Raw genomic sequence first — 57,671 nt, forward strand, 5'->3', positions numbered from 1 at the left:
GGAGTTTGCGGGGAAGTGAAGCGCATCGCCATCATACCGGCCCGCGGCGGCAGCAAGCGCATCCCGCGCAAGAACATCCGGGCGTTCCTGGGCAAACCCATCATGGCCTACTCCATCGAGGCGGCCCTGGAGTCAGGCTTGTTTGAGCAGGTGATGGTATCCACCGATGATGAGGAGATAGCGGAAGTGGCCCGAAGGCACGGTGCCGGAGTCCCTTTTTTGAGGAGCACCGCTGCCTCGGATGATTTCGCCACCACCGCGGCAGTACTGACAGAAGTCCTGCGAGCCTATGAAGCCTCCGGGGAAACCTATGACTATGGCTGCTGCATCTACCCTACCGCCCCGCTGGTGAAGACGGCCTCTATCAGGGCTGCCTTCGCGCTGCTGACCGCTCAGCAGCGCGACTCCGTCTTCCCGGTGCTCCGCTATAGCTACCCCATCTGGCGAAGCCTCAGGATGGAGGGCGGCAGGGCGGTGATGAACTGGCCGGAGCACCTGGGCAGCAGGTCGCAGGACCTGCCCGCGGCCTTCCACGACGCGGGGCAGTTCTACTGGTTCGCTGTAAAGAGGTTCCTGGAGAAGCAGGCGCTTTTCACCGACAACACGGGCGCCATAGAACTGAGCGAGCTGGAGGTACAGGACATTGACAACCTGACGGACTGGAAATTGGCGGAGATGAAATACCGGCTCATGCAACAGGAGGGGCACCGGGAAAGATGAGAAAGCGGCGCGTTATCTTCCGGGCGGACGGGAACAGCCAGATCGGGCTGGGGCACGTGGTGCGCTCTCTGGCGCTGGCGGACTTGCTGCGCGGGGAGTTTGAGTGCGTGTTCGCGATTCAGGCCCCGGCCAAAGAGTTGCAGCAGCAGATCCGGCAGGTATGCGAGGGCGTAATAGTGCTGCCGCCCTGCGCCGCTGCCGAAGAGCGCTACCTCCATGAGCTTGATGCCTACATCTCCAAGGAGGAGATCGTGGTGCTGGACGGGTATCACTTTGGCACCGCCTACCAGCAGGGCGTCAAGAACAAAGGGGCCACGCTTGTCTGCATCGACGACATCCATGCCTACAGGTTCGTGGCGGATGTGGTGATCAACCAGGCTGGGGGTGTGAGCGAAACGGCATATAACCATGCATCCTATACCAGGCTCTGCCTTGGCCCCGCCTATGCGCTGCTCCGCCCCCCCTTCCTGGAAGCTGCTAACGTTGCCAGGGACATACCGGACGGTCGGATGCGGGTGCTGCTGAGCCTTGGCGGCGCGGACCCGCAAAACGTGACCCTGCAACTGGCGGGAGAACTGTCATCTTTGAGCGAGGCGCTGCAGGTGGAGGTCGTGGTAGGCGAGGCTTACAGGCACCAGGTGGTGTTGCAGGGCTGGCTTCAGCACCACAAGAATTTCACGCTTCACCGCAACCTGGATGCCCGGCAGATGTGCGAGCTGATGCGAGGCTGCGCAGTGGCCGTCACCGCGGCGAGCGGCGTGGCTTATGAGTACGCGGCCATTGGAGGGTTGCTTTTCATACGGCAGACGGCGGATAACCAGCAGGCGCTATACCGCTTCCTGACCTCAAGCGGCCTGGCTCGGAGATATGAGGAACTGCCTGAGGTCTTAAGCAGCACCTCCCTGCCCGCCATGTTCCGGGAGCAGGCGGCTGGCCAGCGGCGGCAATTGGATGGGCAGAGCGGAGAGAGGCTGAGGCGGGTTTTCCGTGGGCTCAGCGTGGCCGCTGGCCTGCGCCTGCGTAAAGCCACCCTGGATGACAGAATCCTGCTGTTTGAATGGGCCAACGACCCGCAGGTGCGCCAGAACTCCTTTAACCCCGACCCCATTACCTTAGAGCGGCACACGCAATGGTTCCATGAGCTGATGGCGGACGGGAAGACGCTGTTGTATATAGCGGAGGTAGACGGCAATCCGGCCGCCCAGATCCGCTTCAGCACCTCTGGGGGGAAAGCATCCATCAGCTATATGATCAGCGCGGCATTCCGGGGCCTGGGGCTGGGACACCTCGTCCTGCTCAGGGGCGTGGAGAAGCTGAAGGAAAGCCTGGCAGGAATAGAGCAAGTGGAGGGGCTCGTGCAACAGGAGAACTATGCCTCTGTGCGGTCCTTTGAGAAAGCCGGTTTCAGGCGCGGCGCCCCTGACCCCGGGCATCCGGGCGCGCTCCGGTTTGTGCTGCCGTTGGCTTGAACCCTAAACAAAATAACGAAAGATTACACATGTTTGAAGATATACAGATAGAAGGTCGCTTTATAGGCCCCGGCCAGAAACCGTTCATCATCGCGGAGATGTCTGGCAACCACAACCAGTCGCTGGAGCGGGCGCTGGCCATCGTGGACGCTGCTGCTGAAGCTGGCGCTGACGCCATCAAACTGCAGACCTACACCGCCGACACCATGACGCTGCCGGGGGCCTTCACCATTGCCGACGAGAACTCCCTTTGGAAGGGGCGGGAGCTGTATGATCTATACAAGGAAGCTTATACGCCCTGGGAGTGGCATAAGCCGATATTTGACCGGGCGAGGGAGCTCGGTCTCATTGCCTTTTCCTCTCCCTTCGACGAGACGGCCGTGGACTTTCTGGAGGAGCTGGGCGCACCTATATATAAAATAGCTTCCTTTGAGAACACGGACCACCCGCTGCTGCGCAGGGTCGCCGCCACCGGCAAGCCCGTGATCATGAGCACGGGCGCGGCCACGGTGCAGGAGGTGGCCGAGGGCGTGCAGGTGCTCCGGGAGGCAGGCTGCCGGGAGCTGCTGCTGCTCAAATGCACCTCCACCTACCCGGCCTCCCCTGAGAACACGAACCTACTCACGATCCCGCACATGCGGGAGCTCTACCAGGTGCAGGTGGGTCTCTCGGACCACACTATGGGGATAGGCGCAGCGGTGGCGGCGGTGGCCCTGGGGGCGACCGTCATTGAGAAGCACTTCACGCTCAGCAGGGCAGACGGCGGTGTGGATTCGGCCTTCTCGCTGGAGCCTGCGGAGCTGAGGGCGCTGGTGGTGGAGACGGAACGGGCCAGGCTGGCCCTGGGCAGGGTGCAGTACGGGGTGCAGCAGGCAGAGGAGAAAAGCCGCCTCTTCAAGCGCTCGGTGTATGCGGCCAGGGATATTGATGCCGGCGAGGAACTGACAAAGGAGAATATCCGTGTCATCCGGCCAGGCCTTGGCCTTGCGCCGAAACATTACGAGACACTGCTGGGCAGAAAGGCCAAAGGCTTTATAAAAAGGGGGACGCCACTCAGTTGGGAGATGGTTTAAAATCAAACTTATAACATTTTTTTTGTTAATGGTTTATAATTTACAATATAAATTAAATGCATGACATACAGTTTTTATATCAACAAGATGATTTAGAAGAAATCTGTAGAGATCGACCCCTTATTACTTCAGAAAAACATGAACCTAATGATTTTTACGGGCAAGCCAGTATCCTGAAAAGGTATTGTGGTCTGGACGAATCAAAGCCTTTGAAGCTTGTCTATGAGCATTCATTAAAGCTGCATAGTAATATTTGGGAATTAGATTTAAAAACAGGTTTTCCTACTGCTTTTACTAGTTCAAAGGAAAGGTTGAAATGTTTTAAAAAATCAAAAAAATTTGAATTTGTAATACCTATTGGACCTCCTGTTTTATATGCCAAGGATTTAGTTGAAAAGGAACTACGCAATAATAACAACTCAAGTAAGGTTGAAAGAAAAGGGACAATAGTTTTTCCAAGTCATTCTACCCATCATATTTCTGCTGAATTTGACAGTGTTGCCTTTATTAATCAATTAAAAGGCTTAGCAGATGAATTCAAGCCAATAGTCATATGCATTTATTGGAAGGACTTTCTAGATAACAAACACGTTATTTATGAAAAGTATGGGTTTGAGGTAATCAGTGCTGGTCACATATATGATAAAGACTTTTTACTAAGGTTTTATGATATATGCAGACGCTTCAAATATTCTTATGCTAATAATTTAGGCTCAGATCTATTTTATTCCTCTTTATGTGGGTGTCAATACTTCTGTGATTATAATTTAAAAGTTAATCACAACAATCCAAAAAATTATGAGCTTTATGATGCTGATATAGAAGCTAATCAGAACAAGAAAAAGGCACAATCACTCTTTGAGAAGCCCTCTGAATTAACATATGACAAAATAAAATTCATAGAATCGATTGCTGGAACTAGCTATAAAAAGTCTAAAATAGTTATTTACAGTTTTATATTGGTTTCTGAAGTATTATGGAAGCTTAGGTTGATAAAAAAGAAAGGGGAAAATCTATTATTTAAAATTTTAAGATGAAGGTATTACATATATCGACCTCTGATTCGGGTGGTGCTGGCATTGCAGCATTAAGAACTCATATTGCACTGCTTGAATCTGGTGTTAAATCTAAATTCTTGTGTTTATACAAAAGTTCAACATCCGTTCCGGAAGTTTATCAGTATCGGACATCAGGTATAAGTTCTATCAAAAAAAATATTTTAAATCGATTTGGAATAAAATTACCAAATTCTGTATTAAATAAAAGAAAAGTCAAAGGATTGAGAGGAGAATATGAAGCTTTCAGTTTCCCGAGGACCGATATCGCGCTTCATCACCACTTTTTGGTAAAAGAGGCTGATATAATCAATCTCCACTGGGTAGCTAACTTTATTGATTACCCCTCTTTTTTTTCAAATCTTAAAAAACCTGTTGTTTGGACTTTGCATGATATGAACCCTTTTCAAGGTGGGTTTCACTATTCCAAAGACAGAGAAAATAATATGAATGTTTGGGGTGATCTTGAGTCTGAATTCGAAAATCTTAAGGTGGAGAGTGTTAAAAAACTATCTACTTTACATGTCGTGACTCCATCAAAATGGCTTGGGGAGGCCACTAAAAATTCTAAAGTTTTTAGTAACAGGCCAGTTCATGAGAGTTTCTTTTATGGAATTGATTTCGAAGTATTCAAGCCACTAAGAAAAGAAGTTGCATGTGAGGCTTTAGGTATTCCGGTGGAAGGAATAAAAATTTTCTTTGCGGCTGATTCCTTATTAAACAAACGCAAGGGTTTTGATCTATTATTGGCTGCTTTACTTTCGTTGAAAAATCATCAGGATATAAACTTAGTTACCATTGGTCATACTACCGATAACCAATTGCAAAGCAATTTCAAGTGTTATAATTTAGGCACTTTAAAAGATGCAAAGCTCATAAATATAGCTTATAATGTTGCTGACTGCTTTGTGTTACCCAGTATAGAAGATAACATGCCTAATGTAATGCTTGAAGCCTTGGCCTGTGGGCTGCCTATCATTAGCTTTCCGGTAGGAGGCATGGCTGAAGTCATAAAAACAGGTGACAATGGAATACTTGCTAAAGCTTTATCATCAGAATGTTTAGCAGAAGCCATACAAGGCTTTATTGATAATAAATTTATTTTCCAAAGAAACGAAATCAGGGATACAGCTTTTCGTATGTTCAACATGAAGCAGCATGCAGATAAATATATAGGACTATATAGCCAAATCAAATCTTAACCTGACTTTTTAGTTTCTTTTTAAAGTAAGTACCTAGATGAAGTTAAGCATCGTCACTATTAACTACAATAATGTTTTAGGATTAGAGAACACTTTAAATAGTCTCTACGCCCAATCTTACAGAGATTATGAGCTCATTTTAATCGATGGTGGATCAACCGATGGTAGTACGGATGTCATTAAATGTTATTCAGATCTAATCAGTTACTGGGTTAGCGAAGCAGATAAAGGAGTGTACAACGCTCTAAATAAAGGTATTTTGCAGGCATCAGGTGAATACTTATTTTTCTTAAATTCTGGAGACTATTTAGTTGATCCTAATGTTTTGTCTGATATGCTTCAACTTCTGAATGGTACAGATATTATTTATGGCAACTTATTAATTCAGGAATCCCACAAACAATGGGAAAAAAAATATCCAGCTAATTTAACATTCGATTATTTTATAAAACATACCATTCCACATTCTGGGGGCGCCTTCATCAAGAAGAATCTGTTTGATAAAGTGGGCTTCTATGATGAGACGCTTAGGATTTCATCTGACTGGAAGTTTTATGTAAGAGCCATATGTAGCTTTAATGCAACATTTACATATGTAGATAAGCCCTTATCCGTATTTGGTTTCGATGGTATAAGTTCACAAGCCGGTAGTTGGGAAATTACTACAAGGGAAAGAAAAGAAGTTTTGGAAAAAGAGTATAACCGTTTTTATCAAGACTATATAGCCTATAATAATCTAAAAAGTAAGTTTAAGACATTATCAAATTCCCGCTTTCTCAAGTTTTATCTAAAGCTTAAAAGTAAGTTAATTTCTTAATTATAAACATAGGCAATTAGAATTATTGATTTTATAACAATATGACAAACACAATAGCGATATCAATTATAACTCCTTGCTACAATCATGGGAAGTACCTGTTAGAGGCAGTGCATAGTATAAGGGAATATAATTGGAGTGTGCCTATAGAACATATCATTGTCAATGATGGCTCTATTGACGAGGAGACAATTCATGTTCTAGAAGTTATTAAGCAGCAAGGTGGTATTGTGATTGAGCAAAAGAACGCAGGACCCAGTACGGCTAGAAATACAGGTATTAAAGCATCGACAGGTAAATATATATTGCCTGTGGATTCAGATAATACGATCATCCCTACAGTTTTCGAAATGGCTTATCACATTATGGAAAGTGATAGCACGATTTCTGTTGTGTATACTGATGCACAATACATTGGTGAGAAATCTGGAACTTGGAAGGTCGGTGAGCTTAATAAATTGAGGCTTTTAAATCGAAACCAAGTTGATAATTGTGCCCTGATTAGAAGAGACGATTTAATACAGTTAGGAGGTTATGACGAAGGTATGCCTTTTAAAGGGAATGAAGATTGGGAGCTTTGGTTAAAGATGCTCTTTAATGACAAAAAGTTCTATTACTTGGAGGAAGTTGGTTATAACTATCGCGTTCTTCATAATTCGCTATCAAATACAGAATCAGGACCAAATCATGTTGTTAACAAAAGATATTTAGTAAATAAATATCAGCCATACTATGCTACTTATGCCATACAAGCATTAGAAAAAGTTTTACAATACGAGAAAAAGCAGAAGCATATACAAGAAAATAAGCTTAAAAGTATTTTAAAAATTTTACTGAATAAACCTGTCTTGTAAATCAATTTTACAGAATAATTTAAAATTAAATTGTTAGCCCCGGATAAATTAAGTTTCTAACAACGCTAATAATTTCAAAATAAAACACTATACGTGATAGTATAGTATAATTAAATTTATTTTAGAGAATAGTATGGCTACTAAAGTTGCTGTGATTATAGTAACATATAATGGTTTACAATGGATAGATAAATGTATAGGCCTATTAAGGAATTCTTCTTTGCCTCTTACACCAATTGTAGTAGATAATTGTTCCACAGATGGCACTACTTCGTATATAGAGAATAATTATCCAGAAGTAATGCTCATTAAGAGTAACATTAACTTAGGGTTCGGAAAAGGAAATAATTTGGGTATAGAGAAAGGGTTAGCCTTGGACTATGATTACTTCTTTTTATTAAATCAAGATGCCTGGATTGAAAGTAATACTGTAGAAGAGTTAGTAGTTGCTAATAGAAACAATCCGCAGTACGGTATATTAAGTCCAATGCATCTAAATGGCGTAGGTAGTAGTTTAGACAGCCTTTTTTCACGCTATTTAAGTTCTTATAATATTCCAGAAATAATTTCTGATCTTTATCTTTCTAAATTACAACCAGTCTACACGACTAACTTTATAAATGCTGCTGCATGGCTGGTTTCTAGAAAGTGCCTGGAAACGGTTGGTCTTTTCGATCCTATTTTTCCTCACTACGGAGAAGATGAAGACTATGCACACAGAACATTATCTTTAGGATATAAAATAGGTTTAGTCACTACAGTAAAGATATTTCATGATAGAGATAATAGGGAGCCTTTAAACATAAGTCTTAATTTGCAAAGGAGCTATATTAAAAATGTTCTAAACATCAAAAATCTAAATGGTAAATTTCTTGCTAATTTAGTGTTTGTTTTAAAAAGTGAAATAGATCAACTTTTTACATACTTAATATTTAGAAGAATAAAAGAAGCTAAAGTTAAAGGGAAAGTAATATATAAAACTATATCTAACCTCCGGCCTATTCATAAATCGTATCTTCTAAATAAAGGCAAATAATTTTGTTTAAAAGTTAAAGCTTCTTTTTTATAATTTTTGATGCAAAATCATAACTTACCTTTATTTTCTGTTCTAATAGCAAGCTATAACAATGGCAATTTTTTACCAGAAGCCATAGACTCTGTTTTAGCGCAAACCTACACGAACTGGGAGATTATTTTTGTTGATGACTGCTCCACGGATAGTTCGCTTGAAGTAATTAAGAGGTACAGTCATGACAAGAGAATCAAAGTATTCCTAAACCGGGAAAACAGGGGGTGTGGCTATACAAAAAGCAAGTGTGTGGAACTAGCTTCAGGTGAAATACTTGGCTATCTAGATCCTGATGATTCATTAGTGCCTAATGCACTTGAAATAATGGTTAAGGCACATATTGTAAATCATGAATGTAGCCTTATATATTCGAAGCATAATTTATGTGATCATAAACTTAACGTTTTAGAAGTCTCTTCAAACATAGGAGTGATTCCGAGAGACAGAACAAGTTTAGGCTATAAAGAAAAAAAGATTTCTCATTTCGCTACTTTCAAGACACAATCTTATATAAAAACTAAGGGAATAAATCCAGTACTTAGAAGGGCAGTAGACCAGGACCTATATTACAAATTAGAAGAAGTAGGAAGTATTCTTTTTATTGATTTATCTTTATATAACTACAGGTTACATAAAGGCGGCATTTCAAATTATGATGGGAGAAGTAAAGCTGTCTATTGGAATTTGGTAGTCCAGAAAGAAACTATTTTAAGAAGAAAAAATCTGAATTATAAAAATGACTTTAGCATGCGGCAATTGGTTGGTAGGTATCAGGCTTTTGTGAAACTAAGAGCAAAAGAAAAAATTGAAAAGAAAGAATATAAAAAATTAGCTTATATAATTTTCTACGGCATACATTTTCTAAACTACGATTTTTATTCGTTAAAATTATTAAAATATTTTATACCAACCTACAGCAAGAATGGGGGCAGATATTAGCTTAATAATATTTGTTTGACTTTATAGCCTCATCTATTTTAATAAAATGTGTATTGTATCAATTATTACTCCTAATTACAATCGTGCTGCATTAATAAAAGAAACAGCGGCGTCTATTTTTAACCAAACCTCTCCTAATTGGGAATGGATTATTGTTGATGACGGAAGCACAGATGATAGCCCTCAAGTGATGCAGGAGTTTGCAGCAAGGGACAGCAGGGTTAAAGTTTTTCAACGCGAGAGGTTACCAAAGGGCGCCGCTGCCTGCCGGAATATAGCCATAGAAAATTGCAGCGGTAATTATCTCATTTTTCTTGACTCGGATGACGTGCTGGCATCGTTCTGTGTGGAGCAGCGCCTTAAAGCGGCCGGTGAATACCCTGAATACGACTTCCTGATTTTCCCTTTACTGTTATTTAAAAACAAACCTGATGATTTGGGTTTGCTTTGGAACATAGAGAATGAAACAGATGACATAACCCGAACTATGTTAGGTGACCCCATTTGCCAGGGAACAGGCACCATCTGGAAAAAGCAATCTTTTATAGAAGTAGGCATGTGGGATGAAACATTACTGCTGTGGCAGGATGTCGAACTGCATCTGAGGACCTTTCTCAGCGATCTTAAATACAAAAAATTGTTGAACCTGCCTCCGGATATATTCATTAGGGTATCAGAGATAAGTCTTTCAAGAACAGGCTTTAACTCTTTGCCTAAATTCCAAAGCAGAGTAAAGGTATATACAGATACCTTAAATCTCGCGGACCAGAGAGGCCTGCTTCCTAAATATAAAAAAGGTCTTATACATATGGGATTTGATCTTGTATGTAGTGCCATCCATAGCAATCATTTTGCTGAGGCGGATCAGTTACTTAAACTGAATGATAAATATGCACTATTTGATGCTGCTTGTATGAATAAAATCAGGCAGTTTTATTGGGCTAAGCGGATTAAGCTATATAAGTTTCCTTTATTAAAGAAGCTGTCTGTGCGGCCAAAGGTTGATATTTACAATAACTATCGGGTAACTTTAAGTAAAGTAAAATACCACGAGAAAATAGCGCTTTGAAAAAAGAGATCCTTATTTCTATTATCATACCTGTTAAAGACGGCGATTACTGGCTTGATGAGACTTTATATGCTATCAAACGCCAAACAATTTTTTACTGCGCAGAAATAATTGCTATCGATTCGGGTTCTACTGACTCTTCTCTTGCCATCCTTGAAAACCATAGTGTCCACCTAATTCAAGTAGACCCCACCTCTTTTAATCATGGATTAACTCGTAATATAGGTGTAGAAGCTGCGAGAGGCGAATTTATAGTAATGACAGTACAGGACGCTAAGCCATCAGATGAGTTCTGGCTAGAGCATCTACTGAATGGATTTGAAAATGATGCGAATGTAGCAGGTGTTTGTGGTCAGCAGATTGTTCCGCATGATTTAGACAAGAATCCAATTGAATGGTTTAGACCGCAATCTCCCCCTAGAATTAAAAAGTATTATTTCCCTGGACCTGATAAATTCGAGAACTTATCACCTTCAGAAAAGAGAAGCGTCTGCGGCTGGGATAATGTGACGGCAATGTATAGAAGAAGCGTTTTGCTTGAAATACCTTTTAAAAAGACAAATTTTGCAGAGGATGCATTATGGGCGAAAGATACCCTGTTGAAGGGGTATAGTATCGTATATAATAATTGGGCCAGGGTTTATCATTACCATTTAAATGAACCTGAGTATGTTTTAAAACGCAGTTATACTGTCTTTTATCATTTTTTCATGTATTTTGGTTTTAAGCCAAAAAAAGTACAGAATGATTTAATTAGCATGATTCGTAATGCAAAGGTTCTGATTTTAGAAAAAAAGCTATCTGTGGCGGATAAATTTACTTGGTTGATATATAACTGGAATCTCCGGAAAAGCATAAATCAATCTGTTGCCCTTTTTTTGGAGCATTGCAGCTTAGGCGAGGATGTCCTTTCTCAAAAACATAATGAAATTTGTAAATCTGTTCCGGCAGCTATTAAGCCAAAGACAATAAGTAAATGAAATTCCCAATCGTAAGTGTTTTGATGACGGCTTATAATCGGGAGGATTATATAGCTCAGGCTATTGAAAGTGTGCTAATATCTACCTTATCTAATTTTGAGTTATTGATTGTAGATGATCAGTCAAAGGATAAGACAGTGGAAATAGCAGAAAGCTATGCTGCTATAGATAAACGAATAAGAGTATTTGTTAACGAGCAGAACCTGGGGGATTATCCGAACCGTAACAAAGCTGCTTCACATGCTACCGGGAAATACATCAAATACCTCGACTCTGACGATATGATTTACCCCCACGGTTTAGAGGTGATGGTGCGGTCTATGGAAACCTTTCCAGAGGCTGGATACGGTTTAAGCTCGTTGCCCGATACTGGTAACTTCTATCCTGCATGCATATCCCCTAAAGAAGCTTATTTCGAGCATTTTTTTAAAGGATTCGGCCATTTCGATCGATCTCCAGGGTCTTCCATTATACGTACAGAAGCTTTCAATAAGGTAGGAGGTTTTTCAGGTAAAAGGATGATTGGAGACTATGAGATGTGGTTTAAGCTCTCACAGGAGTATGATCTGGTGAAATTCCCGAGAGACTTAGTTTGGCACAGATCCCACCAGAAACAGGAGTCTCAAAGCGATTTTGCCAGACAATATGCTTCTTTAAGGAAAAACGTGTTGGAACAGGCGCTGCAATCTGAAAAATGCCCTTTGGGAAAAGCTGAAATTATGAATGTTCGTAAGCAGCTAAATCAGCGGGCACAAAAACAGAAAATGCTCAAGGTAGCTTCTAAGTTAGGCGCTTTTCTGAAGTAATTAGTTTTGAAATTAGTAATACTAATATTTTCTTTTGAGAGTAGCCATTGTCGTTCATAGATTCCCCCAGCTTTCGGAAACTTTTATTATCAATCAAATAACAGCCTTGATTGATGCAGGGGTAGAGGTGCAAATTTTCTCTTATTATAGGCCAGATCCTTCACAGAAGCTCCAACCGCAGTTTAAAGCTTATAATTTACAAGAAAGGGTTCGCTATGGAGTGCCGCTACCTGTAAACAGAGTAAAAAAATACACGAATTTTGTCCGCCATATCAATCATAAAAGGTTATCATTCTTTAATAGCCTGAACTTCTTCAAGTTTGGGAAAGAGGTATTAAACCTCAGATACTTCTATAGAGCGCTTCTTTTTGCTGATTATAATGAATTTGATATCATTCATTGCCATTTCGGACCTATAGGGCATGATATAGTACAACTTCGAAGTATGGGGCTACTAAAGGGGAAAGTTGTCACCTCGTTTCATGGCTATGATTTTCAGAATAGGGATATTTTAGATGAGTTTAGGCAATACAAGCAATTATTCAAAAATGGGGATGGCTTTATAGCTAATTCAAACTTCACATATAAAAGTTTGGTAGCTTTGGGTTGTAGTCCTATTAAACTTATTGTTATACCCGTAAGTAGCTCTTCGAAAGTTTTTGATTTCCAAGCAAGTAATGTAAGAGAGAGTGCTAAAGTTTTTAAGATCCTTACTATTGCTCGTTTAGAAGAGGTTAAAGGAATAGAATATGCAATAGGAGGCATGCATCTGTTACAGCAAAAGTTCAATTTTGGGAATTTTACTTATAACATTATTGGTAGTGGCTCACTTGAGAACAAACTCAAGGAGTTAGTCGATAAATTAGAATTAAGTAACAAAATCCATTTTTTAGGTTCAAAGACACAAGATGAAGTTTTTAAATTTCTTTTAGACACCAATGTTTTTCTGTTAACCAGTGTCACTACAAATGCTGGAGCGGCCGAAGCACAAGGACTCGCATTATTAGAGGCTCAGGCGGCTGGTGTTCCTGTTGTTGCTTCCAGAACAGGGGGAGTTCCAGACAGTTTAATTGACGGCGAGACAGGCATACTGGTTCCTGAGAAAGATGTGGATGCCATTGCCTCAGCAATCATAAAGTTATATAACGACCCGACAACAAGTGGCGAAATGGGGGCAAGAGGAAGGACCTTTGTGAAAGAGAATTTCGACCAGGAGGCATTATGCACGAAGATGATTTCATTCTATAATAAGCTACTTAAGGCTAATTCTGCTCGTTCATGATAATAAGATGCCCTATTTTGGTTTATAATATTTTTAAGTCCTTAAATTTGCCTTTCAATAAAGGACAAATTAAATACCCTATATATCGCTGATGAAATCGAATCTAAAGTTTGCTCTGCTAGGATGTGGCCGTATCGGTAGCCGCCATGCAGAGCATATTGCCAAACAAGCCACTCTTGCTGCTGTTTGTGATGTTGATATGGATAAGGCTCAACGCCTAGCCGATAGCTACCAGGTAAAAGCATATGCTTCTGTGGAGAAAATGCTGCAAGAAGGAGCAAGTGATATCGTAAGTATTTGTACCCCCAATGGCCTCCATGCTGAACATACCATCCTTTCACTGAAGGCAGGAAAGCACGTGTTGTGCGAGAAACCGATGGCAATTAGTGTGTATGACTGTGGGGAGATGATCAAGGCTGCTGAAAATGCGAATCGGCGCCTTTTTGTGGTGAAGCAGAACAGGTTCAACCCTCCTGTTAAGGCGGTAAAAGAGATGGTGGAGGAAGGGCGATTAGGTAGAATCCTGAGCGTGCAGCTCAACTGCTTTTGGAATAGAAATGCAGATTATTACCATAATTCTTGGAAAGGCACAAAAGATTTAGACGGTGGTACGCTTTTTACGCAGTTCAGCCACTTCATTGACTTGCTTTACTGGATAGTGGGAGATGTAAAAAAAGTCAACGCCATTGTATCAAATGCAATTCACCAAGACCTGATAGAGTTCGAGGATCAGGGCGCAGCTGTTCTGGAGTTTTATAATGGCGTGATTGGTACGTTGAATTACTCTGTTAATTCTTACCAGAAGAATATGGAAGGTTCTTTAACTATATTCGGTGAGAAGGGAACTGTCAAAATTGGCGGGCAATACCTGAACGAACTGGAGTACCAGAACATAATGGATTACGAAGTAACAGGCCTCCCGCCAGGTAACCCACCAAACAACTATGGCAACTACGTCGGGTCCATGTCTAACCATGACAAGGTGTACCAGAACGTGATCGAGGTGCTTGAGGGCAATGGTGTGATTGCAACAAATGGTTTTGAGGGCCTGAAGACTGTAGAAATTATTGACAAGATTTATACTGCCGCTCAGAACCATGCATAATCCTAAACTGCTGCAGGCTGGCATAAAAGAAGTTGTATTTGGTGAAAATGTGAAGGTAGTACAGCCCGTCAATATATATGGTTGCTCTATAGGAAGTGGCTCGTTCGTCGGACCATTTGTTGAGATACAGAAGGATGTAACAATAGGCGCAAACTGCCGCATACAATCTCACTCCTTTATCTGTGAACTTGTTTCCATCGGATCAGACTGTTTTATCGGACATGGTGTTATGTTCATTAATGACCTTTTTGCTTCTGGTGGCCCTGCACAGGGGGATAAGACAAAGTGGATGTCCACGCGTATAGGTAACAGGGTTTCTATCGGCTCAAATGCGACTGTCATGCCTGTTAGCATCTGTGATGGTGTAGTGATCGGGGCCGGGGCCGTGGTGACAAAGGATATTTCCAAACCTGGGGTTTATGTAGGAAACCCAGCCAGATTTTTAAGAGACATTTAAAGAACAATGAATAGAATACCTTTTGTTGACCTGAGGGCTCAGTACCTCACGATCAAAGACAGCATAGACACCGCCATCGCAGATGTACTGAATGAGACCTCTTTCATTGGTGGGAAACACGTGAAGGAGTTCGAAAAGAATTTCGCTACTCTTTATGGGGTAAAGCACTGTATCAGTTGTGCCAATGGTACCGATGCCATTTATATTGTTTTGAAGATGTTGGGCATTGGTCCGGGGGATGAAGTGATTACCACGGCCTGCAGCTGGATATCCACCTCGGAGACGATATCACAGGCTGGCGCAAGGCCGGTATTTGTAGATATTGAGCCAGACTACTTCACCATCGACCCTGCCCAAATAGAGAAGAAGATTACGCCTAAGACGAAAGCGATTGTACCGGTGCACCTGTACGGGCAAATGGCGCAAATTAATAAAATTAATACCATCGCTCAAAAGCATGGACTCCATGTCATAGAGGATTGCGCCCAATCCCATTTTTCAGAACTGCACGGGCAGCGGGCCGGTACCTTCGGCGTCGCCTCCACATTCAGTTTTTACCCGGGCAAGAACCTTGGGGCTTATGGCGATGCGGGCTGCATACTGACAGACGACGACCAATTGGCTGAGAAATGCCGGATGTACGCAAACCATGGTGCCCTGATAAAGCACCAGCACCAGATGGAGGGGATAAACTCCCGGTTAGATGGCTTGCAGGCAGCCATTCTGAAAGCGAAGTTGCCAAACATTTTAGACTGGACGGAGAAGCGTCTCCAGGTAGCTGGATGGTATTTAGAAAACCTCCAAGGCGTAGAGCAGCTAACGTTGCCTGTAATAAGGCCTGATTCTAAGCACTCTTTCCACCTCTTTGTGGTAAGAGCTGAGCAGCGGGAGGAACTGGTGAAATATCTCAACGATTGTGGTATTGACACGGCCATTCATTACCCTGTACCGCTCCCGTTTATGCCTGCCTACCGTTACCTTAGTCATACCCCAGAAGATTTTCCGGTCTCAGACCAGTATCAGGGCAGTATACTGTCTCTGCCAATCTATCCGGAGTTGACTGAAGAACAGGTAAAATACGTCTGCGAAAAAATCAGAACGTTTTATCAATAACTTCACATTACATGACGCTTGTTTCTGTAATTATACCGGCTTACAACTCATCTGCTTACATTGGACAGACGTTAGAATCTGTACTTGGGCAAACACATAGCCCGGTTGAAATTATAGTCGTTGATGATGGCTCTAATGATGATACAGTTACTAAAGCAAACTTTTACAAAGATCAAGGTGTACTTGTTCTCTCGAATCCAAAGAAAGGGGCTTGTGCAGCTAGGAATTTCGGTTATTTGCATTCCAAAGGGGAATTTATTCAGTTTTTAGATTCTGATGACCCTTTAGCTCCAAATAAAATTGAAAATCAACTAAATCAATTACTTTCACTTTCAAATTATCAGAAGAAGCTGGTACACTGCAGGTGGGGGCGCTTTCAAAAGAATAAAGATGAAGTCTATTATTGGGGCCCTGATGCTGCTATTCGACAAGATCTAAAGCCCATAGATTGGTTAGTAGCTAATCAAATGTCCATGACAGGGTGCTGGCTATTGCATAGAAGTTTAATAGAAACAGCTGGTTTGTGGGATGAATCTTTAAAAAGAAACCAAGATGGTGAGTTCTTTTCAAGAATTATGCTTCATGCCGATGAAGTTTTATTCTGCGATACAGCTAAAGTATATTATAGATCAGGTAACACAGGGTCTATATCTAATACAAAATCAAGACCTGCTATGGAATCTTTGTTGAAGTCTTTATACCTCATTGAAGAATATATGCTACAGTTAGAGGTTTCTCCACGAGTCAACTTATCACTAGCTAACAGATACCAGGATTTTGCATATTCTAACTTTATAGCTAATCCGGATTTAGCCGCTTTAGCTGAAAGCAAGACTATAGAATTAGGTGGTTCCGAATTGAAGTTACCAGGCGGCGCCGTGCTCTGTTCTTTAGCTACTCTTTTAGGCTGGAAAAATGCCCTAAAAATTAAGAGACTCTTAAGCAGGAGCACCTGAGTATTAAAATTCGATAATGCAAAAAATCTTATTTATCACTACAAGTAACCTTACAACAAACCCCCGCTTATTAAAAGAGGTAAATTTAGCAGTAGCAAGTGGGGTAGCGCCTACTGTTGTTTGCTTCGATTTTGATAACTGGACCACCTCTATAGAAGAAGAACTACGTACCTCTTTGACAGGGGTAAAGTTCAGCGCTATCACAGCAACCCGAAAAGCTTTTCGTAATTGGGCTCTTGCAACAGGGTTACAGCTTATGTATCGAAAGCTAAATCATAAACTGCCTCATTCTTTAAAAATGAGAGCTCAAGCCTCTGATAAAAGAAGCTATTTGCTGGAGCAAAAGTTAAAAAACCTGGATACAGACTTTGACTTGATTGTCAGTCATAACTTAGGTGCACTTTATCCTGCTTATGCCTTTGCTAAAAAATCGAACATTCCCTTTGCCTTTGATATAGAAGACTACCATCCTGGCGAGACTGTGGCAGTGGACGCAGTAAATGAGGTGGAGAGACGAGAATCATTACTGAAAAACATTCTACCAAAAGCTTTTTATGTCAGCTATGCCAGTCCTTTGATTGGTGAATTCTCCCTAGCACTCGTACCTGAGGTACAAGAGCATAATCATTTTCTTGTGAACAACTCTTTTCCGCTTGGTGAATTTCAGAGGCCGTTGACAAAAAATGTAGCGGATAAGATCTCCTTTGTATGGTTTTCGCAGAACATTGCTGCCGGCAGGGGGCTGGAATTAGTGGTACCTGTACTCTACAGATACAAGGATAAAGTGCAGCTGACGTTGATTGGGAACCTTGTGCCCTCTTTTTATGAAGGTTTTCTTAAGATGTTTGACGACTTGATACAGTATAGGAACCCTTTAACACAGCAGGCATTGCATCTTGAATTGGCAAAATTTGACTCAGGCTTAGCTGTGGAAATTAGTAACAGGGATTTAAACAAGGATATTGCATCTTCTAATAAAATCTTTGCCTATGCACAGGCTGGTTTATATATCATGGCAACAGATACGAGCGCCCAGAAGCATTTTATAAACCAAAATTCATCCCTGGGCGTGTCCTTCCCTCAATCGGAAGAGGGTTTCGAAATTGCCCTACAGGAGTTGCTGGCTCAAAAGGAGGAAGTGCTAGCTACTAAGCAACAACGATTTGAAGCAGGGAAAAGTCTAGCATGGGAACATGAATCTTCTAAGTTACTGGCTGCCTGGAAGTCGGTATAATGAATAGCTCCATGAAAAATATCCTTATTATATACCCCCATTGGGTTCCCTCAAACCTGGCTGGCGTACACCGGCCCAGGTTGATTGCTAATTTTCTGCAAAACCATGGGTGGCATCCCATTCTGCTTACAGTGTCAGCTGAATATTATGAAGAGAAACCTGATCCGGATATTGCTAAAACGGCTTCTCCGGATATTGAAGTTTTCTATACAGAAGCATACAAAGCGGGAAAGCCCAGAATAATCGGGGATATAGGCTTAAGGGCTTTCCCTTTCCTATATAAAAAAGCGATAAAGCTGCTAAACGAATTTAAGATCGATTTTATCTGGATACCTATACCATCTTTTTACGGCGCACTTTTGGGCCGGCTCCTCCACAATAAAACAGGAACCCCCTATGGCATCGATTATATTGATCCATGGGTTCGTGACATCAGCAACCGACAGGACTGGCGGTCAAAGCTGAGCTTGTTCGTTGCAAAGTGGCTGGAACCAATTGCCGTCAAAAAAGCCTCTCTAATTTCCGGAGTTTCTACCGCTTATTATTTGCCTGTGCTGGAGAGGAATTTTAAAAACACAACAATCGCTCATGTGGGAATGCCTTACGGTTTTGATCCGAAGGATCACGAGATTTTAATTGATGATTTAAAATTCCCGTGGGAGGGGATGGATTGCGAGCCCTTGGTGTATGCAGGGGCATTTTTACCTAATTCTCACTTTTTTATCAAACTTTTGTTCCAGGTGATTCAGCTAAAAGTGAAGAAAGGGGATTGGGACAAGAGGAAGCAGCTGTTCTTTTTAGGTACTGGTTTTTATGCGGGTACTACAATAGCTGATTATGCGAAACAGTACGGGATTGAGGCCATCGTGCATGAGGTAAGAGCACGCTACCCCTTCCTGCACGTGCTTAATTTTTTAGCAGCGTCCTATGCTGTGATGATCATCGGTAGCACCGAAAAACATTATACCGCCTCCAAAACTTTTCAGGCATTGTTAAGTAAAAAGCCTGTTTTTGGAATCTTCCATAAGGAGAGCAGCGCTGTATTGATGATGCAGGAATGTAATGCCAGCAATTTTCTTATTGAATATTACGAGCAAGCTGGAGAACAGGAGCTAAAAGCAGACATCGCAACAAAACTTGAAGTTTTATTGAGTGGGGATTTTCAGTGGAAACCCGAATTAAGTAAACTTGACAAGCACTCCGCAAGTGCCTCCGCAAAGGCTCTTGTGCTTAAGCTTAATGAACTAGTATGAAGCGACTCGCCATCATTACAACCCACCCCATCCAATACAACGCCCCTGTCTTTAAGCTACTCGCAGCAGAAAAAGATCTGTCTCTAAAAGTATTTTATACATTGGGCAAGTCTTCTGAGGGAGTGATAGATAAAGGTTTCGGTAAAAAAATAGACTGGGATATCCCGCTGCTGGATGGCTATGAATATCAATTCGTGCACAATACCTCAAAAAATCCTGGCTCCTATTATTTCAAAGGGGTTATTAACCCTTCGTTGATACAAGATATCGAAAGTTTTAATCCTACAGATATTCTTGTTTTTGGCTGGAGTTTCGACAGCCATTTCAAAGTTTTAAAACACTTTAAGAATAAAGTAAATGTGTTCTTCAGAGGAGACTCTACTTTACTGGATGAAAAGAAGGGAGTTAAGTTACTACTTAGAAGGCTTGTACTTAAATGGACCTACCGCTACATTGATAAGGCCTTTTATGTTGGCACCAATAATAAACAGTATTTCATCAAACATGGTGTGAAAGAGCGGAACCTTATATTTGCTCCGCATGCCATTGACAATGAAAGGTTTAGTGATGATGCAGTAAATAACGAAGGAAGTGAGCAAATCCGAAAAAAGTTAGGGATACCGGAGAACCATGTTGTGTTTCTGTTTGCAGGAAAGTTCGAAAAGAAAAAGAACCCGCTTCTCCTGATCAAAGCTTTCAAGAACCTCAATCAGAGTAATGTAAGCCTTCTGCTTGTGGGAAATGGTGCATTAGAAGATGAAATGCAACAAGAGGCAGCAGGTTCTGCTAACATACATTTTCTTCCTTTTCAGAACCAGACGCGAATGCCGTCTGTTTATCGGGCAGGGAACGTGTTAGTGTTACCTTCCAGTGGGCCTGGCGAAACGTGGGGATTGTGCATTAATGAAGCGATGGCTTGTGGACTTGCCATTATTGCCAGTAATAAAGTAGGATGCGCTGTAGATTTAGTGCAAGCCAATAAAAATGGGTTTATCTTTGAGGCTGACAACATAGATGATTTGCTTGATAAGCTTGAAGGTTCCTCTTCCATACAGGCAGACGCATTAGCGGAAATGGGAAATGCTTCAAAGCGTCTTATTGAAAGCTGGAGTTTTAATAAAATCCGTGAGGTCATTATAACAGCCTTACATCGAAATACTTAGGCCTTAGATATGGCTCTTGGGAATTTATGAATATTGCTGAGCAGGCTCCTAACAAAATATTTTTTCAGTTCTCCACGATCTTTATTGTTGGAACGATCCTCTTAGCTTTTTCAAGTTTATCCTTTCTTGCGATCACGGGCGCACTTTTTTTTGTTTATATATTAAATAGCTTACTTCTTGGCTTAGGAGAGGGCATACCCATTCATATCGTGATTGTGTTTATAGCTACGCTGCAATGGGTTATTGGCCCTATACTAAGCTATTATACTGGTATCAACCACCCATTCTATGGGATGCAGGTTCCCGAAGAGGAGTATTTGAGCTTTGCAATTCCGGGTGTTGTCCTCTTTTACCTCGGGCTTTCCTTACCTGTTGCCGGTCTTGGCCATATACCCAAAATTGTGCTGAGTGGGATAAGTAATGAAGTGAAACAAAAATCAAGAGGAGCTTATTACTTAATAGGTCTCGGTTTTTTCTCATCATTTGTAGCACCCTTTGCACCTCCTTCTTTGTCTTTTTTTCTGTACTTACTAGCTCAGTTAAAGTTCATCGGATGCTTTTACCTTTACTTAAATGAGTCCAGAAATAACACTGTCCTGTATTTTGTATTTGCTACGCTGTTATTAGACGCTTTAGTGCAGGCCATGTTTCATGACCTGCTCCTGTGGAGTTTTTTCTTTTTGTTTATTTACTGTATCAAAAACAAAGTAAGTCTTACAAGGAAAGTTGTGGCACTGTTAGCTGGCTTTGTAGTGATGTTTGTCCTGCAATCTGTAAAATATCAGTACAGGGATGTGGCCTGGGCAGCAACCTCTTTGGGGGCCTTCGAAAAAGGAGAAATCTTCTTTGGGATGGTTACAGAACGATTGTGGTCTCCTGACAAACTGTTTGATCCTAAAACAAATGAGTTAACTGTTACCAGGCTTAACCAGGGGTGGATTATTACCCGTGTTATGAACTATGTTCCCTATGTAAGGCCTTATGCGGACGGGGAAACAGTTAGTCAAGCCTTTAGTTCTACGCTGCTGCCTCGTTTCTTAGCACCAGATAAGGCAATAGTGGCTGGCGGTCGCGAGAAAATGGAGCGTTTCACAGGAATTGTTTTGCAGGAAGGCACCAGCATGAATATTAGTTTATTGGGGGAAGGCTATGGAAATTATGGAAAAACGGGTGGGGTCCTGTTTATGTTCCTGATAGGAATTGCCTTCAGCCTTATCCTCAGGGTTTTGTTAGTTAAAAGTATCCATCATCATACCTACATTTTTTGGATACCTTTTTTGTATTTGCAAGTGATTAAAGCCGAAACAGATCTTGCTACCACTCTAAATTATATTTTTAAGGCCTCTATTGTGATGTTCTTAGTTTTCTATGTCTTCAGAAAAATAATGAAAATTAATATCTGATCCAGTAGGTCATGAAAAATTGGACTCCTGATCCGCTTGCCAATGAAAATAAGTTTCTTTTTTCGAAAAGCAACAGCTTCTTTCTACAGTATAGAAATGCTTTTCAGCACTATACTCAGTCATCTCAAAAGGTATGAGGCAGAAAAAGTATTTCTGCCTTATAAATCTGCCAGCAATCCTTTCGCAGTATTGAAAAATTGCACATATGCTTTTACCCGACAAGGTATGGTGAATCATATAACCGGTGAAATCTATTACATCGCCCTCGCTCTAAGTGGCAAAAAAACTATATTAACCATTCATGATATCGATTCCTTACAAAGTGCGAATCGGATTAAAAATCATTTGCTTCATCTTCTATGGCTGAAATTACCGGTTAAGCGAGTTAAATATGTAACAGTTATTTCAAATTATAGCAAACTGAAACTCTTGTCTGCAACTGGTATACCAGCGGAAAAGGTGCATGTAATCCCTAACTGTGTTCAGTTATCAGATCAGGACTTCAAGCCTAAGAAAGACATCAACAGGCAGAAACCGGTATTATTGCAAATTGGTACGAAGCCAAATAAAAATTTAGAAAACGTAGTTGAGGCTATTAAAGGCCTGTCATGTCAATTATTGATTATTGGAAAATTGTCAGTTACACAGGTTCAACTGCTAAATGCTGCACAAATAGATTATGAAAATTGCTTCTCATTAGAATATATTGAGGTGCTCCAACTGTATTACAGGGCAGATATTATTACTTTTGTGTCTTTCTATGAAGGATTCGGAATGCCTATCATTGAGGCAAATGCCTTAGGAAGACCCGTAATTACTAGTAATATTACGGCTATGCCTGAAGTGGCAGGAGATGGGGCTATTTTAGTTGATCCCTATAGTTCTTCACAAATCAGGGAAGCTATCACTACGTTAGTAGAAAACGATTCCTTCAGGGATGACCTTATAGCAAAAGGGCTTGCAAATGTGCAGCGTTTTAAGCCTCAAACTGTTGCCGCTATGTATGAGGATTTATATCACAAAGTAATAGAGGAAAATAAGTGAAGCCACTTCGAAAGGTTTTGATCAGTATAGATTGGTTTGTTCCAGGTTTTAAAGCAGGTGGGCCTATACAATCATGTGCAAACCTGGTGGCACATTTAAAAGGAGAGTTTGAGTTTTATATCATTACCCGCAATACGGATTATGTTTCTACAGAACAATATCCTGGCATTACAGCAAATACTTGGCACCAGATAGAACCAGGAGTGCAGGTATATTATTTTTCCGCAGACAACCTCAATTTCCAAAACGTTAAGAAGGTTTTGCGAGGGGTGCAAGCGGATGTCATTTATATCAATGGCATCTTTTCCCGCTTCTTTTCCATTTACACACTGCTAATAGCCAGGAGCAGTAAAATGAAAGTGATAGTGGCTGCCAGAGGCATGTTTGCCCCAAGTGCAGTAAATGTAAAGAATGACAAAAAGAAGCTATTCTTCCTTGTAGCCAAGGCAGTTGGTCTATATAACAAAGTTACTTTTCACGCTTCCAATCTGACGGAAGTGGAGCATATTCGTGCCATTTTGGGTGATAAAATTCAAGTTAGCGTCGCCTCTAACTTGCCTAAAATCTTGAATACTAACACTCCTTTTCCTACAATAAAAAAAGAACAAGGCAAATTAAAATTGGTGAGCGTAGCGCGGGTTTCTCCTGAGAAAAACACTAAATACGCGCTCGAGGTGCTGTCAAATTATGTTTATGAAGGACAGATTGAGTTCACCATCTTTGGCCCGGTATATGACGCAAAGTATTGGGAAGTATGTGAAGCTATCATTACGTCTCTTCCCTCTAACATAAGTGTAATTTACGAAGGTAGCTTGGACAGCAAGCATGTACCGGCTGCTTTGCAAGAGCATCATGTATTGTTTCTTCCTACTCGCGGTGAGAATTTTGGACACATCATCCTGGAAAGTTTATCAGCAGGGCTCCCAGTCCTGATTAGTGATAAAACGCCATGGCTTGATCTTCAGGAGAAGCATGTTGGCTATGATTTACCTTTAGCGGAACCAACACGCTTCAAAGAGGCCATCACAGTTCTCTTAGCTTTAAAACAAGAAGAATATGATGAGATGTCAGCATCTGTTCGTAGTTTCGCAGCGCATTATGTAGCAGACACCTCAATCGTTGCTGCTAATCGCGCTTTGTTTTCATGATACAAAAGCCTTCATACAAAGTAAATTTATCTGCTTACAACAACGACTGGTACTATCCTGGCGCCGGTGCAGTGAAGCGCACGCTCTGGTTTTTTGTTAATGCACTGTTCTTCATCAACCCTTTTAATCCAGTTAGTGCCATTAAAGTGCAGCTGTTGCGCCTGTTCGGAGCTAAAGTGGGGAAGGGAGTGATGATAAAACCGTCCGTCAATATTAAGTACCCGTGGCTTCTGCAAGTTGGGAACCATGTGTGGATAGGGGAGGAGGTTTGGATCGATAACCTGACGACGGTACAGATTAAAGACAATGTCTCCATTTCGCAAGGAGCCATGCTGCTGACGGGAAGCCATAATTACAAAACCAACACATTTGATTTACAGATTGGGAAAATAATAGTAGAGGAGGGTGCCTGGATAGGAGCAAAGGCTATTGTCTGCCCGAATATTACCTGCGGTTCACACAGCGTTTTGGCGGCAGGTTCCGTGGCCACTTCAGATATGGAACCCTATATGATTTACCAGGGAAATCCGGCTGTAGTGAAGCGCAAAAGAATCATTATCTGAATGATTTTCTTCTTACTTTTACAGCTCAGTCATCTCTTATTCTTTTGTGAAAATATCAGTCGTTACCATTGTCTACAATAACCGGGAAACCATAGCAGATGCTATTGATTCTGTGCTGGCGCAAACGTATGCTGATATCGAATACATTGTCATTGACGGACAGTCAACCGATGGTACAGTGGAGATTGTAAAAAGCTATGGCAGCAAAATCTCAAAATTCATATCGGAGCAAGACGGTGGCTTGTACGATGCAATCAATAAGGGAATCAAACTCGCGACAGGTGATGTGGTTGGGTTACTGCATTCCGATGATATTTTCAATTCAAAAGGTGCCCTTGCAGCAGTAGCAGAAGCTTTCAGGATGAATAGTACAGAAAGTATTTATGCCGATTTAGTGTATGTGGATCGGGAAAGTACGGAAAGGGTGGTCCGCAATTGGAAATCCGGGAATTACAAGCGGAAAAGTTTTTTGTATGGCTGGATGCCACCGCATCCTACCTTTTACGTTAAGCGGGATGTTTATGAGCGGTTGGGGCTTTACAACACGAAGTTTAAAAGTGCTGCCGATTATGAGCTGATGCTGCGCTATCTGTATAAACATGGGGTCAGCACTTGTTATGTGCCTGAGGTGCTTGTGAGAATGCGGGTGGGTGGCAAAAGTAATGTAACCCTGGGCAACAGGTGGAAGGCGAACCAAGAAGACCATAGAGCCTGGCAAATAAATGATCTGAGGCCCCTCTTTTACACCCGCTATTTAAAACCTATGCGTAAGCTGGTGCAGTTCCTTTAAAATCAAAGCCACATAATAAACGTTAGTTTCCAAAACTATATACTATATTCAGACTGGAAAAGTCTTTAGAAAATGAACAACAACGGAAAGAGTACCACGGTTGAAAACGCTAAGATTGCCATCATTGGGTTGGGCTACGTTGGTCTACCTTTGGCCATTGAGTTCGGTAAAAAATATGACGTACTGGGCTTCGACATCAACCGGGAGCGGGTACATGAACTCAGCGACGCCAAAGACCGCACCCAGGAGGCTAACATGGAGGATCTGCAGCACGTGCTCGGCCTTAAAACAGAAGGCAACAAACAAGGCATTGGCCTGCATTTTTCCTACAGCGTAGAAGACCTCAGTGCCTATAATACCTTTATCGTTACAGTACCTACTCCGATTGACCAGTTTAAGGCCCCGGACCTACGCCCGCTGATCAAGGCGTCTGAGATGCTGGGGAGCATTCTGAAATCAGGGGATCTGGTGATATATGAATCTACCGTTTACCCCGGCTGCACCGAAGAGGACTGTGTTCCTGTGCTGGAGCAGGTATCAGGACTTCAGTTCAACAAAGATTTCTTCGCGGGCTACTCCCCGGAGCGTATCAACCCGGGTGACAAAATTAATACCCTCACCAAGATCAAAAAGGTAACCAGTGGCTCTACACCGGCTATCGCTTCCAGGGTTGATGATCTGTACCGGTCCATCATCGACGCGGGCACGCACAAAGCGCCCAGCATCAAAGTGGCGGAGGCATCCAAGGCCATTGAAAATGCACAGCGCGACGTGAATATTTCATTTGTGAATGAACTGGCGCTGATATTTGATAAAATTGGCATCGACACGAATGATGTCATCGAGGCGGCAGGCACAAAATGGAACTTCCTGAAATACAAACCCGGCCTAGTGGGAGGCCACTGCATCGGCGTAGACCCTTATTACCTGGCTCACAAGGCGGAGTCGCTGGGGTATCACCCCGAGGTTATCCTGTCAGGCCGTCGGGTAAACGACAACATGGGGCAGTTTGTGGCCGATAAAGTTGTGAAGCTTATGATTAACAAGGATCATAAGATCAAGGGCTCCAAAGCCTTGATCATGGGCTTTACCTTTAAGGAGAATTGCCCGGATGTACGTAACACACGGGTGGTGGACATTTATCATGAGCTGTTGCAGTTTGGCCTGCAGGTGGACATATATGACCCTTGGGCTGACGCAGCAGAAGTACAACATGAGTATGGGATGCAGATTCAGAACAAGCTGGATGAGCATGTGGTGTATGATGCCATCGTCGTGGCCGTGGCGCACAACGAGTTCCTGAACTTCGATTATCAGAAGTACAAGCGCAACAATGCTGTTATTTTCGATACAAAGGCATGCCTGGATAGAAGCCTCGTGGACGCACGGCTATAAGGTAGGTGAACGAGTAAAAGGTCATACGAAAATAAGCTCTAAAACAAAAGGACGTACTAATATAGTACGTCCTTTTGTTTTAGAGCTTAAGTTGATGTTAATTGAGTCTCAAAACTTGCATCAAGAGGTCGCATTATTTTTTGAGCAACATCTTTAAATTCTTTACGCCAGATTCTGTTACCAAACGTGCTAAATAGATGCCATCTGCCAGCTCTCCTGCGGTTAACTCAAATTGATATTTCATATTAGCTTTCGCTGTTCCTGAACTGATTTTTTTTATTAGTGAACCTTTTAAGTCATATATCTCAAGTAGAAAAACTTGCTCTTTAACTAAGGAGAAGGTAATGGTTGTTTTTGCTGAAAAATTGTTTGGATAGTTATAAAAGCTCTCAGACGATATAGGCGATTCATTGTCAGCATCAGGAAAAAAAGACATTGCTGTTCTGCCACTTTGAGATAATTTTTTATGAATCATGATTGCCCCGTCGCCAATGGCAGTCATTAAAATCGGATCTGCAAACTCATCTCCTGATAGCATGTTGTCATATACTTTTTTTCTTTCATCATCAAGATCCCAGATCTGCATGCGCAGTCTGTCTATTGCTGTATTTTCTTTTATTTTGTATTGCTCATCGTAAGCAGTAAGTGTGAATTCATAATTGCCATTTCCATTGATTGTTCCCCACCCCTTATACATAATTTTGCCTGCCTCTGTAATAACAAGTTTCATTTCCTGGTTATAGGAGCTGCTTTTAAAATTCATTTCTCCAGCCCTAAAATTAAATTCTGTATTCCCAATAGTCTCGCCCCCTTTCTTATTTAAAGCAACAAATCCGAAACTCGCTCTGCCTGGCTCTTTCATAAATTTGTAATCTGTTTCAATGGTGTTCTGGGGCGAATTTATCCAACCACCACCTGTAACACTTCCATTAGGATCATAAACAGATACATACTGAATAAATGATTGACTATCACAGGCACCATTGTTATAGGTGACAGTAATAGCGTAGACATTTGGAGAAGAAGGCCAAGTAATTTCTACCTGTCCATTTGCTAGTAAATTAATAGACCCCCCAGATATTGCCCATGTATAGTCAGAAAAAGCAAAAGTTTCCTCTTCAGAATTTTCAACAAGAAGGCTATACGTTTTCTTTGTACTATTTACATCTACTGTGAACTCTCCTGCAACTCTGAAATTAACTGAAGGCAAAGCTACATGTACTGTCGCGGTCCCCGAGAAGGTACCACTAACACCGTTACCATCGATAACATTTGTGAGTTCATAGCTGCTGGTCTTCATTGGTGTTACTTCAAAAGTATATACTCCATCGCGATTGGTTATAATATTTTCTATAGTGGTGTATGTGGTTTCATCATTTGATTTATAACTAATTGTCCAGGGAGACTTTCCTGTAAGTGCAACACTCAAGGTTTTGCTGGAGCCTACACAGACCGTGCCGCCACCACTCAGAGAGGCAGTAGGTGCGCCTAAATTTGTTGTTGATACCTTAACCGGTATAGAGGAATACCGCTTACCGAAGGGACCATAATTGGAGCCTAGTGTTCCGTGATAGCCATCTCCCCACGCATATACCTGGTAATCGGATCCGATGGCAAGCGAATGCCACGTTCCCCCTGCAATAGAGATCGCCCTGTCAATACCCTGAAAATTTATAAGTGAAGGAGTGTTTTGTTTAGCCTCGTATGAATTAGTGCCCAACTGACCTACTGCTCCATGCCCCCAGGAGAAAACTTCGCCGTTAGGACCGATGGCAAGTGAATGCCAGGCACCGCCTGCAATAGCCTTGATTCCTGAAAGTGATTGTACGGTTGCTGGTACAGCTGAATTGCTATAACTTCCATTACCCAACTGTCCGTGAAATCCATATCCCCATGCATACACTTCTCGTGCCGCTCCAGCTATGGCAAGTGAATGGTTAGATCCTGCTGCAATGTCTATCACCTCTGATAAGCCATTCACCAAACCTGGTCTGTTGGTATATCGCCCGGTGCTGTTTCCAATTTGCCCTTCTCTTCCATAACCCCATGCGAAAACTTTCCCCTCTCTGCTTAAGGCAAGAGAATGCCTGGCACCTCCTGCTATTGCCTTCATTCCGGTAAGAACTTTTACAGGTAGTTTCAACCCATAAGGAGTAACTGTGTAGGCAACTCCATCGCCAAGCTGCCCATCTCTCCCATAACCCCAGGTGTACACATTACCTTCCTCGTCTAAGGCCATCGAGTGGTAAGCCCCGGCGGCAATTTTTTCAACTTTTATTCCTTCTAATGCTCCCCTGACCATTACTGGTTTAGTCTCATCAGTGGAAGCACTATTTCCTAATTGGCCGTATTCACCATTGCCCCAAGCCCAGACTCTTCCATCAGAGTCAAGAGCTAACGTATGGCTATTGCCATTCGCCAAGCTAATAATTTTTGTACCGATATAAGCTGATATATCCTGTAGCGTCGTGGCACGGGTATAGCTGTTATTACCTAACTGTCCGTCATAATTTGCTCCCCACGTATAAATTTTGCCTCCCGCACTGGCCGTAGAGCAATGATGGGCCCCACCTGTTCCTAATGTTTGTGCATTCACATTAGTTGTAGCACCTGCTAAAAGGAATAACTGCGCAAACAGCAAAAGAATGATATGAGGTAATTCTCTTCTTTGCTTAGTTTGAAATGCCTCACTTCTTTCTAACGTTCTGTTAGATATACCTGCAATAGTAGAAATCTTTTTCATAGAAGTTTATTTTACTGTAAAATATCTATTGTGGCATCAATCGTGACGTTGAAAGTGGAAGGGTCATTGATAGAAACAGGGAAAAGAAGGTTGGATTCTGGATTAGCACAAGTTGCTATAACTTCTTCATCTACATGAAGTGGCATAATAGAGCCAAGGAACTGTGTGCTTTCCTGGCCATTGGTGATATTAAGGACCCAATTGCCAGCTACTGTAGTGTCACTTTTATTTACGATTCGGAGGAATAATGTCTTTTGCTCACTACAATTATCCAGGCGATAGTAAAATATTACTCCTTCCTTTTCCTGAACCAAAGTCCATTCAGACTCAGTTGAAATTTGCGCCTTTAAAGGCAAGGCTGAAGCGAATACAATATAAAACGCTCCAAAAGCGACAAGAAGATACTTAATCTTTGATGGATGAATTAGCCAATTTTTCGATTTCATAATATTTGAGATTTGACGTGAGGAATGACACAAAAGGCATATTTAACTCACTATTTCAAGTCTGATAGTGCAGTGGGAGCTTAAAGTATTAGCTTTATGTAAATTGAACTATGTTAGGAGTTACGCAGAAGCATATTGAGGGCCTAAAAGAGCACTATTACACGATGTAATTTTTGGTTATTTTATGGTATATTTATATAAAATAGTGAAATAAATAATTAAGTAGTTACTTTATACCACTTGTAAAGCATGAAAGTGGTTTCTTTTGCAGTTTTCAGAGCCTCTGCGTAACTACTATATGTCTAAAAGAAACGATTTGTGCTCTCACCCACTAATTATAATTATGAGCATATTTATATGATTTATATGTATAAGTAAATATTGATTAAAAAAATGAATTATTCTAATCAAAACTTTAACTTCTAAATGAAATATGGAATATATTTATTAAGGGGAGGAGATTTAAGTGTGAATCTTTGTTTTTATATAGTCAAAGAGAATGTTATATGTTAACAGAGATAATAAATAGCTGGGTCAATAACCACTGGACCATCTTCTGTTTCAGGATGAGGAACTGCAAAATTAAAAAAGCCTGAAGATTTCTCCTCAGGCTTTTGCGGTCTGGACGAGACTCGAACTCGCGACCTCCGCCGTGACAGGGCGGCATTCTAACCAACTGAACTACCAGACCAATAAATTTACTAAATCAGAGCAACTTGCTCTTCGTTGTGCTTTCCGCAGTTTAACATGCGGTCTGGACGAGACTCGAACTCGCGACCTCCGCCGTGACAGGGCGGCATTCTAACCAACTGAACTACCAGACCGTTTTTTTTTATTCTCTACCGCTGTTCGTTAGAGTGATGCAAATGTATAGCCTTATTTTCGATTGTGCAAGATGCAAGGCTCTTTTTGCCGCTATATTTTAGTACACGCTGCCTAAATTGTTCATTTACAATATAAAAAAGTTAGACTGCCACAGAAAACCAAATCTTGTTCACCATCCTACACGGAAACTGTTAAATTTGTATCCTAAACAAGGAGGAACCTATGCTTTTAGATTTCGAACAGCCCATTGCAGCCCTGGAGGGCAAACTGAAGGAGATGAAGACGCTGGCCGCGGAAAGCCAGGTAGACGTGTCGGAGGCAGTGAAGGCCCTGGAGGAGAAAATAAAAAACCTGAAGAAGGAGACCTATGCCAACCTGACCCGCTGGCAGCGCGTGCAACTCTCGCGCCACCCGGAGCGGCCCTATACCCTGGACTATATCAACGGCATCACAGACAAGTTCGTGGAACTGCACGGCGACCGGACCGTAAGCGATGACAAAGCCATGATCGGTGGTTTTGCGGAAGTTGACGGCCGTAGCATCATGTTTATCGGCCAGCAGAAGGGGCGCAATACCAAACAGCGCCAGATGCGCAACTTCGGGATGGCTAACCCGGAAGGATACCGCAAAGCGCTCCGCCTGATGAAAATGGCAGAGAAGTTTAACCGACCGATCGTGACACTGATCGATACGCCAGGGGCCTTCCCCGGCTTGGAGGCAGAGGAGCGTGGGCAGGGCGAGGCGATTGCCCGCAACCTGAAGGAGATGTTTATGCTGAAGGTGCCGGTGATCTGCATTATCATAGGAGAGGGGGCCTCCGGTGGTGCCCTGGGTATTGCCATCGGCGACCGTGTAATGATGCTGGAGAACACCTGGTACTCGGTTATATCCCCGGAATCGTGTTCGTCTATCTTGTGGCGAAGCTGGAATTATAAAGAGCAGGCTGCCGAGGCTCTGAAGCTGACGGCAAAGGACATGCTCCAGAACAAGCTGATCGACGGTATCATCAAAGAACCGCTTGGAGGAGCGCACCTCGACACGGAGAAAATGATGCGTACCCTGAAGAAAGAAATAATTAAGCTGCTGGATGAGCTCGAGCCGCTGGACGCTGAGGAGCGTATTATGCAACGGATTGAGAAGTTCTCCCAGATGGGGGTAGTGCTGGAAGGGTAATTAATTGTTGTTGATTGTTAATCGGTGAATAGTTTGATAGTTAAGAGGTTGATTCTTTTCATTGAAGGGTGTTAAACTATTTCGGTAATTAATCTTTAAATTTTCACGCATTCTGAGAATATCATATTTAAAAAACAAGGCCCTTACTACTGCAAGGCTAAGTATTTGCTACTAGGTTTTAGTATATAGAAATTAAACAATCAACAATTAACAACAAGCAATAAACATTCCTGCCCATGAAGCTACACGTGATTGACACAGGGTTCTTTAAACTGGATGGGGGCGCCATGTTTGGCGTGGTGCCGAAGACCCTCTGGCAACGCACGAACCCTGCTGACGAGAACAACCTGTGTACGTGGGCCATGCGCTGTTTATTGATAGAAGATGGTGACCGGCTGATCCTGATTGACAATGGGCTTGGCGACAAGCAGGACGCGAAATTTTTCAGCCACTACTACTTGCATGGCGATGCTTCCTTGCTCAGTTCGTTGAATGCCGCTGGCTTTGCGCCGGAAGATATTACCGATATGTTCCTGACACACCTGCACTTCGACCACTGTGGCGGCGGTGTACGGTATAAATACAACACTCAGACTCCGGAGCTGGTATTCCCCAACGCTACTTACTGGTCCAATGCGGACCACTGGGAATGGGCGACCAAACCCAATGCCCGCGAAAAAGCCTCCTTTCTCAGAGAAAATATCCTGCCGATGCAGGAAAGCGGCCACCTTCAGTATATTGATCCCGCCAAGCCTTCTCCATTCCCGCAGTTCGAAATTTTCTATGCAAATGGCCATACGGATAAAATGATGATTCCAATCTTATCCTATAAAGGCAGAAAGCTAGCCTATATGGCTGACCTGCTTCCTTCAACGGGCCATATCCCCCTGCCTTATGTGATGGGCTACGACACCCGCCCACTGCTGACACTGGACGAGAAAGCAGCATTCATGGCAAAAGCTGCGGCTGAGGACTATGTGCTGTTCCTGGAACACGACCCCCATAACGAGTGCTGCACCGTTACACAAACCGAAAAAGGAGTCAGGCTAGCAGATACCTTTAAATTAGCTGACCTCTAAGATGCGGGTAGGCATGGCGTTGTCGGGTGGAGGTGCCCGGGGAATTGCGCACTTAGGCGTGTTAAAGGCCTTTGACGAAATGGGGATCAAGATCAGCATCATCTCGGGTGTGAGTTCAGGTGCTATTGCGGGCGTGCTGTATGCCTATGGCTATACACCCGACGAGATCCTGAAGATGATCAAGGAACTGAGCATATTTAAGGTGATGCGGCCTGCTTTCGGTAAAACAGGCCTTATGCACCTGGAGGAAGTGGAGAAACTCTATATAAAGCACCTGGGCGAGCATGCTTGCTTTGAAGATCTGAAAGTCCCTGTGGTGGTAAGTGCCACGGAGATGAATGAGGGGGTGAACATGTACTTTTCGACTGGTGAGCTCATCAAACCGCTTTTAGCGACCTCTGCCGTGCCCATCTTATATAAGCCGGTGGAGTTTAACGGAAAACTGCTGAATGACGGTGGATTGCTCAATAACCTGCCTGTGGAGCCGCTGCACAACAACTGCGATGTGAAAATTGGGGTGCACGTCAATCCGATTAACCACCAGGCACATGTTACGAGCCTGCGCGGGATGGTGGAGCGCACTGTGCTGCTGGCCATCAACAACAACATCAAGCTACGCCTGCAATTGTGTGACCTCTTCCTGGAGCCGCAGGATCTCCGCTATTACCGGCTTACGAACTTCCGGAAAGCAGACGAGATCTTCCAGGTAGGATATAAATATGCCATGCACATGCAACGCCATATCCACCACCTGATCAACCAGTAATTGTACTTTTATGATTTAAGCAATATTAATTTATAATAATGCATTACTTTTTTCTAATATAACCGTAAATAGGGTCTAAGCCACTAAACCTAACCATGACCCTTATACACATGCGTACACTATTCCTGAGTGCTTTTTTTCTATTTTCCGTCTTTGCGTCAGCACAGGAAAACCAAAGCTATCTTATTCCCGCTAAAGTAAAGCAAGGTTCTATTCTGCTCGGAGGCAACCTGAACGCCTCGGCCTACAGCACGACAAAAGAACTGGATTTGCCGGTAGGCCGCGAAGAAGGGACGAACATTCTCGCTAACCTGCACGGTAAAAGCGCTTATTTCCTGCAGCACGACTTCGCCTTGGGCCTAATCATTAGCCTGGAACATGAAAGCTTCAGCATTAACACTGAAGGGGAGGCCGAAAAATTCAGGCGCACCATGATGCTGGCAGGTCCTTTTGCCCGCTACTACCTCGACAATGGCATTTTCGGCGAACTGTCCGTTCAGGGGGGGCTCCTCAATTTCTCCACTGGAGATAAGTCCAATCTTTTTGAGGGAGGCCTTGGCGTAGGTTATGCGTATTTTATCAACCAGAGAATCTCCTTAGAGCCTACCCTCAGCTTTCGCTATTTTAAAGAGTGGAGGGGCGGCAAATCTAACACCACCTTAGGCCCCATGGTGGGCTTTGGTATACAGGCCTACATCCTCCGCAGAAGGGCGCACGTGATTAAAGAAGCCTTGTAAAAGATAATAATTGTGCGTATTTATGCGGCTTCATTCGCTGCTGTAGAGCCTCATGTATATATCCTGCATTAGGCTCTACAGCTGTTAGGCCTAAGCTACATGTTTGCAAAATTTCTCTCAAAAGCCATTTTTAAAATCTCCGGTTGGAAGCTCGTCGGTAACTTAACCACTGAGAACAGGCGCTGTGTGATGATCGCGGCGCCGCACACCAGTAACTGGGACTTTATATATGCCCGGGCCGCTTTTTATCTAATGGACGCTCCCATACGGGTTACGATCAAAAAAGAGTTCCTGGATTACCCTGTGGTGGGAGCCCTTTTGAAAGAGATGGGGGCGCTGCCCGTGGATCGTTCGAGGAACACGAAGATGGTGGATGCCATGGTCAGGATCATTAAAGAGACGCCTGGGGATCTGTGCGTGATGGTGACACCGGAGGGGACACGAAAGTATCAGCCGCGATGGCGCAGGGGGTTTTATCATGTGGCCATGGGAGCCGGGGTGCCCATCGTGCTCGGGTATCTTGACTATGCCAAAAAAGAAGCAGGCATCGGCCCAACCATATATCCTTCCGGAGACATTGACGCTGATATGGAAAAAATCATGGCCTTCTACCGCACCAAAACAGGCAAGTTCCCGGAGCAGGGGGTACGATAGCGGAAATGATATACATATCTGAAAAATTAAGGAAATTTATATATAAAAGCGGCTGCATTATAAAATGCAGCCGCTTTTATATATAGGCATCGTCAACTACAGCTATTAACTCTTCTAAGCTATCTGGCGCAGGTCGACGGGGATGACACGGGATATGCCGGCTTCGATCATGGTAATGCCATACATGACGTCCGTCGATGCCATGGTGCGTTTGTTGTGCGTCACCACGATGAACTGCGAGTCCTGCGAGAACTTGCGTATGATGTTGTTAAACTTGTCAATGTTGGCATCGTCCAGCGGTGCATCCACTTCATCGAAAATACAGAAGGGCGCTGGCTTCAGCAGGTAGATCGAGAACAGCAGGGAGATGGCCGTCAGCGTTTTCTCTCCTCCGGAAAGCTGGTTGATCGTTAACGGGCGCTTTCCCTTCGGCTGGGCCATGATCTCGATCTTCGACTCCAGCGGGTTCTTCGGATCCGTGATCACGAGGTCGCAATTGTCTTCTTCTGTGAACAGGCTGCGGAACACAAGCTTAAAGTTTTGCTTAATCTGGTTGAAGGCATCCATAAACTTCTCTTTCGCCACCGTGTCAATTTCGTTGATGGTGTCGATGAGCATGTTCTTGGCGTTCACCAGGTCGTTGCGCTGCTCCGTGATGAAGTTATTGCGCTCCTCGATCTCTGCGTAAGCCTCGGCTGCCATGGCGTTTACAGGGCCCATCTTATCGAGCTGGCTTTTTACAGTGCCTATATGCTGGCTGAGCTCTTCCGTGGAGAGCGGGATCAGCAGTTCCTCCTGCGGTACAGGCGAGGCGAAATCCTCATCCGATATGCTGAACTCCGCTGCCAGGCGCTCTTTTATAGCCACCAGCTTCAACTGCGTATCGTTTTTGGCCTGTTGCATGCGCATCAGGAGCTCATCTGAGTTCTGACGTTTACGCTGCACCTCACGGATAGTCTTCTCTTTCTCATCCAGTTCCCCGCGCAGGCTGAAATATGCCTTCTCTATATCCTCTAACGCATGGCCGAATGCCCGGCGGGCTTCGCTCATGCTTTCCACCACCGCTTCGTTCTCATCGATAAAGGCGTCCGCAGAGGCGATCTCGGCCTCGGCCTTTACCAATTCCTGCTTCAGCCCCGTGATGCGCTCCATGTTCGTCTCCACCGTTTTCTGCTTGTAGCTGATCTCCTGCTGCAGACTGGCAAAACGGTTTTTGAGCTGGTGAAACTGGATGTTCTCCTGGTTATACCGCCCAGAGATCACGGTGATCTGTTCCTGCTGCCTTTCAATTGAGGTCGTGTGAACAGCCATTTCCTCCTCTAGGCGCTTCAGCTCTATCTGGTCGGCGGCCGCCTGCGGCGATACTTCCTGGCTTTGCTCCCGCAGCTCCAGCAGGCGCTCGTGCAGCTCGTCTTTCTTCTGATCGAAGCTGCGGAAGTTCTGCTGGTGCTGCTCGTGCTTGATGCGCACGGTCAGCAGGTCCTGCTGCTTTTTTGCGACCTCCTTCTCCAGTTGCTTGATCAATTCTTTCTGAGACTCACTCTTGTAGTTCTGCAGAATCTGGTTTTGAGTATTGATACGTCCCTGCATCAGTTCCACCTGGCTCGTCAGCGCCTCCACTTCTGCGGCTAGTTGGTCTAGGCTCTGCTTGCGGCCAAGTCGGTTGCCGTCAAACAATCCGACGGACCCTCCTGACAAACTCAATGGCTTCCGGATCGCGCTGCCGTCTTTCAGGATGATGGTTTTGTAGTCGCTGTCATATAGCTCGTCTTCGCTGTCATCGGATATATAGACATTGCGGAGCATATACTTCATCAGGCTGCTGTACTTTTTCTCCGCGGACACTACTTCATAGCCAGCCTTCAGGCTCCCTTCGCTATAGGTGGCGGTCGGCTCCAGCTCCTCTATCTCGGATAGGATGATAAAATTTGCACGGCCTTTGTTTTCGCTCTTCAGAAGGGCGATAGCCTCCACGGCATCCTGCAGCTCGTCCACCACAAAGAAGTTCATGTAAGGCTCCAGGTAGCTTTCAATAAGCGGCTTATATTCTGCTTCGCATAGCAGGATGTCCGACAGGAGGGGAGCTGGCTTCGACCAGGTTTCAGACTTGCTCAGGTACTTTATTGCTTCCGGGAAGCCTTCCATGTTCTCAACCAGTGACTTCGTGAGGTTGTACTGGTTCTGCTTCGCATCCAGGGTGCGGTTGAGCTCTACCCGCTGCGACTTCAGCTCCTCAATGTTGGCCTCGGTCGTTTCGATGTCCTGCTGCAGCGTTTCTTCCTTCGCCTGCAGGCGCACCAGTTCAGTTGTTGTTTCCTCTAATGTTTGCTGTGCCTCTTGCAGTTGTTCCTGCAGCATACGTCCGTCTTCGTCCGCGTTTGTTTGCTGCTGGTGCAGGCGCTCCAGCTCCTGGTTGATGTTCTGGATCTGCACCTGGCTTATTTCCAGCGATTTGCTTAGCTGGTATACCTCATTCTGCTTTGATTTCTGTTTCTGTGTCAGCTCCTGTAAAGTACCTTGCAGGCTGGCCTTCTGCTCGTTGGCTTCCTGTAGCTGCTCCTTCAGCTCGCCCACCTGCTCCTCGGCGGCGGCAAACTGATCCTGCACCTCCATCAGCTCATCGCGCAGCGCCAGTATGCTTTCCTGTGTGTGCTCCACATTGGCGGTGTCCTGGCTGATCTGCTGGCGCAGCTGCTGCATCCGCTCCTTCAGATACGAACTTCGCTCAGCGTTCAGCTTGATGTCGTTTTCCAGCTGGCGCAGCCTGGCAGTTTGCACCTGCATCGTTTTCTGCATCTCCGCGAGTTTCTCCTGCGTCCCGTTCAGCTCCTCTTTCTGGTCGGCAATGGCGTCCTCGGCTTCTGTAACGGTGATAACATATTGCTCTTTCAGGCTGTTTTCCTGCCGTACATCCTGCTCCAGCCGCTCCAGCGTGTGCTGGTACTGCGCGATGTTCCGGCGGGCAAACTCCAGGCTGTGCTTCTTATAGTCTTCCTTCAACTGGAAGTACCGAATGGCCTGCTTGGCTTGTCTTTCCAGCGTTTTCATGTTCTTGCCAATCTCATGCAGCACATCCTCCACGCGCTCCAGATCAGCGTCCGTTTCCTCCAGCTTTTTCAGCGTCTGCTTCTTCCTGACTTTGAACTTGGAGATACCGGCCGCTTCCTCAAACAGCAGGCGGCGGGAATTCTCCTTGTCATTTAGAATCTCGTCCACCATTTTCAGTTCGATGATGGCGTAGCTATCAGAGCCAATGCCCGTGTCCAGGAATAACTCGTTGATATCCTTCAGGCGGCAGGGGACCCCGTTCAGCATATATTCGCTGTCGCCGTTGCGGTAGTATTTGCGGGTTACCGTCACCTGGGAGTACTCAGTAGGCAGAATACCCTTGTTATTGTCGAAGGTGATGGAAACCTCGGCCAATTGTACTGGTTTACGGGTCTTGGAGCCGTTGAAGATGACGTTCTCCATCTTATCGGAGCGCAGGTTGCGGGTTTTCTGCTCGCCCAGCACCCAACGAATCGCATCCACGATGTTGGACTTGCCGCACCCGTTTGGCCCCACAATCCCTGTAATTCCATTGTCGAAGTTAATGACGACCCGGTCGCCAAAGCTTTTAAAACCCTTGATCTCTAGTTTTGATACCTGCATGCATGTGTGCGGAAACGCTCTAATCTAAACTCAAAAATAAGATGATTTTTAATACCATCGAAGCTTACCCGGTTATAATAAGTATAGCCTTACAGGTAGCAGGGCATTCGCTTTTATCAATTGTCGGTTTGATCGCTGATCGACTGCTTTTTACCTGACCTTCTTTAAATTTATATGTGATTCTCCCCCTTTATCATGCGCCGGTTTATAAAGCAGGTCCAGCGTTGAACTGCGCTACATTTTCGCTATATTTGATCAGGGAGAGAAACCATGGAAGACTTCAAACTTATCTTATATGTATTGGCAGCCGTTGCTTATTTCATCTTCATGCAATGGCGGAAAGCTTTTAACACGCCTAAGGATGACGCGGACGCAGTGCCTCCTACGCAAGAGCGAAGGCCACAAATGCCTGCAAGACCAGCGACTTCCTTTGAGGACATTCTGCGGGAACTGCAGCCAAAGTTAGAGCAGGCAGAGGCAAAAAAGCAGGAGGTGGTTGAAACTACAAAGCAGCTTACGCAACCGCAACGAGCGCCACTTTCCCCTGTTTTAGAAAAGAAGCCTTTGGTTAGAAGCTATGAAGATGTGGCACCAAAGGCGCTGTCGTGGGAGAAGCCGGCAGAAGCCATGCAGGCCGCAAGAAATTCTGAGCAGCTGCGTATCGGGAAGCGATTTGATGCGTTCGAAAAGGAGAAAGCCGCTAAAAGCCGCTATGCCAGCTTACTTCGAAACCCAACCACAGTCCGCGACGCTGTGATTCTTAGTGAGATTTTCAACAGGAAATACAATTAGGCAGCAGTTTTAAAAATTAACTTCAGGTAAAATAAATAAAGGCCTTTTACACCAAATCATATATAACTTCTTCCATATTTACGAAAAGAGCAAATCTCTGTTAAATCAGAAGGAATAAGCCATATATGGAAGAAGGGTTAAACATCCACTTGTAATTTAAAGTACCTGTGTCAGCGCATACGTCACGATGTTGGCGCCCATGCGTAGCGCCTGCTGCCGGATTGGTTCCGGGTCATTGTAGATCTCCTGGTCTTCCCAACCATTGCCTAAGTCCGTCTCATAAGAGTAAAAGCACACCAATCTCCCTTCATGGATGATCCCAAACCCCTGCGGCGGCTTGTTGTCGTGCTCATGCACTTTGGGAAGTCCGTTGGTGAAGGTAAACTTTTGCCTGTAGATAGGGTGATCAAAAGGAAGCTCCACAAACTCATATTCTGGGAATACTTTCTTCATCTCTTCCCGGATATATTTATCCATCCCATAATTATCATCAATGTGCAGGAAACCGCCACTGGTGAGGTAATTCCGCAGGTTTAGCGCTTCTGCATCCGAGAATACTACATTACCATGACCCGTCATATGCACGAAGGGGTAGCTGAACAACTCCGGGCTGCCCACTTCTACCACCGCTTCGTCGGGCGCAATGTTCATGTCCAGGTTCTGGTTGCAAAAACTGATCAGGTTGGGCAAGGACGTTTTGTTGGCATACCAGTCGCCGCCCCCGTTGTACTTGAGTTTTGCGAGCTTAAAACTGTAATTCTGCGCTATAGCAGCAGGGAGAACAGCAAAAAACAGTAAAAGCGCAATCAGGTGGCGTTTTAACATAGTAGCATATTTAAGAATATCATCTGTTATCTTATAACGGAGCGAAGATGTCGTGCAGTACATTAAGGGTGTGGCAGGCTACCAGCGCCGCTGTTTCAGTGCGCAGCCTGCTCTTCCCGAGCGTAACAGGTTTGATGCCTGCGCCATATGCCACCTCAATCTCACCCGGCGAAAAATCCCCTTCCGGCCCTATCATCACACAATGCGGCTGCCCAAATTTGTAGTGATCCTTTATGCTTTTGGTGGCATCTTCTTCTAAGTGTGCGATATAAGTGCTTTCTGCATGTGCTTTTTGTACAAAGCGACGGTAGGGCGTCAGATCATGCAGCAGCGGCAGGTAGCCTTTCTGTGATTGCTTCATAGCGCTCACCGCGATTTTCTCCAACCGGTCTAATTTTAGGTTGCGCCGCTCTGAGTGCTCGCAAAGCAGGAAGGTAATCTCGGTCACGCCAATCTCAACTGCCTTCTCAATAAACCACTCCATCCGGTCCATGTTTTTGGTTGGGGCGACGGCTATATGGGTGCTGTATGGCAACTTACCGTACTCGATCTGCTTATCTATTACTTGCAGCTGGCACTTCTTCTGGTTTGCATCTTGTATGATAGCCGTGTACATGCCTCCAACACCGTCCACAAGGTAAACGGTATCGCCTTGCTGCAGCCGGAGCACGCGGGTGCAATGCTTGGACTCATCCTCATTTAAAAGATAGATATCTGTCGAAACGTCGGGGGTATAAAACAGGTGCACGTTTATTAAATTGAATTCCTAATTTAGAACAGTTGACTTGAACGCAGGGCTCTACCAAAATAGTTTCCCCTCCTCTGGTGGCAAAAATCCACCGCCCCTAAAACCTCAATAGCAGGCAGAAAAACATTGTTTTCAGGATGCCGATCCTGAGCCTCTTCTTATTAATACGAATGTATATAATTTGCGCCTAAAGCGGAAGGCAGAAAAGAAAAAGCCTCCCTTTGGCCGGAGGGGAGGTTTCTTCAAGTAGTTTCTATCTATCCTTACACAGGCTCCTCTACAAGCGGTGCGCCGGCCAGTATTTCCACGCTGGCGAAGGCTGCATACTTACGAAAGTTATCGATGAACTTAGAGGCAAGGTGGAAGGCTTTAGCGTCGTATTCCTCCTTTTTTTGCCAGGTGTTGCGCGGGTTCAGTATCTCAGAGGGGACGCCCGGGCAGGAGTCAGGCATATCTACCCCAAAGATCGGGTGCCGGGTGTAAGTTGCTTCCTCCAGCCGGCCATTCAAAGCAGCAGTGATCATTGCGCGGGTATAGGGCAGTTTCATACGGGTACCCACCCCATAGGGACCGCCTGTCCAGCCGGTATTCACCAGCCACACGCTTACCTGCTCCTGCTCCATTTTGTAACCGAACATCTCCGCATATTTCGTGGGGTGCAAAGGCAGAAAGGCGGCGCCGAAGCAGGCCGAGAACGTTGTGACTGGCTCCGTAACACCCATCTCGGTGCCGGCCACTTTGGCCGTGTAGCCGGATATAAAATGGTACATGGCCTGGCTCTTGTTTAGCCGTGATATTGGCGGAATAACACCGAAGGCGTCCGCTGTCAGAAAGAAGATGTTTTCGGGCGTGCCGGCACGTGATGGTTCAACGGCGTTGGGTATATGGAAGATAGGGTAGGCGGTGCGGGTGTTTTCTGTCACTTCCTTGTTTGTGAAGTCTATTTTTCGCGTGCCTGCCTCAAATCTGGTGTTCTCCACGATCGCTCCGAACCTGATGGCATCCCATATCTCGGGCTCTTTCTCGCGTGCTAGGTCAATAACTTTGGCGTAGCAGCCGCCCTCAAAATTGAAAACGCTGTCTGAAGTCCAGCCATGTTCGTCATCGCCAATGAGCCCGCGATCGGGGTCAGCAGAGAGCGTGGTTTTGCCCGTGCCGGAGAGTCCGAAGAAGATAGCCGTGTCGCCTTGTTGCCCGACGTTGGCGGAACAATGCATCGAAAGCGTGTTCTTCTCCTGGGGTAATATATAGTTCATCACCGAGAAAATACCTTTCTTGATCTCTCCTGCATACCCGGTGCCGCCGATCAGGATCATGCCCTTTATAAGGTTAATAATGGCGAAGTTTGGCTGCCGCGTGCCGTCCACGGCAGGGTCCGCCTTAAATTCCGGAACACATAGAATCGTGAAGGCTGGGGTATGGTTCAGAAGCTCTTCCTGATTCGGGCGAAGGAACATGTTGTGGCAAAACAGGTTCTGCCATGCCTGCGTGTTTACAATCCGCAGGTTGAGGCGGTAATCCGGGTGGTCGCCTGCGCAGGCGTCACGCACGTACAGCCGGCGGCCTTTCAGATAGTCCGCCATCTTTTGCTGCAGCTGGTCGAATTTAGCACTGTCGAACGGGATATTTATATCACCCCACCAAACGATATCTGCGGTTTTGGCATCCTTCACGATAAAACGGTCTTTTGGCGAGCGTCCGGTAAACTGGCCGGTGTCACACATCAGTGCGCCATTACTGGCTAAAACGCCCTCCCCATTCAGGATAGCCTCTTCCACCAGCGCTGCAGGACTCAGATTCCAAAGGATTTCCGTTGCCTCTCTGATACCTATTCCGGTCAGGTCTGATGTAATCTGTTTATCTTCAGATCGTTTCATTTGATGACATGAATTATTGTTAAGTGAGTGGTTACTTTCACCAGACAATAATACGACTTTATTATGAAATTCTTAATATTAGGGGTATTCAAGATGCTTAAATTAATATTTTTGCAAAAATTCACCTGCTCTGAAGTCTTGTCCTGAATTCTAATTGCCGTTGGCAAAGACTATATGTATTTGTTGAAGTGCGCTAAAACTGATATATTTACCTTTTCTGTGAGCTAAACCTATCTAAACAACCACTCAAATCTCTATGTCTTATAAAGAACACACAGTCACCGATAAAATCACGGAGCATAGTGCCCCGCTAGGTGCTGATCCGACAGGGCCGGAAATGTTTGGACATCCGAAAGGATTGTTCTACCTGTTTTTCGCGGAGCTCTGGGAGCGCTTTAGCTTCTACGGCATGCGCGCCTTGTTGGTCCTGTACATGGTCAACGACCTTTTGTTCAGTGATTCGACCGCCTTCGGTATCTATGCAGCCTATGGTGCGCTGGTATATGCCACTCCCGTGATTGGGGGTATGTTGGCAGACAAATTGCTCGGCTATCGGAAAGCGATTATGCTGGGCGCGGTGCTGATGGCCATCGGGCATTTTGCCCTGGCAGTGCAACACCCGCTTTTCTTTTATGGCGCACTTGCGCTGATTATTGTGGGGAACGGCTTCTTCAAACCGAATATCTCCACATTAGTGGGTACACTTTACAAGCAGGGTGACCCGCGGCGGGATGCGGGTTTTACTATTTTCTATATGGGCATTAACATTGGCGCTATGCTGGCACCGCTCATCTGTGGATGGCTTGGCGTAACCTATGGCTGGCACTATGGCTTCGGCGCTGCCGGCGTTGGGATGTTATTTGGCCTGATCATGTTCTGGAACGGTGCCCGGTCGGGCATTTTCGGGGAGAAGGGCTTGCCGCCAAACCCAGAGGTGGTAAAAGAGAAAGTGGCGGGTGTGTCGCGCGGCAACTGGGTAGTTATCCTGACGATCCTGACCCTTCCGATCTTTGGGATACTGCTATTCCAGGGAATCCTGGATCTTCCAGGATTAGGCGCTACGACCTTTGATGGCCACTTGATCGACTATGCCATGTACTACGCTTTGCTGCCAGCAATCGCCATTATCCTGTTCATAAACCTTGTGCGGGTTGACAGGGTAGAAAGGCAGCGTCTGATCGTCGTTATCTTGCTGACATTCTTTATAACGGTGTTCTGGTCTTTCTTTGAGCAGGCAGGCTCGTCTCTTACTCTCTTCGCAGAACGAAACGTGAACCTGACGTTCCTGAACGCTGCCCAGACAAACTCCATCAACCCTTTCTTTATTGTGCTCTTTGCGCTTCCGTTTTCGGCCATGTGGCTTTTCTTTTCAAGGATGCACATGAACCCCTACACGCCCGTGAAGTTTGCCCTGGGTATTGCCCAATTGGGATTGGGCTTTATGATTTTTGCCTGGAGCGCCAATTTTGCGGATGCTGACGGCAAAGTCTCCATCTGGTTCCTGATTCTGGGCTATCTGTTTATTACGACAGGAGAGTTGTTTATATCCCCTGTAGGCTTATCGAAAGTGACGGAGCTTTCACCGAAGAAGATCGTATCTTTTATCATGGGCATCTGGTTCCTGTCCTCTTCGTTCGCACACCATATTGCTGGTATCATCGCCAAACTTACTTCCGTGAGTGGCAGCGGTGACGAAGAAGTTTCAGGCATGCAGTCGCTGTTGGTGTATACCAGTGTGTTTGAGCAGATCGGCTACGTAGCCTTTGGGTTCGCTGTACTGGCTTTGCTACTGACTCCGCTGATGCGCAAATGGATGCACGGTATCCATTAAGATAATCAGTTTCTTTCAAGAAGTAAGCCCCTGTTGCGAAAGCTCCAGGGGCTTTTTTTATCTCAGAATATCCGGCTCTTTCTTTTTTGCCATAGGTTATGGCAGTTTATAACACTATATAAACGACAAAGGTATATATAGCACAATAATAACAATCGAAAGGGTATATGCTGGACGCGTTTTGTTTGTAAAATTCTATTACTGATATTGCGACGCTGCCTCTAAAGCCATTATTTTGCTTTTACAGGCTATGTATAGAGCATATCAGTAAAATACTTTATTTAAAATCTTACACTTTTAGCCAATGTGTTTTTTTATGATTAAACGTTGCCAGGTGGCAGCGTTCGTGATCGGTTGCGCCCTGCAGTCCTGTCAGCTCCTGCCTGATGTTTTGCCTGTCCAGTCACCTGACGAGGAAGTGCAGGCACCTGATATTGTTAACGGACCAGCCAAAGCAATCACTATATATAGTATCCGTGAAGGCGCCCATTATGCCGACAGCAATCCGTTCATGCGGGTGCAGACAAACACCTTGCGTTTCGCCGCTACCTTTGACAGCACCGCGATCTATAGTACCCTCGATCCTGCAAACCAAGGCGATATCAATAAGCTATATGGTCTGTCGGATTGCAGCAGCGACCACCACACAAACAGCGCCCGCTTTGGGTGGCGCTGGTATGAAGGAAAATTGGAGCTGCATGCCTATGTCTATCAGAATAAAGTGCGAAAGTCCGCCTATGTTACAGATGTGGTTTTGGGTGAGGCCACGGTTTGTGGAATTAAACTGGAGGAGGGGCAATACGTCTTTACAGCCGGGGGCCAGACTGTGTTGCTGCCAAGGGGGTGCAATGGTATGGGAGAGGGCTACCAATTGTACCCGTACTTTGGGGGCGACGAGGCCGCGCCGCATCCGATAACGATAGCGATTCAGGAACTGCCATAGAGAGTCACTGGTTTTCATCACATACGCTGCAGAAGGCCTGTATTTATATATCAATAAAAACCCTGAGCCATTGCTGACTCAGGGTTTTAAATTAATAGGAAGTGCCTGATATTACATCATGCCGCCCATGCCGCCCATGCCACCTGGCATAGATGGGGCGCCTTTCTCTTCTTCCGCATCTTCTGAAACCACACACTCGGTGGTTAACAGCAGACCAGCGATCGAAGCGGCGTTCTCAAGTGCAAGGCGTGTCACCTTCGTCGGGTCAATGATACCGGCTGCGAACATGTTCTCGTAACGGTCGTCGCGCGCGTTATAGCCATAATCAGTTTTGCCTTCACGTACGGCCTGTACTACAACAGAACCCTCGCCACCGGCGTTATAAACGATCGTTCTGAGCGGAGACTCCAGGGCAGTCTTGATAATCTGCACACCTGTCTGCTCATCCGCGTTGTATACATCGATGTTGTTCAGGGCATCAATCGCACGGATCAGGGCAACGCCACCACCCGCTACGATACCTTCTTCAACGGCAGCACGGGTTGCGTGCAGAGCATCATCCACACGGTCCTTTTTCTCTTTCATCTCTACTTCAGTGGAAGCACCGATGTAAAGGATAGCCACACCACCTGAAAGCTTTGCAAGACGCTCCTGCAGTTTTTCTCTGTCATAGTCAGAGGTGGTTGTATCCATCTGAGACTTGATCTGGTTCACGCGTGCCACGATGTCATCTTTCTGACCGGCGCCGTTTACCAGCGTTGTGTTGTCTTTGTCGATGATCACTTTCTCAGCCTGGCCAAGGTACTCCAGGGTCGCGTTCTCAAGCTTATAGCCACGCTCTTCAGAAATCACCGTACCACCTGTCAGGATGGCAATATCTTCCAGCATCGCTTTTCTTCTGTCGCCAAAGCCAGGGGCTTTCACAGCGGCAATTTTAAGGGAGCCACGTAGCTTGTTCACTACTAAAGTAGCAAGCGCCTCGCCGTCTACATCCTCAGAAACAATCACAAGGCCTTTACCAGTCTGAACTACCTGCTCCAATACAGGAAGCAGTTCTTTCATGGTAGAAACTTTCTTGTCGTAGATCAGGATATAAGGGTTGTCAAACTCGGCTTCCATCTTCTCCGCGTTCGTCACGAAGTACGGAGAAAGGTAACCGCGGTCGAACTGCATACCTTCCACTGTTTTCACTTCAGTTTCAGTGCCTTTCGCCTCTTCCACCGTAATCACACCGTCCTTACCAACTTTATCCATGGCATCGGCAATCATTTTACCGATTTCAGCGTCGTTGTTGGCAGAGATAGTACCTACCTGGGAGATTTCTGAAGAGTTCTCGATTTTCTTTGACTGTGAGCGAAGGTTTTCAACCACGGCATGCACTGCCTTGTCAATACCGCGCTTCAGGTCCATTGGGTTGGCACCGGCTGCTACGTTTTTAATACCAGCGGTGTAAATAGCCTGCGCAAGCACGGTGGCAGTCGTCGTACCGTCACCAGCCTGGTCAGCGGTTTTAGAAGCAATTTCTTTCAACAACTGGGCACCCATGTTTTCGATAGGGTCTTTCAGCTCGATTTCCTTCGCAACTGAAACACCGTCTTTTGTGATGGTAGGGGCACCGAATTTTTTATCAATGATCACATTACGGCCTTTAGGACCCAATGTAACTTTCACTGCATTCGCTAATTTGTCTACGCCGGCCTTTATCTTAGTGCGGGCTTCAGTATCAAATGTGATGTTCTTAGCCATAGTTTAATATACTTTTGGATGATGTTTTAAAGATCTTGAATTAAAGAATTGCCAGGATGTCAGACTCGCGCATGATTAGGTAGTCGCTACCGTCCACGGAGATCTCAGTGCCTGCATATTTGCCATACAACACTTGGTCGCCCACCTGTACCTGTGGCTTGATGAGGGATCCCTGCTCAGAGGTCTTGCCTTCGCCAACGGCTATTACTTCTCCACGCTGTGGCTTCTCTTTAGCAGTGTCAGGAATAATGATACCAGATTTTGTCTTTTCTTCTGCTGCAGCAGGAGCTACAATTACTCTGTCTGCTAATGGTTTGATGCTGATTGACATAGTTTCTTGTTATTATGTTTTATTGTTTATAATGATGTAATAACATGGCTACTCTATCATTTCCTGTGCCAAGACTGGGAAACTGCCACATTACGTCAAATTTACAGTTATAAACGGGCCTGCACCTGTCAGGTTTGACATAAACTGACACATGCGGGAACTTTCCGGATAAATGCTGACACAGGCGTTGCTGGGATTCCCAACAAAAAAGCCGATCATAAGACCGGCTTTCATGATATATGATATAAAGAGAACGGCCTTATTCGGCGGCCGTGTCAATCATTTCAGGGATGGCAGCTGCGTCCGGAATGGCGGCTGTGGTATCATTTGTTACACCAGGCAGCGTGCCGGGGGCAGCAGGAAGCTGTGACTGGCGCGCCCGCTCTTCGTTCACGCTACGGCCAACCGAATTTTCTCCGGCGGTATCCCCCAGCATATGAGTGCCAAGTGTCAGGATAACCAGGCCAATGGCAAATCCCCAGGTAAGTTTCTCAAGCAGGTCGCCGGTGCGCTTTACGCCCATCAACTGGCTGGTGCTGCCGCCAAACTGGCTGGAGAGGCCGCCTCCCTTCGGGTTCTGGGCAAGTACTACTAAAATCAGCAGTACGCAAACAAAGATAATGATACTGATAAGGGCGATATACATCTTAGCTTAAGTTTTGTAATTTTTCTATCTGTTCGGCAAAGTAACTCTTTTTTTCCGGATATTTCAAAAGGAGCTGTTCATATATTTTGATGGCTTTCTTCACCTTTCCCTGGTTCAGGAAGATGTTGGCAAGGCTCTCAGAGGCGATTCCCTTCTTGATTTTGGAATTCCGAAGCGAGAGGTCCTCCTGCGGCTCCTGCTTCATTTTCAGGGTTTGCATTGTCTTAAGCCGCGGGTTCAGCTTCAGGAACTGGTCGATGATGCTGTACTGGTGGTGCAGGGAGTCCGCCTGCTGCTCATGCGGATTCTCCTTCAGCACGTGGGTCTTGGTGTATTCTAAAATCAACTCGGGATGAAAGGAAACCGGCTGTTGCCTTGTTACCTCATCCTTCAACTGTAGGGACTCACCCATCCGGCTGGAGGCCATCCAATAACCCAGCGCATCAGCGGCATACATTTGGTCAATCTCGCTGGGGGTATATATGATCTCAGCCGCTTCCGGCGATACAACGCGGGAGGGGGTGGCTAAGTCATCTGTCTCCTCCTCAGCGGAAAAGTCGCCCTCCGCAACAGGGGAGTCATCAGGTGTCAGGCTGCTTTCCGGTTCAGCCATTTTCGCTGGTGCTTCACCATCCTCATCATCCTGGCCTACTGAGAACGACTGCGTGTCCTGCTTACCATTCTTGTCCTCTGCTTTCGGCTCTTCTTTCCGGGCCAGCAGGTCCGTAAAGGAATGGCTGAGGCTATTGATCGTTAACAGGTGTGCCAGTTCGTAGTGCGTGCCTTCTTCCGGATCGTGTATGGGTGCCGCCATGTCTTCAGCAGCCGGGTTACGGGCAGCTTTATATATATAACGGTCTTCTGATTCCGCTTCATCCTGTGCAGGTGAAACTGGCTGTTCATTCAGGTGATATGCTTCAGGTGCCGCGCCTGTTATTGCTTCAGGCCATTCTTCCGTTGCCTCTGCCTCACCTGAGAAATCTTCTGGTACATTACTTTCATCTGGTTCTTCCTGATATGTAGCCGGAAGAGGGGGCGTGGAAAGAGTGGCGGCTTCCGGGGCAATGGCTACTTCCGGCTCAGCAGAAGGCTCCTCAAACGCCGGCACCGGGGCAGGTGAGGTGTAGATCATGCGTTTCAGCACCTGCCGGTTGGTGGCGTAGGCCGAGGCCCGGCGCAGGCGCTGCGTAGAAAGCATGCTGCCTTTGTCGTGGGCCGATTTAGCCAGCAGGAGATGGGCTGTCTGGCAATACGGGAAGGTAGCGGCCACTTTCTCCAGCTCTTCTGTTTGCTGGTCCGAAATGGTTGATGCCTGTTGTATAAGTTCGAGAAACGCTGATTTATTCATGCTGCTGTGCTACTTATGCCTGCTAAATGTTACCAGTCTGCCACCGTCTTGTTAAACACGTCCGTCACCAGCCGCTCCGTCATCTGCTCTATCTGCACGTTGGATAGCTGTGTGATATCCAGGTCCTGCGGAAAGTCCTGCGAAATGGTAAAAGCCCTGTCAAAGTCCTTCTCTGGCTGCTTCGTGTTCGTAAAGCGCACCTGCACCGTCAGTGTCAGGCGGTTCAGGCCCGCAATGTCCTGCTGGCCCTCACGCTGAATGGCGGCAGGGGTGTAGTTAAAGCTAACAATCTGTCCTTCCAATTGCAAATCCCCCTGGCTCTGCATCACCGTTAAGTTTGTGTTCCGGCGGTAATAGTCCGTGAAATTGTTGGTCACGATCTGCGTGAGGTTAGCCGGCCCTTCCCCGGAGCTGTTCTCAAAATTCTGGATGGATATGCTCTTGATATCCGGGGAAATGGTGGTTCCGGTGAAGGAATACAGGCCGCAACCGCTGCATACAGCCAGCAGCAGCATGCCTATATAGGTTAAGGTTTGCAGCTTAATCTTCGATGTCATACTGTTTCAGTTTGCGGTAAAGGGTGCGTTCTGATATGCCGAGGTCCTGTGCGGCATACTTCCGCTTGTTGTTGTGTTTTTTCAGCGCCTTCAGGATGAGTTCTTTCTCCTTGTCCTCCAGTGACAGACTTTCTTCTTCGTATTCGTGCTGGATATCCTCCACCTTCTGGTCCTCGTAATCCTGCACCTGCGCTTGTTTAACGGGTAAGTAATATGGTTCCTTGTGTTTCGGTTCCTGGGGTTGGTACGTGCGGCCGTTGCCGCTGTACTGCTGCTGTTCGATGTTATCGAACAGGTGGCTGTGCTCTTTCAGCAGTTCCTGGTCGTTCGGCTGGTGCGTGATCATATCATATACCAGTTTCTTCAGCTCCGACACATCGCGGCGCATGTCGAAAAGGACTTTGTAAAGCAGGTCGCGCTCCGAGAAGTTGTGATCGCCGCCGTGCTCTTTCGCCAGCACGGCCGGCAGGTTATTCATCTGTTCCTTGGGCAGGTACTGGCGCAGTTTATGCCCGTCTACCTCGCGGTCGTACTCCAGCACCGATATCTGCTCCACCATGTTCTTCAGCTGGCGGATGTTACCGGGGAAGCGGAAGCCAATGAGTTCCTGCACCGCATCAGGTGTCAGCGTGATGGGTTTTACTTTGTATTTCTCAGAAAAATCCGCAGCGAACTTCCTGAAGAGCAGGTAAATATCTTCTCCTCTTTCGCGTAAAGATGGAACCGTGATAGGCACCGTGTTCAGGCGGTAGTACAGGTCTTCGCGGAACCTGCCTTTCTCAACAGCGTTGATCAGGTTTACGTTGGTGGCGGCCACGACGCGCACATCCGTCTTCTGCACCTTAGAGGAGCCTACTTTGATGAACTCGCCATTCTCCAGCACGCGCAGGAGCCGGGCCTGCGTACCAAGGGGCATTTCCCCGATCTCGTCCAGGAAGATGGTACCGCCGTCCGTTACCTCAAAATAGCCTTTGCGGGCTTCCTGGGCACCGGTGAACGAGCCTTTTTCGTGGCCGAAAAGCTCAGAGTCTATCGTGCCTTCCGGGATGGCGCCGCAGTTGATGGCGATGAACTGGCCGTGCTTTCGCGGGCTCAGTTGGTGTATGATTTTTGAGAAGGACTCTTTACCGCTCCCGCTCTCGCCCGTAATCAGCACGGTCATGTCGGTGGGTGCCACCTGCACCGCCACCTGGATGGCATGGTTCAGCAGCGGCGAGTTGCCGATAATCCCGAAGCGCTGTTTTATACTCTGTATATCGATAGTGCGCATTTTTTAAGGTTTGGAGATAGGAAGATCTGAAAATTGGAAGTGATAGTAGGGAGGAGAGGAACGCAGTGAATGCGTACAATCCATTTATTCCTGCTATTTTAATCTACCGCCTCTCCGAATAGGGTGCCAACGCTGCAGTCATGCACGAACACATTCACATAGTCGCCTTTTTGGTAGTGCTTCTTGTCAAATATCACCACCTTGTTCTGGTCGTTGCGGCCGCTCAGCTGCTCTTTCGATTTTTTGGATTTCCCTTCAACCAACACCTTGTGCACCCGGCCAATGTCGCGCTTGTTGCGGGCCAGCGATGTTTCCCGCTGCTTGTTGATGATCTCATCAAGGCGGCGCTTCTTCACCTCCAGCGGAATGTCGTCCTCCAGCTTTCGGGCAGCCAGTGTGCCCGGCCGCTCAGAATAGAAGAACATATAAGAGTAATCATACTGCACGTACTCCATCAGGCTGAGCGTGTCCTGGTGTTCTTCCTCCGTCTCTGTGCAGAAGCCGGCAATCATATCAGAAGATATCCCGCAATCATCCCCCAGAATCCTTCGGATGGCGTCCACGCGATTCATATACCAGGCGCGGTCATAGGTGCGGTTCATTAGCTCGAGCACGCGGGAGTTCCCGCTCTGTGCCGGTAAATGGATGTATTTGCAGATGTTGTCGTACTTCTTAATGGTGTACAGCACTTCATCTGTGATGTCTTTGGGGTGGGAAGTGGAGAAACGCACACGCAACTCAGGGCTCAGCAAGGCCACTTTCTCCAGCAGTTGCGCGAAATTCACCGTTTCTGTGCCGTCTTCAGCCGCCCATTTGTAGGAGTCCACGTTCTGGCCCAGCAGCGTTACTTCTTTAAAGCCCTGCGCTACCAGCGCCTGCGCCTCCCGCACGATTGAATACGGCTCACGGCTGCGCTCACGGCCGCGGGTAAAGGGCACCACGCAGAAAGAGCACATGTTGTCGCAGCCGCGCATGATGGAAATAAAGGCGCTCACGCCGTTGCTGTTCAGGCGTATGGGGTTGATGTCGGCATAGGTCTCCTCACGGGAAAGCAGCACGTTCACGGCTTTCTGGCCGCCGTCCACTTCGCTGATCAGGTTCGGGAGGTCCCGGTAAGCATCCGGCCCCACCACCAGGTCCACGATCTTCTCCTCCTCCAGCAATGATTTTTTAAGGCGCTCGGCCATGCAGCCCAGCACGCCCACCATCAGCCCCGGGTTCTTTTTCTTGTAGTGGTTGATCTGGCCCAGGCGGTTGCGAACCGTCTGTTCCGCTTTCTCCCGGATGGAGCAGGTGTTCAGGAACACAAGATCAGCCACGGCAATGTCGGAAGTTGTGTCAAAGCCCTGTTCAAACATGATGGAGGACACAATCTCGCTGTCAGAGAAGTTCATGGCGCAACCATAGCTCTCTATATATAGTTTGCGTGATTTCCCTGTGTTTGACTCCTGCGTTACATGCGTATCGCAGGCGGCGGCCTGCGCAGGGGTGCGGTTGTCAATAAAATCTATATCTACTATCGGATCCATACGAAATCTGTTTCTGCTGCAAATATACAAGAATCTCCTCTAAAAACGTGACAGAATGACAGGCGCATTTTTAATTACGCATCATGTATCAGAATCATGAATGGGGTTGTGCATAAAGCAGGGTTTATGCTGCTTCTGGCCTTAATTCGTGATTTTTAATTCGTAATATCTCATTCAAGGCGCAAAGGTCAGCCTTGCCCTAGCACTTGCAGGATTGCCTGCGCCTTCAGGAGGCACTCTGCATACTCCTGCTCCGGGTCGGAGTCATAAGTGATGGCACTGCCGACCATATAGGAGAGGTAGCGGGTGCTGGCATTGTACTGGATGCTTCGGATCACCACGTTAAAGTCGCAGTTGTTGTCTGGTGTTATATAGCCAAGGGAACCAGCATATAACCCGCGCCTGGTCACTTCCAGCTCCTCAATCAGCTGCATGGCGCTGATCTTGGGTGCGCCGGTCATGCTGCCCATCGGGAAGGCCCCGGTCAGGGCGTCCACAAGGTCCTTGCCCGGCTGCAGCTCGCCCACCACCGTTGAGATCATCTGCGATACCTGCCTGAAGCCATATATGCCGAACATTTCCTCTACCCGCACGGTTCCGGTGGCGCAGGAGCGGCTCAGGTCGTTCCGCACCAGGTCCACGATCATCATGTTCTCGGCAAGCTCTTTCTCGTTGTGCCGCAGTTGGTGCCGCAAGCGGGCGTCCTCCTCCGGGGTTTCGCCGCGGCGAGTGGTGCCCTTGATGGGTTGGGAAATCAGGTGATTTCCCTCTTTTCTCAAAAATCGCTCCGGTGAGGCACATAAGAGGTACCTGTCTTCGCACTTCAGGTAGCCTGAGAACGGAGTGGGGGAAGCCTCGGTTAAAGCCAGGTACAGCGGCAAAGGCTGCAGCAATACATCCTCCACATAAAACTCTATACAGTAATTCAACTCATACACATCGCCCTCCAGTATATGCTGCCGGATGCGCTCCACGTTTGCTATATAGGCCGCTTTCTCTACCCGTTGTTTCACCTGAACCTTTTGAAGGCTCGACGGCTGGGGCGTAGGGGTGCTGCAAATGGCGGAAATACTTTCGTGAACATTTGCTTGGGAGGAATAAACAGTAACAGCGTCTTCCTGAAAGTAAATGCAAAAGGAAGGGGCAAAAAAGTGAATTAACGGAAAGCCGACGGAGTCTGGGTTTTGGCTCTGCAGTCGCTCGACCTGGTTCTTCAGATCGTAGGCCAGGAAGCCGCAAAGCAGCGGGTGCTCCCGCTGCAACTGCCCCCGTAGACTCAAAAATGCCTCCTCCATATTCAAGGGTAACGCCGGCCCTGACGATACGGCCAGGAGATGCTCAAACCCCTGGTGCGGGTATGGGATGTTGTTCGGGTTATAGTAGGCTACGTGCGGGTGCCGATCCGCCCAAGCCAGCGCTTTTAACCGGAACTCCTCGAGCGGGACAGAAAGGCCAGAAGCCTTTATACTGGCAGAAAACATATATACGGCTGGTGAAGTCAACTCTGGTAACATTTAGGATGCTTGACGGCAAGAGGCATTGTCTCTTCGAAGCGAAGGATTATATAGTCTACCTTAAGCTCATGAACCCATGTTTAAAAGGAAGCGAGCGCGAGTTTGGCTTTTGCATCGATGCTGTTCTTGTACGCGTGGCCTTTGTAAGCAAGTGCCTTCCGGAAACAGGCTTTTGCTTTTTCCGGCTGATTGGCCTGCTGGTATATATAGCCAAGCTGTAAGGCAGCATTAGGCGCATAATAAAGCGGAGCATCTGCTGCTGTGGCGATTGTTAGTTTGTAAAATGCCGCTGCCTCCTGCAAATCGTGCAGGCCATGGTAAACGCGTGCTTTTCGGTACAGGTGTTCCACCCGGACAGGGAGGGGCGTAGTTGCAGAGATCTGCATGTTGGCCAGGTCCGTGAGCGCTTCCCGGTAGTACCCGCCATCCGCGTGCAGGCGCGCCTTCATCAAAGGCGGTACCGGCTGTTCGTTGCTCTCCGCGTAACTTACTGCGTACTTGTCTTCCTCTGTCTCTGCTATGCCCAATTGCAGTATCTGATTAAAGTGCCACTTCGCCTGCGGCAGATGATTGCCCAACAGGTGAGCGATATATAATTTATAGTGGGCAGACTTTACATAGTGCTGCCCCTTGTGCTGCAGCAGAAACAGTTTGTTTTCCGAGACAGATCTGGCATAGTCGCCCCGGTAGAGGTAGAGGTCGGCCGCCATGTGGTGTAGAAACGGAAAAGAGAGGTAAAGCTTCGAATATGGCCTTTCCTCATATAGCTTTAACGCGGCCTCGCCTTGGTTAGTCTTCTTGAGCAGGTGCATGGCCGCAAACCGGAAAAGCAGGTTATCTGGCTGCGTTTTTAAGAGGTCCGTTACCTGGGAAATGGCATGGGGCGCGTTTTCGGGCCTGATAGTATGCAGCATAATGGCATGCAGCAGCTTTGCCTCCTCCTGGAAAGGGTTTGGCTGCATTGCCGCCGTCTTCAGATTGGCCATGCCTTCCCGCACGCTTCCTATCAGCCCGATGATCTGCAGGAACCACTGGTATTGGTCGGGCACCGATCCGATCATGACCTGCATCACACCCAGGTTCTTTTTATTGGGCTGGAAGCCAGGCCACCGCGATGCATTTCGGGCGTACTGCAGGTAAGCTTTCCGGAAATCCCACGCGGCGGATAAACGGTTGCCGAATAACAGCTTGCTCATCGCCAGCTGCATCCTTACTTCAGCTGCGGCATAGCCAGCCCAGGGGCTGCGATCGGTCATCTGGGTAATTTTCTCCAGCCGCTTTTCCTGTGCTTCCACAAGCTGATCGTAACGGTTCTGGTCCTGTTCCACGCAAAGCTCCAGGAAATCATTGTAATTAGCAACCAGGAGAAGGGCTGCTTTGTCGGCCTCTTTCTCTGGGACAGCCGTGCGCAGGATCGTGCGGCTGCTATTGACTCTTAATTTCAAGAGCTCCCCGTAGGCATTTGCAAGCGATGGGGTAAAAGGGCTAGAAGCTGAAATGCCGGTGGTGATTGCAAAGAGGCACAGCAGCAAAAAAAAAGGATGGGGTTTAGCCATCCTTTTTAGAATTGTTTGAAAGCGCTTTCCGCTCACCATGTCATGTATTTAGAATACGCGTTGCTCTACGCCGGCAAGTATGCGGCCGCAGTGCTCACAAACGATCACTTTCTTCTGAGCGGCGATATCAGCCTGGCGCTGCGGTGGCACCGTGTTGAAGCAACCGCCACAGGCATCGCGCTTCACGGTTACAACTGCCAGTCCGTTGCGCACATTTCCGCGGATCCTGGTGTAAGCGCTCAGCAGCCGGTCTTCTATATTCTCCGCGGCCTTCTTGCGCTCCTTCTCCAGTTGCGTCTCCTCGTCCTCGCTTTCGCCTACAATCTGGTCAAGTTCTTTTTTCTTGTTCTCCAGGTCTTTGCGACGCTCGTCCAGGCGAAGCTTTGTGCCCTCTATCTCGTTGTTCTTCTGCTCGATCTGGTAGATCGCCTCGCGTATCTTCTTCTCGTTTATCTGGATCTCAAGTTTCTGCAGTTCAATCTCTTTGGTGATGGCATCGTACTCGCGGTTGTTGCGTACGTTCTGCTGCTGCTCCTCGTACTTGCGGATCAGGCCTTCTGCGTCTTTGATGCCCTGCTTGCGCTGTGTAATCGAGTCGTTCAGATAAGCAACCTCATCATCAAACTTACGAACCCTTACCTCATAGCCTTCAATTTCATCCTCTAAATCCTGAACTTCTTCAGGAAGATCTCCTCTTACTCTTTTGATCTCATCAAGCTGCGAATCTATTGTCTGAAGCTTTAAAAGCGCTTCAAGTTTGCTGGCTACAGTACTTTCCATGTATTAAAAGGTGTATCTGACAGGGTTTGTGTTTACTTCTGATATTAAGACTGCAAAATTAGGAAAGTTTTTTGAAATAGTGTCATAAAAAATTTCCTTTGTAAACACCTCGCTTTCATAGTGCCCGATGTCTGCGATCAGCAGCCGTCCTTCCGCGTCAAAAAACTCATGGTATTTAAAATCGCCTGATACAAAGGCGTCCGCGCCCTGCTGTAGCGCATCTTTTAGCAGAAAACTTCCCGCACCGCCGCACACCGCCACGCGCTTCACCTCTTTGTTACCAATGGAAGTGTAGCGCAGACCTGGCAACTGCATTTTCTCCTTCAGGTAAGCCAGGAATGCTGC

The 57,671-nt window shown here is 45.9% G+C and carries 51 protein-coding genes and 2 tRNA genes (1 of these 53 running past the window's edge); 34 read left to right on the forward strand and 19 right to left on the reverse strand.

Annotation, left to right across the window (positions count from 1 at the left end; genetic code table 11):
- From pseF to ABD920_RS04725, 26 genes are all read left to right on the forward strand, one after another.
- Nucleotides 1-720 (forward strand): pseudaminic acid cytidylyltransferase (gene pseF, locus ABD920_RS04600; protein WP_345157117.1); only part of this gene is annotated, 720 nt, incomplete at its 5' end.
- On the forward strand, nt 717-2,189 hold the full coding sequence (gene pseG, locus ABD920_RS04605; protein ID WP_345157118.1) for a UDP-2,4-diacetamido-2,4,6-trideoxy-beta-L-altropyranose hydrolase: 1,473 nt from the start codon (nt 717-719) through the stop codon (nt 2,187-2,189). The genes pseF and pseG, both read left to right, overlap by 4 nt.
- A 29-nt stretch (nt 2,190-2,218) precedes the next feature.
- Nucleotides 2,219-3,262 (forward strand): pseudaminic acid synthase, encoded by a 1,044-nt coding sequence (pseI, locus tag ABD920_RS04610; RefSeq protein ID WP_345157120.1) that lies wholly within the window; start codon nt 2,219-2,221, stop codon nt 3,260-3,262.
- A 56-nt stretch (nt 3,263-3,318) separates the two neighbouring features.
- On the forward strand, nt 3,319-4,299 hold the full coding sequence (locus tag ABD920_RS04615; RefSeq protein ID WP_345157122.1) for a hypothetical protein: 981 nt from the start codon (nt 3,319-3,321) through the stop codon (nt 4,297-4,299).
- Nucleotides 4,296-5,519: a glycosyltransferase gene (locus ABD920_RS04620; RefSeq protein ID WP_345157124.1), complete on the forward strand. Its 1,224-nt coding sequence runs from the start codon at nt 4,296-4,298 to the stop codon at nt 5,517-5,519. Before ABD920_RS04615 ends, ABD920_RS04620 begins: the two co-directional genes overlap by 4 nt.
- A 37-nt stretch (nt 5,520-5,556) precedes the next feature.
- Nucleotides 5,557-6,336: a glycosyltransferase family 2 protein gene (locus tag ABD920_RS04625; RefSeq protein ID WP_345157126.1), complete on the forward strand. Its 780-nt coding sequence runs from the start codon at nt 5,557-5,559 to the stop codon at nt 6,334-6,336.
- A 41-nt stretch (nt 6,337-6,377) separates the two neighbouring features.
- Entirely contained in the window at nt 6,378-7,190 is an 813-nt protein-coding gene (locus ABD920_RS04630) for a glycosyltransferase family 2 protein (RefSeq protein WP_345157127.1), read from the forward strand.
- Nucleotides 7,191-7,323: 133 nt separating this feature from the next.
- A complete protein-coding gene (locus ABD920_RS04635; RefSeq protein ID WP_345157128.1) occupies nt 7,324-8,226 on the forward strand; it encodes a glycosyltransferase family 2 protein in 903 nt (300 codons plus the stop codon).
- Between the two features lie 39 nt (nt 8,227-8,265).
- Nucleotides 8,266-9,198 (forward strand): glycosyltransferase family 2 protein, encoded by a 933-nt coding sequence (locus ABD920_RS04640; protein ID WP_345157130.1) that lies wholly within the window; start codon nt 8,266-8,268, stop codon nt 9,196-9,198.
- Between the two features lie 46 nt (nt 9,199-9,244).
- Nucleotides 9,245-10,267, forward strand: a complete 1,023-nt coding sequence (locus ABD920_RS04645; RefSeq protein ID WP_345157131.1) for a glycosyltransferase family 2 protein — start codon at nt 9,245-9,247, stop codon at nt 10,265-10,267.
- Nucleotides 10,264-11,247, forward strand: coding sequence for a glycosyltransferase family 2 protein (locus ABD920_RS04650; protein ID WP_345157132.1), 984 nt, complete (start codon nt 10,264-10,266; stop codon nt 11,245-11,247). Before ABD920_RS04645 ends, ABD920_RS04650 begins: the two co-directional genes overlap by 4 nt.
- Nucleotides 11,244-12,053, forward strand: a complete 810-nt coding sequence (locus ABD920_RS04655) for a glycosyltransferase family 2 protein (protein ID WP_345157134.1) — start codon at nt 11,244-11,246, stop codon at nt 12,051-12,053. Before ABD920_RS04650 ends, ABD920_RS04655 begins: the two co-directional genes overlap by 4 nt.
- A gap of 34 nt (nt 12,054-12,087) precedes the next feature.
- Nucleotides 12,088-13,335 carry a glycosyltransferase gene (locus ABD920_RS04660; RefSeq protein WP_345157136.1) on the forward strand — a complete coding sequence of 416 codons (1,248 nt, stop codon included), beginning with the start codon at nt 12,088-12,090 and terminating at the stop codon, nt 13,333-13,335.
- Between the two features lie 91 nt (nt 13,336-13,426).
- A complete protein-coding gene (locus ABD920_RS04665; protein WP_345157137.1) occupies nt 13,427-14,440 on the forward strand; it encodes a Gfo/Idh/MocA family protein in 1,014 nt (337 codons plus the stop codon).
- A complete protein-coding gene (locus ABD920_RS04670; protein WP_345157139.1) occupies nt 14,433-14,897 on the forward strand; it encodes an acyltransferase in 465 nt (154 codons plus the stop codon). Before ABD920_RS04665 ends, ABD920_RS04670 begins: the two co-directional genes overlap by 8 nt.
- 6 nt (nt 14,898-14,903) lie before the next feature.
- Complete coding sequence (locus ABD920_RS04675; RefSeq protein ID WP_345157141.1) at nt 14,904-16,010, forward strand: DegT/DnrJ/EryC1/StrS family aminotransferase; 1,107 nt, start codon at nt 14,904-14,906, stop codon at nt 16,008-16,010.
- Between the two features lie 11 nt (nt 16,011-16,021).
- Nucleotides 16,022-16,966 (forward strand): glycosyltransferase family 2 protein, encoded by a 945-nt coding sequence (locus ABD920_RS04680; RefSeq protein ID WP_345157143.1) that lies wholly within the window; start codon nt 16,022-16,024, stop codon nt 16,964-16,966.
- 16 nt (nt 16,967-16,982) lie between these two features.
- Nucleotides 16,983-18,200 (forward strand): glycosyltransferase family protein, encoded by a 1,218-nt coding sequence (locus ABD920_RS04685; RefSeq protein ID WP_345157144.1) that lies wholly within the window; start codon nt 16,983-16,985, stop codon nt 18,198-18,200.
- An 11-nt stretch (nt 18,201-18,211) separates the two neighbouring features.
- Nucleotides 18,212-19,453, forward strand: a complete 1,242-nt coding sequence (locus ABD920_RS04690) for a glycosyltransferase family protein (RefSeq protein ID WP_345157146.1) — start codon at nt 18,212-18,214, stop codon at nt 19,451-19,453.
- Nucleotides 19,450-20,616 carry a glycosyltransferase family 4 protein gene (locus tag ABD920_RS04695; RefSeq protein WP_345157147.1) on the forward strand — a complete coding sequence of 389 codons (1,167 nt, stop codon included), beginning with the start codon at nt 19,450-19,452 and terminating at the stop codon, nt 20,614-20,616. The genes ABD920_RS04690 and ABD920_RS04695 overlap by 4 nt, the downstream gene beginning before the upstream one ends.
- A gap of 26 nt (nt 20,617-20,642) precedes the next feature.
- A complete protein-coding gene (locus tag ABD920_RS04700) occupies nt 20,643-22,019 on the forward strand; it encodes a hypothetical protein (RefSeq protein ID WP_345157148.1) in 1,377 nt (458 codons plus the stop codon).
- 42 nt (nt 22,020-22,061) lie between these two features.
- Nucleotides 22,062-23,063, forward strand: a complete 1,002-nt coding sequence (locus ABD920_RS04705) for a glycosyltransferase family 4 protein (RefSeq protein ID WP_345157149.1) — start codon at nt 22,062-22,064, stop codon at nt 23,061-23,063.
- A 17-nt stretch (nt 23,064-23,080) separates the two neighbouring features.
- Nucleotides 23,081-24,211 carry a glycosyltransferase family 4 protein gene (locus ABD920_RS04710; RefSeq protein WP_345157151.1) on the forward strand — a complete coding sequence of 377 codons (1,131 nt, stop codon included), beginning with the start codon at nt 23,081-23,083 and terminating at the stop codon, nt 24,209-24,211.
- A complete protein-coding gene (locus ABD920_RS04715) occupies nt 24,208-24,774 on the forward strand; it encodes a WcaF family extracellular polysaccharide biosynthesis acetyltransferase (RefSeq protein WP_345157153.1) in 567 nt (188 codons plus the stop codon). The genes ABD920_RS04710 and ABD920_RS04715 overlap by 4 nt, the downstream gene beginning before the upstream one ends.
- Before the next feature lie 46 nt (nt 24,775-24,820).
- Nucleotides 24,821-25,564, forward strand: a complete 744-nt coding sequence (locus tag ABD920_RS04720) for a glycosyltransferase family 2 protein (RefSeq protein ID WP_345157154.1) — start codon at nt 24,821-24,823, stop codon at nt 25,562-25,564.
- Nucleotides 25,565-25,636: 72 nt separating this feature from the next.
- Complete coding sequence (locus tag ABD920_RS04725; protein WP_345157156.1) at nt 25,637-26,959, forward strand: nucleotide sugar dehydrogenase; 1,323 nt, start codon at nt 25,637-25,639, stop codon at nt 26,957-26,959.
- Between the two features lie 133 nt (nt 26,960-27,092).
- Here ABD920_RS04725 and ABD920_RS04730 read toward each other — a convergent pair whose 3' ends face one another.
- From ABD920_RS04730 to ABD920_RS04745, 4 genes are all read right to left on the reverse strand, one after another.
- The gene (locus ABD920_RS04730; protein WP_345157158.1) at nt 27,093-29,702 is read right to left on the reverse strand and encodes an RCC1 domain-containing protein; all 2,610 of its coding nucleotides are present in this window, start codon (nt 29,700-29,702) and stop codon (nt 27,093-27,095) included.
- Between the two features lie 11 nt (nt 29,703-29,713).
- The gene (locus ABD920_RS04735) at nt 29,714-30,148 is read right to left on the reverse strand and encodes a hypothetical protein (protein WP_345157160.1); all 435 of its coding nucleotides are present in this window, start codon (nt 30,146-30,148) and stop codon (nt 29,714-29,716) included.
- A gap of 617 nt (nt 30,149-30,765) precedes the next feature.
- Nucleotides 30,766-30,839, reverse strand: a tRNA-Asp gene (locus ABD920_RS04740).
- A gap of 59 nt (nt 30,840-30,898) precedes the next feature.
- Nucleotides 30,899-30,972: transfer RNA gene (locus tag ABD920_RS04745), tRNA-Asp, on the reverse strand.
- Nucleotides 30,973-31,195: 223 nt separating this feature from the next.
- Between ABD920_RS04745 and ABD920_RS04750 the strand changes: the two genes are divergently transcribed.
- The 5 genes from ABD920_RS04750 (at nt 31,196) to ABD920_RS04770 (ending at nt 35,382) form a co-directional block, all read left to right on the forward strand.
- Complete coding sequence (locus tag ABD920_RS04750) at nt 31,196-32,146, forward strand: acetyl-CoA carboxylase carboxyltransferase subunit alpha (RefSeq protein WP_345157162.1); 951 nt, start codon at nt 31,196-31,198, stop codon at nt 32,144-32,146.
- Nucleotides 32,147-32,382: 236 nt separating this feature from the next.
- On the forward strand, nt 32,383-33,225 hold the full coding sequence (locus ABD920_RS04755) for an MBL fold metallo-hydrolase (RefSeq protein ID WP_345157163.1): 843 nt from the start codon (nt 32,383-32,385) through the stop codon (nt 33,223-33,225).
- 1 nt (nt 33,226) lies between these two features.
- Nucleotides 33,227-33,991, forward strand: a complete 765-nt coding sequence (locus tag ABD920_RS04760) for a patatin-like phospholipase family protein (RefSeq protein ID WP_345157165.1) — start codon at nt 33,227-33,229, stop codon at nt 33,989-33,991.
- A 110-nt stretch (nt 33,992-34,101) separates the two neighbouring features.
- Nucleotides 34,102-34,728: a hypothetical protein gene (locus ABD920_RS04765; RefSeq protein WP_345157166.1), complete on the forward strand. Its 627-nt coding sequence runs from the start codon at nt 34,102-34,104 to the stop codon at nt 34,726-34,728.
- 99 nt (nt 34,729-34,827) lie between these two features.
- Nucleotides 34,828-35,382 (forward strand): 1-acyl-sn-glycerol-3-phosphate acyltransferase, encoded by a 555-nt coding sequence (locus ABD920_RS04770; RefSeq protein ID WP_345157168.1) that lies wholly within the window; start codon nt 34,828-34,830, stop codon nt 35,380-35,382.
- Between the two features lie 114 nt (nt 35,383-35,496).
- Here ABD920_RS04770 and smc read toward each other — a convergent pair whose 3' ends face one another.
- Complete coding sequence (smc, locus tag ABD920_RS04775) at nt 35,497-39,033, reverse strand: chromosome segregation protein SMC (protein WP_345157169.1); 3,537 nt, start codon at nt 39,031-39,033, stop codon at nt 35,497-35,499.
- Nucleotides 39,034-39,303: 270 nt separating this feature from the next.
- On the opposite strand from smc, the gene ABD920_RS04780 reads away from it, so the two are divergent.
- Entirely contained in the window at nt 39,304-39,825 is a 522-nt protein-coding gene (locus ABD920_RS04780; protein WP_345157170.1) for a hypothetical protein, read from the forward strand.
- Between the two features lie 156 nt (nt 39,826-39,981).
- Here ABD920_RS04780 and ABD920_RS04785 read toward each other — a convergent pair whose 3' ends face one another.
- The 3 genes from ABD920_RS04785 to pckA form a co-directional block, all read right to left on the reverse strand.
- Nucleotides 39,982-40,650 (reverse strand): DUF4159 domain-containing protein, encoded by a 669-nt coding sequence (locus ABD920_RS04785; RefSeq protein WP_345157171.1) that lies wholly within the window; start codon nt 40,648-40,650, stop codon nt 39,982-39,984.
- A 31-nt stretch (nt 40,651-40,681) separates the two neighbouring features.
- Nucleotides 40,682-41,398, reverse strand: a complete 717-nt coding sequence (locus ABD920_RS04790) for a 16S rRNA (uracil(1498)-N(3))-methyltransferase (RefSeq protein ID WP_345157172.1) — start codon at nt 41,396-41,398, stop codon at nt 40,682-40,684.
- A 263-nt stretch (nt 41,399-41,661) separates the two neighbouring features.
- On the reverse strand, nt 41,662-43,275 hold the full coding sequence (pckA, locus tag ABD920_RS04795) for a phosphoenolpyruvate carboxykinase (ATP) (RefSeq protein WP_345157174.1): 1,614 nt from the start codon (nt 43,273-43,275) through the stop codon (nt 41,662-41,664).
- A 256-nt stretch (nt 43,276-43,531) separates the two neighbouring features.
- On the opposite strand from pckA, the gene ABD920_RS04800 reads away from it, so the two are divergent.
- On the forward strand, nt 43,532-45,106 hold the full coding sequence (locus tag ABD920_RS04800; RefSeq protein ID WP_345157177.1) for a peptide MFS transporter: 1,575 nt from the start codon (nt 43,532-43,534) through the stop codon (nt 45,104-45,106).
- A 316-nt stretch (nt 45,107-45,422) separates the two neighbouring features.
- Nucleotides 45,423-46,049 carry a hypothetical protein gene (locus tag ABD920_RS04805; protein ID WP_345157180.1) on the forward strand — a complete coding sequence of 209 codons (627 nt, stop codon included), beginning with the start codon at nt 45,423-45,425 and terminating at the stop codon, nt 46,047-46,049.
- Between the two features lie 111 nt (nt 46,050-46,160).
- On the opposite strand, the gene groL is transcribed toward ABD920_RS04805, so the two are convergent.
- From groL to ABD920_RS04860, 11 genes are all read right to left on the reverse strand, one after another.
- A complete protein-coding gene (gene groL, locus ABD920_RS04810; RefSeq protein WP_345157182.1) occupies nt 46,161-47,795 on the reverse strand; it encodes a chaperonin GroEL in 1,635 nt (544 codons plus the stop codon).
- A gap of 40 nt (nt 47,796-47,835) precedes the next feature.
- Nucleotides 47,836-48,126: a co-chaperone GroES gene (gene groES, locus ABD920_RS04815; protein ID WP_345157185.1), complete on the reverse strand. Its 291-nt coding sequence runs from the start codon at nt 48,124-48,126 to the stop codon at nt 47,836-47,838.
- 259 nt (nt 48,127-48,385) lie between these two features.
- Nucleotides 48,386-48,772 (reverse strand): preprotein translocase subunit SecG, encoded by a 387-nt coding sequence (gene secG / locus ABD920_RS04820; RefSeq protein ID WP_345157188.1) that lies wholly within the window; start codon nt 48,770-48,772, stop codon nt 48,386-48,388.
- Nucleotide 48,773: 1 nt separating this feature from the next.
- Complete coding sequence (locus ABD920_RS04825; RefSeq protein ID WP_345157190.1) at nt 48,774-50,120, reverse strand: hypothetical protein; 1,347 nt, start codon at nt 50,118-50,120, stop codon at nt 48,774-48,776.
- Nucleotides 50,121-50,149: 29 nt separating this feature from the next.
- Nucleotides 50,150-50,677: an LptE family protein gene (locus tag ABD920_RS04830; RefSeq protein WP_345157192.1), complete on the reverse strand. Its 528-nt coding sequence runs from the start codon at nt 50,675-50,677 to the stop codon at nt 50,150-50,152.
- Nucleotides 50,661-51,947, reverse strand: a complete 1,287-nt coding sequence (locus tag ABD920_RS04835) for a sigma-54 interaction domain-containing protein (protein ID WP_345157194.1) — start codon at nt 51,945-51,947, stop codon at nt 50,661-50,663. Before ABD920_RS04835 ends, ABD920_RS04830 begins: the two co-directional genes overlap by 17 nt.
- Nucleotides 51,948-52,045: 98 nt before the next feature.
- On the reverse strand, nt 52,046-53,476 hold the full coding sequence (gene miaB, locus ABD920_RS04840) for a tRNA (N6-isopentenyl adenosine(37)-C2)-methylthiotransferase MiaB (protein ID WP_345157196.1): 1,431 nt from the start codon (nt 53,474-53,476) through the stop codon (nt 52,046-52,048).
- A gap of 188 nt (nt 53,477-53,664) precedes the next feature.
- Entirely contained in the window at nt 53,665-54,957 is a 1,293-nt protein-coding gene (locus ABD920_RS04845) for an anthranilate synthase component I family protein (RefSeq protein WP_345157197.1), read from the reverse strand.
- Nucleotides 54,958-55,070: 113 nt separating this feature from the next.
- Nucleotides 55,071-56,435, reverse strand: coding sequence for a tetratricopeptide repeat protein (locus tag ABD920_RS04850; RefSeq protein ID WP_345157198.1), 1,365 nt, complete (start codon nt 56,433-56,435; stop codon nt 55,071-55,073).
- A gap of 159 nt (nt 56,436-56,594) precedes the next feature.
- A complete protein-coding gene (locus ABD920_RS04855; protein ID WP_345157200.1) occupies nt 56,595-57,326 on the reverse strand; it encodes a zinc ribbon domain-containing protein in 732 nt (243 codons plus the stop codon).
- Nucleotides 57,327-57,329: 3 nt separating this feature from the next.
- On the reverse strand, nt 57,330-57,671 hold the end of the coding sequence (locus ABD920_RS04860; RefSeq protein ID WP_345157201.1) for a Nif3-like dinuclear metal center hexameric protein. It continues 759 nt past the right edge of the window; 342 of the gene's 1,101 nt are visible here — the last part of the coding sequence; the start codon falls outside the window, past its right edge; it ends in the stop codon at nt 57,330-57,332.

Source organism: Pontibacter saemangeumensis (assembly GCF_039541895.1).
GTDB classification, from domain to species: Bacteria; Bacteroidota; Bacteroidia; order Cytophagales; family Hymenobacteraceae; genus Pontibacter; species Pontibacter saemangeumensis.

What these genes read in the sequence shown, in the direction of transcription:
- ABD920_RS04800 (WP_345157177.1), top strand. Translation starts at nt 43,532, where the DNA reads ATGTCTTATAAAGAACACACAGTCACCGATAAAATCACGGAGCATAGT.
- ABD920_RS04705 (WP_345157149.1), top strand. Translation starts at nt 22,062, where the DNA reads ATGAAAATAAGTTTCTTTTTTCGAAAAGCAACAGCTTCTTTCTACAGT.
- ABD920_RS04765 (WP_345157166.1), top strand. Translation starts at nt 34,102, where the DNA reads ATGCGTACACTATTCCTGAGTGCTTTTTTTCTATTTTCCGTCTTTGCG.
- ABD920_RS04730 (WP_345157158.1), bottom strand. Translation starts at nt 29,702, where the DNA reads ATGAAAAAGATTTCTACTATTGCAGGTATATCTAACAGAACGTTAGAA.
- ABD920_RS04825 (WP_345157190.1), bottom strand. Translation starts at nt 50,120, where the DNA reads ATGAATAAATCAGCGTTTCTCGAACTTATACAACAGGCATCAACCATT.
- ABD920_RS04675 (WP_345157141.1), top strand. Translation starts at nt 14,904, where the DNA reads ATGAATAGAATACCTTTTGTTGACCTGAGGGCTCAGTACCTCACGATC.
- ABD920_RS04615 (WP_345157122.1), top strand. Translation starts at nt 3,319, where the DNA reads ATGCATGACATACAGTTTTTATATCAACAAGATGATTTAGAAGAAATC.
- ABD920_RS04685 (WP_345157144.1), top strand. Translation starts at nt 16,983, where the DNA reads ATGCAAAAAATCTTATTTATCACTACAAGTAACCTTACAACAAACCCC.
- ABD920_RS04625 (WP_345157126.1), top strand. Translation starts at nt 5,557, where the DNA reads ATGAAGTTAAGCATCGTCACTATTAACTACAATAATGTTTTAGGATTA.
- pseI (WP_345157120.1), top strand. Translation starts at nt 2,219, where the DNA reads ATGTTTGAAGATATACAGATAGAAGGTCGCTTTATAGGCCCCGGCCAG.
- ABD920_RS04780 (WP_345157170.1), top strand. Translation starts at nt 39,304, where the DNA reads ATGGAAGACTTCAAACTTATCTTATATGTATTGGCAGCCGTTGCTTAT.
- ABD920_RS04805 (WP_345157180.1), top strand. Translation starts at nt 45,423, where the DNA reads ATGATTAAACGTTGCCAGGTGGCAGCGTTCGTGATCGGTTGCGCCCTG.
- ABD920_RS04700 (WP_345157148.1), top strand. Translation starts at nt 20,643, where the DNA reads ATGAATATTGCTGAGCAGGCTCCTAACAAAATATTTTTTCAGTTCTCC.
- ABD920_RS04830 (WP_345157192.1), bottom strand. Translation starts at nt 50,677, where the DNA reads ATGACATCGAAGATTAAGCTGCAAACCTTAACCTATATAGGCATGCTG.
- ABD920_RS04630 (WP_345157127.1), top strand. Translation starts at nt 6,378, where the DNA reads ATGACAAACACAATAGCGATATCAATTATAACTCCTTGCTACAATCAT.
- ABD920_RS04755 (WP_345157163.1), top strand. Translation starts at nt 32,383, where the DNA reads ATGAAGCTACACGTGATTGACACAGGGTTCTTTAAACTGGATGGGGGC.
- secG (WP_345157188.1), bottom strand. Translation starts at nt 48,772, where the DNA reads ATGTATATCGCCCTTATCAGTATCATTATCTTTGTTTGCGTACTGCTG.
- ABD920_RS04725 (WP_345157156.1), top strand. Translation starts at nt 25,637, where the DNA reads ATGAACAACAACGGAAAGAGTACCACGGTTGAAAACGCTAAGATTGCC.
- ABD920_RS04785 (WP_345157171.1), bottom strand. Translation starts at nt 40,650, where the DNA reads ATGTTAAAACGCCACCTGATTGCGCTTTTACTGTTTTTTGCTGTTCTC.
- pseG (WP_345157118.1), top strand. Translation starts at nt 717, where the DNA reads ATGAGAAAGCGGCGCGTTATCTTCCGGGCGGACGGGAACAGCCAGATC.
- ABD920_RS04715 (WP_345157153.1), top strand. Translation starts at nt 24,208, where the DNA reads ATGATACAAAAGCCTTCATACAAAGTAAATTTATCTGCTTACAACAAC.
- ABD920_RS04665 (WP_345157137.1), top strand. Translation starts at nt 13,427, where the DNA reads ATGAAATCGAATCTAAAGTTTGCTCTGCTAGGATGTGGCCGTATCGGT.
- ABD920_RS04750 (WP_345157162.1), top strand. Translation starts at nt 31,196, where the DNA reads ATGCTTTTAGATTTCGAACAGCCCATTGCAGCCCTGGAGGGCAAACTG.
- ABD920_RS04670 (WP_345157139.1), top strand. Translation starts at nt 14,433, where the DNA reads ATGCATAATCCTAAACTGCTGCAGGCTGGCATAAAAGAAGTTGTATTT.
- ABD920_RS04855 (WP_345157200.1), bottom strand. Translation starts at nt 57,326, where the DNA reads ATGGAAAGTACTGTAGCCAGCAAACTTGAAGCGCTTTTAAAGCTTCAG.
- pckA (WP_345157174.1), bottom strand. Translation starts at nt 43,275, where the DNA reads ATGAAACGATCTGAAGATAAACAGATTACATCAGACCTGACCGGAATA.
- miaB (WP_345157196.1), bottom strand. Translation starts at nt 53,476, where the DNA reads ATGGATCCGATAGTAGATATAGATTTTATTGACAACCGCACCCCTGCG.
- ABD920_RS04640 (WP_345157130.1), top strand. Translation starts at nt 8,266, where the DNA reads ATGCAAAATCATAACTTACCTTTATTTTCTGTTCTAATAGCAAGCTAT.
- ABD920_RS04645 (WP_345157131.1), top strand. Translation starts at nt 9,245, where the DNA reads ATGTGTATTGTATCAATTATTACTCCTAATTACAATCGTGCTGCATTA.
- groES (WP_345157185.1), bottom strand. Translation starts at nt 48,126, where the DNA reads ATGTCAATCAGCATCAAACCATTAGCAGACAGAGTAATTGTAGCTCCT.
- ABD920_RS04635 (WP_345157128.1), top strand. Translation starts at nt 7,324, where the DNA reads ATGGCTACTAAAGTTGCTGTGATTATAGTAACATATAATGGTTTACAA.
- ABD920_RS04655 (WP_345157134.1), top strand. Translation starts at nt 11,244, where the DNA reads ATGAAATTCCCAATCGTAAGTGTTTTGATGACGGCTTATAATCGGGAG.
- ABD920_RS04770 (WP_345157168.1), top strand. Translation starts at nt 34,828, where the DNA reads ATGTTTGCAAAATTTCTCTCAAAAGCCATTTTTAAAATCTCCGGTTGG.
- ABD920_RS04690 (WP_345157146.1), top strand. Translation starts at nt 18,212, where the DNA reads ATGAAAAATATCCTTATTATATACCCCCATTGGGTTCCCTCAAACCTG.
- ABD920_RS04695 (WP_345157147.1), top strand. Translation starts at nt 19,450, where the DNA reads ATGAAGCGACTCGCCATCATTACAACCCACCCCATCCAATACAACGCC.
- ABD920_RS04620 (WP_345157124.1), top strand. Translation starts at nt 4,296, where the DNA reads ATGAAGGTATTACATATATCGACCTCTGATTCGGGTGGTGCTGGCATT.
- groL (WP_345157182.1), bottom strand. Translation starts at nt 47,795, where the DNA reads ATGGCTAAGAACATCACATTTGATACTGAAGCCCGCACTAAGATAAAG.
- ABD920_RS04735 (WP_345157160.1), bottom strand. Translation starts at nt 30,148, where the DNA reads ATGAAATCGAAAAATTGGCTAATTCATCCATCAAAGATTAAGTATCTT.
- ABD920_RS04845 (WP_345157197.1), bottom strand. Translation starts at nt 54,957, where the DNA reads ATGTTTTCTGCCAGTATAAAGGCTTCTGGCCTTTCTGTCCCGCTCGAG.
- ABD920_RS04835 (WP_345157194.1), bottom strand. Translation starts at nt 51,947, where the DNA reads ATGCGCACTATCGATATACAGAGTATAAAACAGCGCTTCGGGATTATC.
- ABD920_RS04680 (WP_345157143.1), top strand. Translation starts at nt 16,022, where the DNA reads ATGACGCTTGTTTCTGTAATTATACCGGCTTACAACTCATCTGCTTAC.
- smc (WP_345157169.1), bottom strand. Translation starts at nt 39,033, where the DNA reads ATGCAGGTATCAAAACTAGAGATCAAGGGTTTTAAAAGCTTTGGCGAC.
- ABD920_RS04760 (WP_345157165.1), top strand. Translation starts at nt 33,227, where the DNA reads ATGCGGGTAGGCATGGCGTTGTCGGGTGGAGGTGCCCGGGGAATTGCG.